At 67.4% G+C, this 46,629-nt stretch carries 36 protein-coding genes; 30 read left to right on the plus strand and 6 right to left on the minus strand.

Annotated elements, in window-relative coordinates; translation table 11 throughout:
- The first annotated feature begins 750 nt into the window (after positions 1-750).
- From Q368_RS0118470 to Q368_RS0118530, 13 genes are all read left to right on the plus strand, one after another.
- Positions 751-1,773 carry a molybdopterin-binding protein gene (locus Q368_RS0118470; protein ID WP_029460529.1) on the plus strand — a complete coding sequence of 341 codons (1,023 nt, stop codon included), beginning with the start codon at positions 751-753 and terminating at the stop codon, positions 1,771-1,773.
- A gap of 137 nt (positions 1,774-1,910) precedes the next feature.
- Positions 1,911-4,661, plus strand: coding sequence for a molybdopterin-dependent aldehyde oxidoreductase (locus Q368_RS0118475; RefSeq protein ID WP_029460530.1), 2,751 nt, complete (start codon positions 1,911-1,913; stop codon positions 4,659-4,661).
- A gap of 85 nt (positions 4,662-4,746) precedes the next feature.
- Positions 4,747-7,047, plus strand: coding sequence for a pyridine nucleotide-disulfide oxidoreductase/dicluster-binding protein (locus Q368_RS0118480; RefSeq protein ID WP_029460531.1), 2,301 nt, complete (start codon positions 4,747-4,749; stop codon positions 7,045-7,047).
- Between the two features lie 98 nt (positions 7,048-7,145).
- A complete protein-coding gene (locus Q368_RS0118485) occupies positions 7,146-7,361 on the plus strand; it encodes a DVU_1557 family redox protein (RefSeq protein ID WP_029460532.1) in 216 nt (71 codons plus the stop codon).
- Entirely contained in the window at positions 7,361-8,053 is a 693-nt protein-coding gene (gene trsM / locus Q368_RS0118490) for a DVU_1556 family methyltransferase (RefSeq protein WP_029460533.1), read from the plus strand. Before Q368_RS0118485 ends, trsM begins: the two co-directional genes overlap by 1 nt.
- Positions 8,050-8,493: a DVU_1555 family C-GCAxxG-C-C protein gene (locus Q368_RS0118495; RefSeq protein WP_029460534.1), complete on the plus strand. Its 444-nt coding sequence runs from the start codon at positions 8,050-8,052 to the stop codon at positions 8,491-8,493. The genes trsM and Q368_RS0118495 overlap by 4 nt, the downstream gene beginning before the upstream one ends.
- Position 8,494: 1 nt before the next feature.
- Positions 8,495-9,853, plus strand: coding sequence for a radical SAM (seleno)protein TrsS (gene trsS, locus Q368_RS0118500; protein ID WP_029460535.1), 1,359 nt, complete (start codon positions 8,495-8,497; stop codon positions 9,851-9,853).
- The gene (locus tag Q368_RS0118505; protein ID WP_029460536.1) at positions 9,844-10,905 is read left to right on the plus strand and encodes a DVU_1553 family AMP-dependent CoA ligase; all 1,062 of its coding nucleotides are present in this window, start codon (positions 9,844-9,846) and stop codon (positions 10,903-10,905) included. Before trsS ends, Q368_RS0118505 begins: the two co-directional genes overlap by 10 nt.
- On the plus strand, positions 10,902-11,936 hold the full coding sequence (locus tag Q368_RS0118510) for an XdhC family aldehyde oxidoreductase maturation factor (protein ID WP_029460537.1): 1,035 nt from the start codon (positions 10,902-10,904) through the stop codon (positions 11,934-11,936). The genes Q368_RS0118505 and Q368_RS0118510 overlap by 4 nt, the downstream gene beginning before the upstream one ends.
- The gene (locus Q368_RS0118515; RefSeq protein WP_029460538.1) at positions 11,933-13,180 is read left to right on the plus strand and encodes a DVU_1551 family NTP transferase; all 1,248 of its coding nucleotides are present in this window, start codon (positions 11,933-11,935) and stop codon (positions 13,178-13,180) included. The genes Q368_RS0118510 and Q368_RS0118515 overlap by 4 nt, the downstream gene beginning before the upstream one ends.
- Positions 13,181-13,260: 80 nt before the next feature.
- Positions 13,261-13,878 (plus strand): histidine phosphatase family protein, encoded by a 618-nt coding sequence (locus Q368_RS0118520; RefSeq protein WP_043786413.1) that lies wholly within the window; start codon positions 13,261-13,263, stop codon positions 13,876-13,878.
- Positions 13,879-14,053: 175 nt separating this feature from the next.
- Positions 14,054-15,247 carry an efflux RND transporter periplasmic adaptor subunit gene (locus Q368_RS0118525; protein ID WP_029460540.1) on the plus strand — a complete coding sequence of 398 codons (1,194 nt, stop codon included), beginning with the start codon at positions 14,054-14,056 and terminating at the stop codon, positions 15,245-15,247.
- Positions 15,244-18,498 (plus strand): efflux RND transporter permease subunit, encoded by a 3,255-nt coding sequence (locus Q368_RS0118530; protein WP_029460541.1) that lies wholly within the window; start codon positions 15,244-15,246, stop codon positions 18,496-18,498. The genes Q368_RS0118525 and Q368_RS0118530 overlap by 4 nt, the downstream gene beginning before the upstream one ends.
- Before the next feature lie 77 nt (positions 18,499-18,575).
- On the opposite strand, the gene Q368_RS0118535 is transcribed toward Q368_RS0118530, so the two are convergent.
- Both Q368_RS0118535 and Q368_RS0118540 read right to left on the minus strand, forming a co-directional pair.
- Positions 18,576-19,118 carry a chemotaxis protein CheW gene (locus Q368_RS0118535; RefSeq protein ID WP_029460542.1) on the minus strand — a complete coding sequence of 181 codons (543 nt, stop codon included), beginning with the start codon at positions 19,116-19,118 and terminating at the stop codon, positions 18,576-18,578.
- A 119-nt stretch (positions 19,119-19,237) separates the two neighbouring features.
- Positions 19,238-21,025 (minus strand): methyl-accepting chemotaxis protein, encoded by a 1,788-nt coding sequence (locus Q368_RS0118540; RefSeq protein ID WP_029460543.1) that lies wholly within the window; start codon positions 21,023-21,025, stop codon positions 19,238-19,240.
- A gap of 758 nt (positions 21,026-21,783) precedes the next feature.
- Here Q368_RS0118540 and Q368_RS27110 point away from each other — a divergent pair.
- The 17 genes from Q368_RS27110 to cgtA all read left to right on the plus strand — a co-directional run bounded on the left by Q368_RS27110 (position 21,784) and on the right by cgtA (position 42,040).
- Complete coding sequence (locus Q368_RS27110) at positions 21,784-21,975, plus strand: helix-turn-helix domain-containing protein (RefSeq protein WP_245611396.1); 192 nt, start codon at positions 21,784-21,786, stop codon at positions 21,973-21,975.
- Between the two features lie 201 nt (positions 21,976-22,176).
- Complete coding sequence (locus tag Q368_RS0118550) at positions 22,177-23,319, plus strand: iron-containing alcohol dehydrogenase (RefSeq protein WP_029460545.1); 1,143 nt, start codon at positions 22,177-22,179, stop codon at positions 23,317-23,319.
- The gene (locus Q368_RS0118555) at positions 23,319-24,530 is read left to right on the plus strand and encodes a two-component system sensor histidine kinase NtrB (RefSeq protein WP_029460546.1); all 1,212 of its coding nucleotides are present in this window, start codon (positions 23,319-23,321) and stop codon (positions 24,528-24,530) included. Before Q368_RS0118550 ends, Q368_RS0118555 begins: the two co-directional genes overlap by 1 nt.
- Entirely contained in the window at positions 24,527-25,855 is a 1,329-nt protein-coding gene (locus Q368_RS0118560; RefSeq protein ID WP_029460547.1) for a sigma-54-dependent transcriptional regulator, read from the plus strand. The genes Q368_RS0118555 and Q368_RS0118560 overlap by 4 nt, the downstream gene beginning before the upstream one ends.
- 390 nt (positions 25,856-26,245) lie before the next feature.
- Positions 26,246-26,722 (plus strand): multiheme c-type cytochrome, encoded by a 477-nt coding sequence (locus Q368_RS0118565; RefSeq protein ID WP_029460548.1) that lies wholly within the window; start codon positions 26,246-26,248, stop codon positions 26,720-26,722.
- Between the two features lie 46 nt (positions 26,723-26,768).
- A complete protein-coding gene (locus Q368_RS0118570; RefSeq protein WP_029460549.1) occupies positions 26,769-28,553 on the plus strand; it encodes a methyl-accepting chemotaxis protein in 1,785 nt (594 codons plus the stop codon).
- Positions 28,554-29,260: 707 nt separating this feature from the next.
- On the plus strand, positions 29,261-29,776 hold the full coding sequence (gene hndA, locus Q368_RS0118580) for an NADP-reducing hydrogenase subunit HndA (RefSeq protein WP_029460551.1): 516 nt from the start codon (positions 29,261-29,263) through the stop codon (positions 29,774-29,776).
- 36 nt (positions 29,777-29,812) lie between these two features.
- Positions 29,813-30,193 (plus strand): (2Fe-2S) ferredoxin domain-containing protein, encoded by a 381-nt coding sequence (locus Q368_RS0118585; RefSeq protein WP_029460552.1) that lies wholly within the window; start codon positions 29,813-29,815, stop codon positions 30,191-30,193.
- 24 nt (positions 30,194-30,217) lie between these two features.
- Positions 30,218-31,693: an NADH-ubiquinone oxidoreductase-F iron-sulfur binding region domain-containing protein gene (locus Q368_RS0118590; protein ID WP_029460553.1), complete on the plus strand. Its 1,476-nt coding sequence runs from the start codon at positions 30,218-30,220 to the stop codon at positions 31,691-31,693.
- Between the two features lie 19 nt (positions 31,694-31,712).
- Entirely contained in the window at positions 31,713-33,470 is a 1,758-nt protein-coding gene (locus Q368_RS0118595) for an NADH-dependent [FeFe] hydrogenase, group A6 (protein ID WP_029460554.1), read from the plus strand.
- 408 nt (positions 33,471-33,878) lie between these two features.
- Positions 33,879-35,321, plus strand: coding sequence for an aspartate ammonia-lyase (locus Q368_RS0118600; RefSeq protein ID WP_043786418.1), 1,443 nt, complete (start codon positions 33,879-33,881; stop codon positions 35,319-35,321).
- Positions 35,321-35,914 (plus strand): hypothetical protein, encoded by a 594-nt coding sequence (locus Q368_RS0118605; RefSeq protein WP_029460556.1) that lies wholly within the window; start codon positions 35,321-35,323, stop codon positions 35,912-35,914. Before Q368_RS0118600 ends, Q368_RS0118605 begins: the two co-directional genes overlap by 1 nt.
- Positions 35,915-36,065: 151 nt before the next feature.
- Entirely contained in the window at positions 36,066-37,061 is a 996-nt protein-coding gene (hydE, locus tag Q368_RS0118610) for a [FeFe] hydrogenase H-cluster radical SAM maturase HydE (RefSeq protein ID WP_029460557.1), read from the plus strand.
- Positions 37,054-38,271, plus strand: coding sequence for a [FeFe] hydrogenase H-cluster maturation GTPase HydF (gene hydF, locus Q368_RS0118615; RefSeq protein WP_029460558.1), 1,218 nt, complete (start codon positions 37,054-37,056; stop codon positions 38,269-38,271). The genes hydE and hydF overlap by 8 nt, the downstream gene beginning before the upstream one ends.
- Positions 38,272-38,622: 351 nt before the next feature.
- Complete coding sequence (locus Q368_RS0118620; RefSeq protein WP_029460559.1) at positions 38,623-39,993, plus strand: TrkH family potassium uptake protein; 1,371 nt, start codon at positions 38,623-38,625, stop codon at positions 39,991-39,993.
- Between the two features lie 32 nt (positions 39,994-40,025).
- Positions 40,026-40,679, plus strand: a complete 654-nt coding sequence (locus Q368_RS0118625; RefSeq protein WP_029460560.1) for a potassium channel family protein — start codon at positions 40,026-40,028, stop codon at positions 40,677-40,679.
- A 143-nt stretch (positions 40,680-40,822) separates the two neighbouring features.
- Entirely contained in the window at positions 40,823-42,040 is a 1,218-nt protein-coding gene (cgtA, locus tag Q368_RS0118630) for an Obg family GTPase CgtA (protein ID WP_029460561.1), read from the plus strand.
- A gap of 76 nt (positions 42,041-42,116) precedes the next feature.
- Here the strand turns inward: cgtA and Q368_RS24920 are convergent, their stop codons facing one another.
- From Q368_RS24920 to Q368_RS0118650, 4 genes are all read right to left on the minus strand, one after another.
- Complete coding sequence (locus Q368_RS24920; RefSeq protein ID WP_029460562.1) at positions 42,117-42,272, minus strand: DUF1328 domain-containing protein; 156 nt, start codon at positions 42,270-42,272, stop codon at positions 42,117-42,119.
- 113 nt (positions 42,273-42,385) lie between these two features.
- Positions 42,386-43,882 (minus strand): H(+)/Cl(-) exchange transporter ClcA, encoded by a 1,497-nt coding sequence (clcA, locus tag Q368_RS0118640; protein WP_052360286.1) that lies wholly within the window; start codon positions 43,880-43,882, stop codon positions 42,386-42,388.
- 8 nt (positions 43,883-43,890) lie between these two features.
- Entirely contained in the window at positions 43,891-45,084 is a 1,194-nt protein-coding gene (locus tag Q368_RS0118645) for a class I SAM-dependent rRNA methyltransferase (protein WP_029460564.1), read from the minus strand.
- Between the two features lie 54 nt (positions 45,085-45,138).
- Positions 45,139-46,545 (minus strand): sigma-54-dependent transcriptional regulator, encoded by a 1,407-nt coding sequence (locus tag Q368_RS0118650; protein WP_029460565.1) that lies wholly within the window; start codon positions 46,543-46,545, stop codon positions 45,139-45,141.
- Between the last annotated feature and the right edge of the window lie 84 nt (positions 46,546-46,629).

Raw genomic sequence — 46,629 nt, forward strand, 5'->3', positions numbered from 1 at the left:
GCCACGCGGCCGCGCGCCTTTGCCTCCCGCACGACCCGGGGATCGCCCCGGCAAGGCGACACCCGATGTCGGGCTCGTCTGCTCTCTTCTTTCCCCGCCGGACGAGCAGCACCGCCGTCAAGTTGTATTTAGTATAACATAGGATATGCAGTGCTTTTGCATATGTTTGCATTAGCATTGCGATTGCCGCCATCTGCTCTCCGTAGGCCGTGACGCTTTTTGACCCATTTTTGGAGCCCAAGTGGATCAAAATTTCTTTCCATAATATTTTCACATTATTCTAGCGTGTTGCCTTTGAAACCATCCCGTTTGGCGTCTCCGGCGCACTGTCAGCGTGTCACACTGGCTGCAATCCTTGCGTGATACTGTGTCGTCAACGCCCGGGAGGCTCCGTTTTCCTGGCGTCTTTGCTTGGCCTGCTTCTTGCTGCGTTATTGTACCATATGTCGGTCGCAGCGTTTGGAACCAGCAGTGATGCCAATTCGCGGGCACCAGTACCGCAGCTGCCAGAGGCGGTGGGGTTTGGGGAACGTAAAAATACTATGTTTATCCTAACACATCAAAGCGCCGCATGCCTCCCTTCCGCACAGCAAACACTGGGTTCCTTGGCCATGCACGCCTCCAGAAACGCCATTCCATGGTCACGCAAACACAAAAAGCGTGACTCTAGAAATACCGGACCCGTCCGGGCCGCCGCGCGCCACGCGGTCGCGCCGGCCCTGTGCGGGATGCACAGTTAAGGAGTAGCCCATGCGCAGCGTCCCCGTCGAAGAAGCCAAAGGCATGGTCCTTTGCCACGACATCACCCGCATCGTCCCCGGCGAGGGCAAGGGGCCGGCGTTCCGCAAAGGCCACGTCATCGCCGCCGAGGACATCCCCACCCTGCTGCGCCTGGGCAAGGAACATATCTATGTCTGGGACCTCGCCGAGGGGCTCGTGCACGAGGACGACGCCGCCGCGCGCATCGCCAGGGCCGTGGCCGGCCAGGGCACGACCCTGACCCAGCCCTGCGAAGGCCGCATCAATCTTCTGGCCGACCGGCGCGGCCTGCTCAAGATCAACACAGAGGCGTTGTTCCGGCTCAACTCCATCGACGAGGTGACCATCGCCACCATCCACGGCGACGCGGTCGTCTCCCCCGGCCAGATGCTGGCCGGCACGCGGGTCGTTCCCCTGGTTGTCGCCAAGGAGCGGCTGGAGGCGGTGGAGGCGGTCACGGCCGAAACCGGCGCGGTGGTGTCCGTGCAGCCTTTCCGCCCGCTTCGCGTGGGCGTGGTGACCACCGGCGGCGAGGTCTACCACGGCCGCATCGAGGACAAGTTCGGGCCGGTGCTGCGCCGCAAGTTCGATGCGCTGGGCTGTCAGGTCTTCCGCCAGGTCATCGTGCCCGACGATCGGGACATGACCGTGCGGGCCATCCGCCAGCTTTTGGCCGAAGGCGCGGAGATGATCGCGGTCACGGGTGGCATGTCCGTCGATCCCGACGACCTCTCCCCCTCCTCGATCCGGGCCGCCGGAGGCGAAGTCGTGACTTACGGCTCGCCCACCTTCCCGGGGGCCATGTTCATGCTCGCCTACATCGGCGAAACGCCTGTCGTCGGTCTGCCCGGCTGCGTCATGTACCACAAGGCCAGCATCTTCGACCTGACGGTGCCGCGGCTTGTTGCCGGCGAAAAGCTTTCCAAGCCCGACATTGTGGCGTTGGGGCACGGCGGGCTGTGCGCCATGTGTCCGGAATGCCGGTATCCGCTGTGCGGATTCGGCAAGAATTAGGCGTATCGCGGCCGTCGGCCGCTGACTGGGGAACATCCGCGCGAGGACGATAGCAGGAGGCGCGCTGGGCCACGACCCGATTCCGCGTCCCGCGTCGGCGAAAACGGCAATCATCTAACCAGAGCACGGAGAGAAGCATGGAGATCGCAAAAAAAGCGGAAAAAATCTGGGTCGTGAATGGCATTGAGCGCAAGCTCATCGTCGATCCCGACGCCTTTCTGTCCGAGGTGCTGCGCGAGCAGATGCACCTGGTCGGCACCAAGGTCGGCTGCGGCAAGGGCCAGTGCGGCGCCTGCTCCGTCATCCTCGACGGCAAGGTCGTGCGCGCCTGCATCACCAAGGTCCGCCGCATCGAAAACTACGCCAACATCACCACGATCGAAGGTCTGGGCACCCCCAAGAACCTGCACCCGCTGCAGGTGGCCTGGGTGGTCAACGGCGCGGCCCAATGCGGCTTCTGCACCCCGGGCTTCATCATGTCCGCCAAGGGCCTGCTGGACGAGAATCCCAAGCCCACCCGCGAGCAGGTGCGCGATTGGTTCCAGAAGCACAAGAACGTGTGCCGCTGCACCGGCTACATCCCGCTGGTCGACTCCGTCATGGACGCCGCCAAGGTGCTGCGCGGCGAGATGACCCTCGACATCAACCACAACTTCCCGGCCGACGGCAACATTTTCAACTCGCGTGCGCCGCGTCCCTCCGGCGTGGCCAAGGTCACCGGCCAGTGGGCCTTCGGCGACGACCAGAAGCTCCAGCTGCCGCCCGACACCCTGCACCTGGCCATTGTCGAAGCCCGCGTGTCCCACGCCAACATCAAGGGCATCGACGTCTCCGAAGCCCTCAAGATGGAAGGCGTCCACAGCGTCATCACCGCCAAGGACGTCAAGGGCAAGAACCGCATCACCGGTCTGATCACCTTCCCCACCAACAAGGGTGACGGTTGGGATCGTCCGATCCTGTGCGACGAGAAGGTGTTCCAGTACGGCGACGCCATCGCCCTGGTCGCCGCCACTTCCGAAAAGATCGCCCGCGCCGCCGCCGAGCTGGTCAAGGTCGATCTGGAAGTCCTGCCGGCCTACATGAACGCCCCGGCGGCCATGGCCGAAGACGCCATCGAGATCCACCCCGGCACCCCCAACACCTACTACAAGCAGGGCCTGGTCAAGGGCGACGATCCCGCGCCCTTCTTCAGCAGCCCCGACTGCGTGGTGGCCGAAGGCAGCTACTACACCCAGCGCCAGCCGCACCTGCCCATCGAGCCTGACGTCGGCTACGCCATGTACGACGAGGACGGCATCCTGCGCATCTACTCCAAGTCCATCGGCCTGTACCTGCACCTGTACATGATCGCCCCGGGCCTCGGCGTCGAGCCGGACAAGATCGCCCTGATCCAGCTGCCCACCGGCGGCACCTTCGGCTACAAGTTCAGCCCGACCATGGAAGCCCTCGTCGGCGCCGCCACCATGGCCACCGGCCGTCCCTGCCACCTGCACTACAACTACGCGCAGCAGCAGTACTACACCGGCAAGCGCTCCCCGTTCTGGACCACCGGCAAGGTGGCCGCCGACAAGAAGACCGGCAAGATCAAGGGCACCCAGCACGAGTGGATCTGCGACCACGGTCCCTACTCCGAGTTCGGCGACCTGCTGACCCTGCGCGGCGCCCAGTACTTCATGGCCGGCTACGGCATCCCGAACATGCGCGCCGTGGGCTATTGCGTGTGCACCAACCACGGTTGGGGTTCGGCCTTCCGCGGCTACGGCTCGCCGGAGATCATGTTCCCCTCCGAGGTCCTGATGGACGAGCTGGCCCTCAAGGGCGGCTGGGATCCGCTGGAACTGCGCTACACCAACTGCTACCGCCCGGGCGACACCACCCCGACCGGACAGGTGCCTGACTCCTTCATGTATCCGGAGATGATCGACATCCTCCGGCCCAAGTACAAGGCGGCCCTGGCCAACGCCAAGCGCCACTCCACCGACACCCTGAAGAAGGGCGTGGGCGTGGCCTTCGGCATCTACGGCGCGGGCCTTGACGGCGCGGACTCCGCCGGCGCCGACGTCGAGCTCAACGCCGACGGCACCATCACGATCTTCAACACCTGGCAGGACCATGGCCAGGGTTCCGACCTCGGCACCCTGTGCTTCGCCCACGAGGCCCTCAAGCCCCTGGGCATCCCGGCCTCCAAGCTGAAGATCTTCCTCAACGACACCAGCAAGTGCCCGAACTCCGGCCCGGCCGGCGGTTCGCGCTCCAACGTCCTCGTCGGCAACGCCATCATCAACGGCTGCACGCAGCTCGTCGACGCCATGCGCAAGCCCGACGGCTCGTTCCGCACCTACGACGAGATGGTGAAAGACGGCCTCAAGACCAAGTACAACGGCACGTGGACCCAGCCGGCCACCGACTGCGACCCGAACACCGGCCAGGGCAACCCGTTCGCCAACTACATGTACGGCCTGTTCATGGCCGAAGTGACCGTGGACACCACCACCGGCAAGACCCAGGTCGACAAGATGACCCTGGTGGAAGACATCGGCACCCTGACCAACCGCCAGACCGTCGACGGCCAGAACTGGGGCGGCTTGGCCCAGGGCGTCGGCCTGGCCCTGTCCGAGGACTTCGAGGACATCAAGAAGCACTCGTCCCTCGCCGGCGCGGGCGTGCCCTACATCAAGGACATCCCGGACGTCATGGAGCTGATCTACGTCGACTCGCCGCGTGAACACGGCCCGTTCGGCGGTTCGGGCGTCGGCGAAGTGCCGCTGTGCGGTCCGCACCCGGCCATCATCAACGCCATCGCCAACGCCACCGGCGGCGCTTTCGTCCGTCACCTCCCGGCCTACCCCGAGAAGGTGCTGGCCGCCATCAAGGAGCTTGGCAAGTAACCTTCGGGGTCTTACACTCCGCTAAAAACGAACAACGGGGCGGGCGCGATGCGCCCGTCCCGTTGTTTCCCACCGGAAGGCATCCATGAATCAGCAGGACCTGCGAGACATCGAGTACAGGTGCATCGAGGAAGAACATCCGACCTGTCAGGCCGCCTGTCCCATTTCCGTGGACGTGCGCTCCTTCATGGGCAAGATGGCCGCTGGCGACGTCGCCGGCGCGCGCAAGATCCTCGACCGCACCATGCCCCTGCCTGGCGTCCTCGGACGCATCTGCGACCATCCCTGCGAACTGGCCTGCATCCGGCAAAACGTCGGCGGCGCGCTGGCCGTCGGCGATCTCGAGCGCGCCTGCGTCATGGCGTCTCCGGCCGGCGGCAAGCCCATGTGCATGCCGTCCAAAGGCAAGACCGTGGCCGCCCTCGGCGGGGACCTGAGTTCCCTCACCCTCGCCTGGGACCTGGCCAAGAAAGGCTTCGCCGTGACCCTCTACGTCGCCGCGGACGCCCCCGGCGGCAAGCTCAACGACATTTCCCCCGACGTCCTGCCGCCCGAGGCCCTTGCCGCGGACGTCGCCATGCTCGGCCGCATGGGCGTCACCATCAAGACCGGCCAGACCGTGGACGCCGCGCTCCTCGACACGCTCGCCGCCTCGTGCGACGCCGTCTACGTCGAATGCGCCAGCCGCGACCTTTGCGGCCTCACCCGGGCCGACGTCGATCCCATCACCCTGCAAGGCCCCAAGCCGAACGTCTTCTGCGGCGGCTGGCCCCAGCCCGACGGTTCCCGGTCCGTCATCGCCCTGGTCGCCGAAGGCCGCCGGGCCGCCATGACCATCGACCGCCTCACCGCCGGCGCGAGTCTCACCACGAGCCGCGAAAAGGAAGGCGTCACCAAGACCCGGACGTTCACGAGCCTCAAGGGCGTGCCCGCGGTACCGCGCACCGAACCGGCCGACCGCATCGCCGGCTTCCCCCCGGACGCCGCCAGGGCCGAGGCCGCCCGCTGCCTCCAGTGCGACTGCATGGAGTGCGTCAAGGTCTGCGAATTCCTCAAGCACTACAAGGGCTACCCCAAACTCTACGCCCGGCAGATCTACAACAACCTGTCCATCGTCCTCGGCAACCACTATCTCAACCGCATGATCGATTCCTGCACCCTGTGCGGGCTGTGCACCGAGGTCTGCCCCGAGGACTTCTCCATGGCCGAGCTCTGCCTCGACTCGCGCCGCGACATGGTCAAGCGCGGCAAGATGCCGCCTTCGGCCCACGAATTCGCCCTGGAGGACATGGCCTTTTCCAACGGCGAGGACTTTGCCCTGATGCGAGGCGAACCCGGCAAGGACCGCTGCGCCCATCTCTTTTTCCCCGGCTGCCAGCTCGGCGGCGAACCCGACAGCCGCATTCCCGAAGCCTACGCCTTCCTGCGCGCCAAGCTCGACGGCGGCGTGGCCCTGTCGCTCGGCTGCTGTGGCGCGCCGGCGCTGTGGGCCGGCCGCGACGCGCTTTTCGAGGAAGTCGTGGCCGCCTTCAAGCGCCAGTGGGAGGCCATCGGCAAGCCGCGCCTCATCACGGCCTGCGCCTCGTGCCTGTCGGTGTTTCGCCAGGCCGCGCCGGACATCCCGGCCGTCTCCCTCTGGGAGGTCATCGAAAAGGAAACCGGGCTGCCCGCGGCCACAGGCTACACCCCGGCCGCGCCGGTCGCCGTGCACGACTCCTGTACCTCGCGCCACGACGCAGCCAACCAGGCCGCCATCCGGGCCATCCTGGAAAAGCGCGGCGTGCCCTTCGAGGAACTGCCGCTCTCCGGCCGCTACACCGAATGCTGCGGCTACGGCGGCCTTGCCGCCAACGCCCACCCGGAACTGGCCAAGGCCATCACCGAGCGCCGCGCCGCCGCCTCGGACCGCGACTTCCTGGCCACCTGCGCCATGTGCCGCGACCGCCTGTCCCACGTGGGCAAGCGCGCCTACCACCTGCTCGACATCCTGTTCCCGGGCAAGGACGCCGCCGACCCGGCCACGCGCCCCGATCCCGGCTTTTCCATGCGCCACGAAACCCGCGCCCGCCTGCGCCGCGAGTTGCTCGCCTCGGTCTGGAACGAGCGCGTGGACGCCAAGGCCCCGGTCGGCCCGGATTTCGTCGTCAGCCCCGAAGTGCGCGCGCGCATGGAGGCGCGGCACATCCTCGACGACGACGTGCGGCGCGTTCTCGCCCATGCCGAAACGACCAACCGCAAGTTCCTCGACCGCGAAACCGGCCGTTTCCTGGCCAGTTTCACCCCCCACCGCGTCACCTACTGGGTGGAATACGTGATGGAAGAGGGCGTCGCCCGCGTGTTCACGGCCTACAGCCACCGCATGAACGTGGTCGGCGTGGGGAAATAGGGCGAGCGGAAGAGAAAAAAAGATGCCTCCGGCGGCCGGGGGGATAATCCCCCCCGGACCCCCTTGAAGGGGTGTGAAAGGGGACAGGAGATACGTTTATGGCTGAATCGCTCGTTTATCTGCCGCAATCCGGCGACTGGACCTGCTGCTCCTGCGGCGATCCGCTTGAGCCCCGGGATGCCTCGGTCACCTATCTCGAAGGCGGCTTCACCATCCAGGTGCTCACCTGCCCCAAGTGCAATATGGCGCTTTTGCCCGAGTACGTGGCTGTGGGCAAAATGCTGGAAGTGGAGCAGTTGCTGGAGGACAAGTAGTGCAGGTCGCCGTCGCGCCGTATGCGCGGGAGGATTTCCAGCGCGTGGCCGGCGAAACCCTGCGGCCCGGCGGCCTGACCCTGACCGCGCGCGCCCTGGCCGCCTGCCGTTTCGCCCCCGGGGCCAGGGTTCTCGACCTCGGCTGCGGGCCGGGCGCGACCCTCGGACTCCTGGCCGAAGACGGCCTTTGCGCCGCCGGCCTCGACGCGTCGGAAGAATTTCTGGCCCAGGCGGCCCTCCGCGGTCCGGTCGTCCGGGGACACGCGCAGGAGCTGCCCCTGCGCGACGGCTGCCTGGACGGCGTCTTTTGCGAATGCGTGCTCTCCGCAACCGGCGACGCGCCCGCAACCCTTGCCGCCATCGCCCGCGCGCTACGCCCGGGCGGGCTGCTCGCCCTCACCGACCTCTACCTGCGCCCCGGTCCGCAGCCGGGCAGCGCCGCCGCCGGCTGCGTGGCCGGGGCCGTCCCGCGCGAGGTCCTGACGCGCCAACTGGAAGCCGCCGGCCTCGCCCCGTTATTTTTCGAGGACCATACGAAGCTTCTGACCGAACTGGCCTGCCGCCTGACCATGGCCCTGGGTTCGGCCCAAAGCGTCGTCGCCATGCTTACGGGCCGCGATCCGGCATGCGCCGGCGGACCGCGTCCGCGCCTGGGCTACTGCCTGATCCTGGCCGCCAAGGAGACGCCATGAATCCCGCGATGCTCGACATCATGCCCCTTGCGGCGAAGAACTACTGTTGCAGCCAGATCCTCATGCTCATGGCGTTGCGCGCCCAGGGGATCGAGAACTGGGAGCTCGTGCGCGCCGCGTCCGGCGTGTGCCACGGCATGGGCGCTTCGGGCCTGACCTGCGGCATCCTGACCGGCGGCTGCCTGGTGATCGGTCTCTACGTCGGCCGAGGCCGCGAGGAGGAGCTGCAAAACGACAAGGCCGACCTCCTCGTCACCGAATTCGTGGACTGGTTCCGCGACCGCGTGATTCCCGACTACGGCGACATCACCTGCCAGGCCGTGCTCGGCGACGGCAAGCCCGACGTCACCCGTTGCGGCGGCCTGCTCGCCGAGGCCTGGGACCAGATCCTGACCATTTTGACCGAAGCCGGCATCGACCCGTCGCAGCCCCGGGAGTGACATGACCGCGCCTTCCGGTTCCTTTCCGACCACGAGCCTTTGCCCCGTCTGTCTGCGCCGGGTGACCGCCCGGCGCGAGTGCGACGGCCCGGACGGCTGGATCGTCAAAACCTGTCCCGAGCACGGGGAGTTTCGCGCCCGCTTCTGGCACGGCCCGCCCGGCCTGACCGGCTGGAACCGGCCCAAGGTGCCGGGCGCGCCGCCGCCGCGACTCACACAGTCGCACCGGGGCTGCCCCTACGACTGCGGCCTGTGCCCGGAGCATGGCCAGCGCACCTGTACCGCGCTTTTCGAGATCACCGCCCGCTGCAACCTGCGCTGCCCGGTCTGTTTCGCCACGGCGGGAGAGGCCCCGCCGCCCGATCCTTCCCTTGAGGCCCTGGCCGCGCGCTTCGAAACCATTTTCGCCGCCGTCGGGCCGGTCAACGTCCAGCTTTCCGGCGGCGAGCCCACCATGCGCGACGACCTGCCCGAGGTGGTGGCCGCCTGCCGCCGCGCCGGGTTTGCCTTCGTACAGCTCAACACCAACGGGTTGCGCCTGGCCGAAGACGCGGCGCTGGCCTCGCGCCTGGCCGCGGCCGGCCTCGTCTCGGTCTTTTTGCAGTTTGACGGCGACGACGCCGCCTGCCGGACCCTTCGCGGCGCGCCGCTTCTGGACAAAAAGCTCGCCGCCATCGACGCCTGCGTCGCGGCCGGCATCGGCGTGGTCCTGGTGCCGACCATCGCGCCGGGGGTCAACGACGGCCAGCTCGGCGACATCGTGCGTCTGGCCCGGGCCAAGGCTCCGGGCGTGCGCGGCGTGCATTTCCAGCCCGTCAGCTCCTTTGGCCGCTACCCCTGGGAGAGCGGCGAAGGCGTGCGCGTGACCCTGCCCGACCTCATGCGCGGCCTGGAAGCGCAGACCGGCGGCATGATCCGAGCCGAGCACTTCCATCCCCCGGGCTGCGAGCACTCGCTGTGCTCCTTTTCCCAGCCCTACCTGCTGACCGGCGAGGACGGGCTTGCCCCGGCCGCGGCCACGGGAAAGACCTGTTGCACGCCCGCGCCCATCGCCGCCGACGAGGGCGCGCGCCGGGCGAAAAGCTTCGTCGCCAGGCAGTGGGCCGCGCCGACCTTCCCGCCGAAGCCCACGGGGCCGATCGACGATTTCGACCGCTTCCTGGCCGACGCCGCCACCTCGCGCCGGCTCACCATTTCGGCCATGGCCTTCCAGGACGCCTGGACGCTCGACCTCGAACGCACGCGCGGCTGCTGCATCCACGTGGCCACGCCCGACAACCGGCTCGTGCCCTTTTGCCTCTACAACCTGACGGCCGCCGACGGCCGCACGCTCTACCGGGGACAGGAACCGTGCGCCTAAGCCCCGTGGACGCCATGGTCGCCGCAGGCATCGGCGCGCCCGGCGCGCCGCCCACGCCCGAGGCGCTTTCGCGCTGGCAGCTCGCGGCCCTTTCCCGGGCCGTGCGCCACGCCGCGAAAGCCCCCTTCTACCGTAAGCGCCTGGGCGCGCTGCCGGCGGATTTCCCGCGCTCCCTGGACGCGTTCCGGGCGCTGCCCTTCACCACGCCGGCCGACCTGACCGAGGCACACGCCCGCTTCCTGGCCGTGTCCCAGGACGACGTGGCGCGCATGGTCACCCTTTCCACCTCCGGCACCACGGGCACGCCCAAGCGCGTGGCCTTCACCGATGCCGACATCGAGGCCACACGCCGCTTTTTCCAGGTCGGCATCTCCACCTTGGTCGAACCCGGCGACACCGTGCTCATCCTCATGCCCGGCGTGCGCCCGGACAGCATCGGCGACCTGCTCTGCCAGATCCTGCCGCGCCTGTCCGCCCGGGGCGTGCTCGGCGATCCCACGGGCGATCCCGAGGCCTTGCGCGCGGCGCTCGTTGCCCAGAGGCCCGAGGTGCTCGTGGCCGCGCCGTCGCAGATTCGCCAGGCCCTTGCCGACGACGCAACGTGCGACGCCGCCAGGGCGACGCTGCGCCGGGCGCTTCTTTCCGCCGAGGCCCTGCCCGAGGGCTGGAAGGGACTCGTGGCGCAGCGGTTCGGGGCCACGGTCTACGACCACTACGGGGCCACGGAAACGGGCTACGGCGGCGGCGTGGAATGTGAAGCCTTTTGCGGCTACCACCTGCGCGAAACGGACATTTTCTTCGAGATCGTGGACATGGCCACGGGCGCGCCCCTGCCGGACGGCGAGGTCGGCGAGGTGGCCTTCACGACGCTGACCCCGCGCGGCATGCCCTTCGTGCGCTACCGCACCGGCGACGCCGCGCGCATGCTGCCCGGCCCCTGCCCCTGCGGCAGTCGGTTGCGCCGCCTGGGCCCGATCCTCGGCCGCATCGAACGCGGCGAGGACGGCCCGAGACTTGTAAACCCCGCAAAGGGAGCGGCAAATAGACCATGATCGAACTCATTCGCGCCGTTAACGCGGCCCTGGCCCAGGGAAGGCCGGTGGTCGCGGCCACCATCGTCACCAGTGAAGGCTCCACCCCCCGCACCGCCGGCTCCAAGATGCTCGTCTTTGCCGACGACGCCATCGCCGGCACCGTGGGCGGCGGCCTGGCCGAAGGCCAGGTCATCGCGGCCGGGGCCGAAGTGCTCGCCTCGGGAACCTCCCGCCTCATCGATTTCGACATGACCGGCCAGGCCGACAAGGGGGCCGACCTCATCTGCGGCGGCCGCATGCGCGTCTTCCTCGAACGCCTGAATCCCGATGCGGCCACGAAAACGCTCTTTTCCGCCCTGGAGGACGTGCTCGCCAAGGGCGGCCGGGCCCTCGTGCTCACGCCGCTCAATACGCAGGGCGCGCCTGGCAGCTGCCTGCTGCTGCCCGACGGCGGCCTTGTCGGGGCCGATCCCGGCGAGGCCGTGCGCAAGGCCGCCCGCAGCCAGGGCCGCGGCATCATGGCCCCGGTGGTGCTCAGCCACGAGGGCCACGGCTACTTCCTGGAGCCCGCCGCCTCGCCCACGCCGCTCGTCATCTGCGGCGGCGGCCACGTGAGCCGGCCCACGGCGCAGATCGCGGCCATGGTCGGCTTTCGCGTCACGGTCCTCGACGACAGGGCCGAATTCGCCAATCCCGAACGCTTTCCCTTTGCCGCCGAAACCGCGGTCATCGACCCGGCCCGGGGCTGGTTCACCGGCCGCACCATCGGCCCGGACGCCTTCCTGGTCATCGTCACGCGCGGCCACGCCCACGACGCGAACGCCCTGGCCGAGGCCCTGCGCACCCCGGCCGCCTACATCGGCATGATCGGTTCGCTGCCCAAACGCGACGCCATCTACGATAGGATGCTCGCCGCAGGGTTCACCAAGGCCGACCTCGACCGGGTGAAAAGCCCCATCGGTCTCGAGATCGAGGCGGAAACGCCCGAGGAGATCGCGGTGAGCATCGTGGCCGAAATGATTGCCTGCCGCGCCGGCGCGAGGGCATGAGCACGCGGGCCTTGTCCCCCCATGCCTGCGCCGTGATCCTGGCCGGCGGGCTTTCCTCGCGCATGGGGGCGCGCTTCAAGCCGCTTTTGCCCCTGGCCGGCGGCGAGAGCGCCCTGGCCGTCGTGACCGGCGCTTTCCGCCGCGCGGGCGTGGTCGACGTCATCGCCGTCACCGGCCACCGCGGCCGGGAAGTGGCCGACGAGGCGGCGCGCATCGGCATCCGCGCGGTGCACAACCCGGACTACGAAACCGGCATGTTCTCCACGGTCAAGGCCGGCCTCGCCGCGCTGCCGCCGGATTGCCGCGCCGTGTGCCTCACCCCGGTGGACGTGCCACTTTTTCGGCCCGCGACCATCAGGCGGCTGCTCGCGCGACTGTGGGAGGAAGGCGCGCCGGACGTGGTCTACCCGACCTTTTCCGGCGAGCGCGGCCATCCGCCCTGCCTGGGCGCTGGCATCGTACCCCGGGTCCTGGCCCATGTCGGCAACGGCGGCCTGCGCCAGGCGCTCGCGCCGTTTTCCTTCGAGGAAATCGCCGTGCCCGACGCCAACATCCTCGCCGACATGGACACCCCCGACGACTACGCCGCCCTGCGCGCCCTGGCGCCGCGCCGGGGCATCCCCACCCCGGCCGAGGCCGAGGCCCTGCTCGCCATCGAAAAGGTCCCACCCCAGGGACTGGCCCACGCCCGTGGCGTCGCCGCCGTGGCCGAGGCGCTCGCCCGGGCGCTCAACGCCGCCGGCGCGAACCTCGACGTGCCCCTGGTCAAGGCCGCGGCCCTGCTCCACGACGTGGCCAAGGGCAAGCCCCATCACGAGGCAGCGGGCGGCGACCTGTTGGCGTCGCTCGATTTCGACGTCGCCGCGCCTCTTGTCGCCGGACACCGCGACTGCGTGCTCGCGGACGATGCGCCGCTGACCGAACGCGAAATCGTCTACCTGGCCGACAAATTCGTCTTCGGCCGCTGGCTCGTGCCCGTGGCCGCGCGCTTCGGCCAGAAGCTCGAGCTTTTCGCGGACGATCCCGAGGCCTCGGCCGCCATCGCCCGCCGCCGCGAAAACGCCCTGCGTGTCCTGGCACGCGTCGAGACGCAAACCGGAACCAAGGCCGAGGCCGTCATCGACGCCGCCGGCTTCCGTCCCGGCCCGCCGCCGCCCGAGGCCTACGAGGCGGCGAAAAAAGTCATGCGGAAAGGAGCCGACGGAACCAGGCACGCTGCCCCCGGACCCCGCCGGGGAGAATAATCCTCCTCGGCCCCCTTGATCGGAGGGGAGGGTTGGGCGATAAACAGGGACGGTCGCCTGCGTGGCCGGAAGGGGGAACGGTGAGCGTCGTGTACCTGATGCGCCATGGAGCCATCATCCAACAGCGGCCCCGGCGGTTCATCGGCCAGACGGATTTTCCCCTCACCGAGGAGGGCCGGGCGCAAGCCGCCCTCTGGCGCGAACCCCTGGCCGAGGTGCCTTTCGACGGCGTGGTGTCCTCGGATCTTTCCCGCTGTCTGGAGACAGCTTCCATCGTCCTGGCCGGCCGCAACCTCCCCGTGCGCCGCGAACCGCGCCTGCGCGAAATCGACCTCGGCCAGTGGGAAGGCCTCACCGTGGACGAGGTCAAGGATCGCTTTCCCGGCGACTACGAACGCCGGGGCCACGACCTTGTCGGCTGCCGCCCCGAAGGCGGCGAAGGCTTCGGCGATGTCCAGGCCCGGGCCGTGGCCGCCCTGCGCGATCTGGCCGCCATCGACGGCAACGTCCTGGTCGTGGCCCACGGCGGCGTCAACCGCACGTTGCTGTGCCACGCCCTCGGCATCGACTTGAGCCACCTCTTCCGCCTGGGGCAGGACTACTGCCGCCTCAACGTGCTGCACCTCGACGGCGACGCCTGGCGCGTGGACGCCGTCAACTGCGCCCCCGTCGCCCCCTGGCGCTTCCCCGGGCCTTGATTGGGAATTACGGGGGGATGCCTCCGGCGGCCAAAGGGCTCTCGCCCTTTGGACTCCCGTTTCGATGTTTCCCTTCAATTCCATATTGCATCCCTCTGCAATAGACGCATGCAGCAATACGCACTTCATTGACGGACGTTGACAAACAGGGGCCGGCGTGGAATCTGCTGGAACCATGCGCATACATTTCCTGTTCCCCCTTTGTGTTGCCGTCGCCCTGGCGGGCTGTTCCGGCGAGAAGCCCGCCGCCGCGCCGAAAATCCGGACTGTCACGGCTCCCGTAACGACCGTCGCGCGCCGTTCCGTGGTCGAGTGCCGTTCGTTTCCGGCCGAAGTGGAGTCCGAACAGAGCGTCACCCTGGCCAGCAAGCTCACGGGCACGGTGGAGGCCGTCAGCGCCAGGGAAGGCGACGCCCTGCGCGCGGGCGAGCCCATCATGCGCATCGACGACCGCGACCTGACCAGCCAGGAACAGGGGCTCACGGCCTCGCGCGAGCAGGTGGCCCGGGAGCGTCAGGCGCTTGCCGCACGAAGCGCCCTGGCCAGGACGACCATGGAGCGCATGGGCCGGCTGCTGGCCCAGCGCGCTGTCAGCCAGGAGGATTACGACAAGGCCAAGGCCGAGTTCGACGCCCTGGCGCGCCAGGTGGAAGCCGCCGACGCCCAGGAAAAGGCGGCCACGGCCAAGCTCGGCGAACTGGCGGCCCTTCGCGCCTACACGCGCATCACCGCCCCCTTCGACGGCATCCTGGCCCGGCGCTACGTGGACCAGGGGGCCTTCGTCACCGCCGGCGCGCCGCTGGCCCTGGTGGACCGCTCGGGCGGCGGCTTCGAGCTCACGGCGCAGGTGGACGAATCGCTGCTCTCCGGCCTGCGCCAGGGCCAGACCATCCTCGCCGCCGTGCCGTCCCTGGCCCCGGAGCCCTTCGCGGTCACGGTCTCGGCCGTGGTCGGCCGGGTGGACCCGGCCAGCCGCACCTTCAAGTTCAAATGCGCCCTGCCCGACCCCGTACCCGGGAGCAAAAGCCCGCCCCGGGCCGGCATGTTCGGCCGGGTGTTCGTGCCGGCGCGCACCGCGGAAAAGCTCCTCGTGCCCGAGAACTGCCTCATGCGCCGCGGCGACCTGCCCACGGCCGTGGTCGTGGACAAGGACGACGTGCTCCGCTTCCGCGTGGTCAAGACCGGGGCGACGTTTCTCGCCGCCGATTTCGAGGGCAAGACCTACCTCACCGATTCCGAGGCCTTCGCCGACAGCGACCGGGCGCGTTTCGCGGACGTCTTAAGCGGCCTTACGGCCGGGGAGCGGGTGGCCTGCGCCGCCGGAAGCGCCCTGCGCGAGGGCGACAAGCTCGCCGGAGCGGCGCAATGACCGATCCCGCGCATCACGGCCACCATGCGGACTGGCTCACCCGCATCACGGCCGTCTTCGTCGATTCCAAGCTCGCGCCGCTTCTGATCATCGCCGCCGTGCTCACGGGCGTGCTCGCCGTGTGGGCCACACCCAGCGAAGAGGAGCCGCAGATCGTCGTACCCATGATCGACGTGCTCGTGACCATGCCCGGGGCCACGCCCAAGGAAATGGAAAACCGTGTGGTGACGCCCATGGAGCGCATCCTCTGGGAGGCCCCAGGCGTGGAGTACGTCTATTCCACGGCCGGCCAGGGCGAGGCCATGACCGTGGTGCGCTTCAAGGTCGGCGAGAATACCGAAAAAAGCCTGGTCGCCGCCTACACCAAGCTCTACCAGCACCTGGACTGGATTCCGCCCGGCTGCTCGCGACCCATCTTGAAGCCCCATTCCATCGACGACGTGCCCGTGCTGGCCGTGGCCCTGTGGGGCGGGCCGTACGATTCCCGGCAGCTGCGCGTGATGGCCAATGCCCTGAACGAAGAGGTGCGGCGCATCCCGGGCGTGGCCGAAACCACCGTCACCGGCGGCACAAAGCGCGCGGTCATGGTCGAGCCCGACCCGGACAAGCTGCGCGCCCAGGGCCTCGACGCCGTGGACGTGCTCGACGCCATCGGCCAGCAAAACGCCGGGGAGACCATCGGCGACGCCTTCCAGTCCGGCCAGGCCGTGTCCATTCGCCTGGACAACTTCTTCCGCACGGAAAAGGAACTGGCCCGGGCCGTGGTGGCCATCAAAAACGGCCGGCCGGTCTACCTCGCCGATGTGGCCTCCATCCGCGACGGCTTCGACGAGCCGACCGACTACGTCTTCTATCTGCCGGGCAAGGGCGTCGTGCCCAAGGAAGCCGCCCCGGGCGCGGCCTACCCGGCCGTGACCCTGTCCGTGGCCAAGCGGACCGGGGAAAACGCCACGATCATCGCAGACGAGGCGCTCAAGCGCATCAACGCCCTGCGCGGCTACGTCCTGCCCGCCGACGTGCACCTGAGCGTCACCCGCGATTCCGGGGAGACGGCCAAGGCCAAGGTGGACGAGCTGCTCATGCACCTGATCCTCGCCGCGGTCACCGTGGGTGGCGTGGTGGCCATTTTCCTCGGGCTTCGGGCGAGCCTCGTGGTCATGGTCGCCGTGCCCGTGACCCTCGCCATCACGCTCGCCACATATTGGCTCATGGGCTACACGCTCAACCGCGTCACGCTCTTCGCCCTGATCTTTTGCATCGGCATCCTCGTCGACGACCCCATCGTGGACGTGGAAAACATCGTGCGCCACCTGGCGCTCCCGGGCTCGCGCGGCAGGCCCCTTTCGGAAGTGATCGTCGCGGCCGTGGGCGAGGTGCGCGCGCCTTTGGTGCTCGCCACCTTCACGGTCATCGCCGCCATCGCGCCCATGGCCTACGTGGGCGGGCTCATGGGCCCGTACATGCGGCCCATGCCCGTGGGCGCGTCCGTGGCCATGCTCCTGTCCATGGCCGTGGCCTTTTGCATCACGCCCTGGACGGCCAAGCGGACGCTGCGGCCCGAACCCGAGGGCAAGGCCGCCCACGGCGAGATCCCGGACGACGCCGGCACCCGGGCCTACCTCTGGCTCATGGACCGGCTGCTCAAGCGCCCGGCCTGGCGCTGGGGCTTTCTCGCCCTGGTCGGCGTGCTGCTCGTCGGGGCCTGCGCGCTCTTTCCGGCCAAGGCCGTGCTGGTCAAGATGCTGCCGTTCGACAACAAGAGCGAATTTTCCGTGATGGTGGACATGCCGCGCGGCACGCCGCTCGAGGAGACGACCGCCGTGGCGCGGGAGCTCGCCGACGCGGTCATCGACCGCGGCGACGTGGCCGGAGCCACGCTTTACGCCGGGGCGTCCGGCCCCATGACCTTCAACGGCCTCATTCGCCACTACTACCAGCGCACCGGGGCCAACGAAGCCGAGGTGAGCGTCAACCTGCTGCCCAAATCCGCGCGCGACCGCCAGAGCCACCCCATCGCCAAGGAGGTGCGCGAAGCGCTCGCCCCCATCGCCGCGCGCCATGACGCCCGCATCAAGGTGGTGGAGCTGCCGCCCGGACCGCCCGTGCTCCAGACGCTCGTGGCCGAGATCTACGGCCCGACCGACGCGGGCCGTCTGGCCGTGGCGCGGCAGGTGCGCGACATCATGAAACAAACGCCCGACGTGGTGGATGTGGACTGGTATGTGGACGATCCCCGGCCCGAGCGCGTCATCCGCGTGGAGCGCGACAAGGCCCAGGCCGCGGGCGTCGATCCCGAACGGGCGCTCAGGGACGTCACCGCAAGCGTGGCCGGCACGGTGGCGGGGCTCATGCATGACGAGCAGGCGCGCGAGGACGCGCCCATCGTCGTGCGCCTGCCCATCGGCAGCCGCGCCGACGCCAGGGACATGGAAGGGATCGGCGTGCGCGGCGACGGCGGCCGCCTCGTGTCGCTGGGGCAGATCGCGAGCATCCGCGAGCATGAGGAACCCTCGAGCCTCTACCACAAAAATCTGCTGCCCGTGGTCTACGTCACCGGCGACGTGGCCGGACGCGAGGAAAGCCCGGTCTACGCCATGGGCAAGGTCAACGACGCCCTGGCAAAGCTCGCGGCCACGGGCAAGGGCGCCTGGCAGGTCGAGGACAAATCCCCCCTGTCCATCCTCTGGACGGCCATGCCGACGCAAAGCGCGGACTACAGCATGAAATGGGACGGCGAGTGGCAGATCACCTACGAGGTCTTCCGCGACATGGGCATCGCCTTCGCCGTGGTCATGGTGCTCATCTACATCCTGACCGTGGGCTGGTTCGGCTCCTACACCACGCCCATCGCCATCATGGCGCCCATCCCGCTGTCGCTGATCGGCATCATCCCGGCCCATGCCCTGGCCGGAGCCTTTTTCACGGCCACGTCCATGATCGGCTTCATCGCCGGCGCGGGCATCGTGGTGCGCAACTCCATCATCCTCGTGGATTTCATCGAGATGCGCCGCGGCCAGGGCGAGACCCTGGAGCGGGCCGTGGAGGAGGCCGGGGCGGTGCGGTTTCGGCCGATGCTCTTGACGGCCATCAGCGTCGTGGCCGGCGCGTTCGTGATCCTGTTCGACCCCATCTTCCAGGGTCTGGCCATCTCGCTCATGGCCGGCGAGGTGGCGGCCACGGTCTTTTCGCGCATGGTCGTGCCGGTCATGTACTATCTCGACGCCCGGCGTGCGGCGCGCAACGCGTCGTAGACGTCGCGTCAGCGTTCTCCTTTGGTGCCGGGGCGTCGCCAGCGGCGCGCGCAGCAGGCGATACCCCGGCGGGCGGATCAGGCCGCGTCCCGGTCCGGCGCTTCCTCCGCTTCCGTCGCCGCGGCATCCTGCCCGACCAGACCGGCCAGGTTTTCCACCTCTTCGGAAGAGAAGACCCGCTCCGTGTCGAGGAGCACGACGAACCTGCCGTTGTGCCGGCTGATGCCCTCGACGCAGGCGCCGTCCGTGGCCAACCCCATGGAAGGCGGCGGCGCGATGCCGTCGGCGTCGAGTTCCAGAACCTCCTTGACCGCCTCGGTCAACGCGCCCACGAGCTGTATCCGGCCTTCCGCGACGGCCTGCTCCACGATGACGATGCGCGTGTTGATGGTCTGGCGCACCGGGCCGAAGCCGAGCTTGACGCCGAGGTCCACCACGGGCACGGCCTCGCCCCGCACTTCGACCACGCCGCGCATGTGGGCCGGCATCCGCGGCAAGGGCGTGATGTGCCGATAATCGAGGATTTCCCGCACCGCGAAGATATCGATGGCGAAACACCCCGTTTCGCCGAGCGTCAGGGTCAGAAAACGCCTGACCCCGGAATCCGGTTTCTCTTTCATGACGGTCCTCCGCAAGGAGCCGCTCGCACCCGGGCCATGCCGCATCCTTGTCCGCTGCGCCGGAAACCCCACGCAGGGGAGAGGAGGCACGGGTTCGCGGGCGCGAGCCGCCACTCCTGCTAGAATTGTTCGAAATGCGCGTCGTCGGGTTCCGTGTTGTCGGTCGGGGGCAGCGAAATCATGCGCTGCCGCGACGGCGCGGACTTTCGCGTACCAAACTTGGAGGCCGGCTGTGCGCGCATGGCTCCGATGGTTCTGGCTTTGGAGGAAGTATGGGACGCCACCTGGAAGAAGGCGACGGTACTGACGAGCTGGGCAGCCTGGGAGGAGAGTTCCTCGGCCGTGGAGGCCAGTTCTTCGGAGGCCGAGGCGTTTTGCTGTACGACCTGGTCGAGCTGCTGCAAGCTCCGGTTGACCTGGGCCGCGCCGGTGCTTTGCTCGTTGGAGGCGGCGGATATCTCCTGCACGAGATCGGACGTCTTGAGGATATCCGGGACGAGTTTTTCCAGAAGCTGCCCAGCCCGTTCGGCCACGTCGAGGCTGGAGGCGGAGAGGCTGTTGATCTCCGCGGCGGCGGACTGGCTGCGTTCGGCGAGCTTGCGCACCTCGGAGGCGACCACGGCGAAGCCGCGGCCGTGTTCGCCAGCCCGGGCCGCTTCCACGGCGGCGTTTAGGGCCAGCAGGTCTGTCTGGCGGGCGATTTCCTCGATGATGGAAATCTTGGCCGCGATCTGGCGCATGGCCGCCACGGTATCGGCCATGGCCTTGCCGGATTCCGTCGCGTCGCTGCCGGCCTTGTTGGCCAGGGTTTCGGTCTGGCGGGCGTTGTCGGCGTTGCGCATGATGGAACCGCTCATCTGCTCCATGGACGAAGAGCTTTCCTCCACCGAGGCAGCCTGCTCGGAAGCGCCCTGGGACAGGGACTCGGAGGAGGCGGAGAGCTCCTCGGCTCCGGAGGCCATGTTCTCGGCGCCGCTTTTGACCTCTTCCACGATCTCGGTCAGGCGCTCGATCATGGAGCCCAGGGAGCGCATAAGGGCGTCGGCCTCGCAGCGAGGCTCGACCCGGAGGCGCAGTTCGCCCTCGGCCATCTTGCCGGCGATTTCCGTGACCTTGCCTTCGGCCGCGGCCACCTCGCGCATGGCCTTGCAGACCTCGCCCACCTCGTCGGCGCGCTCGAAATCGAGCTTGTGGCCCAGATCCCCCCGGGCCAGGGCCTTGGCGAAGTCCACGCAGGCGACAAGCGGCCTGGAGATGGCCCGGGAGATGCCGACGCCGAGGGCCAAGCCGACGAGCATGCTCACGCCGACGATCGCGAACATTGTCAGGCGGCTGGAATTGTAGATCGCTGTGGATTCGTTATAGTATTCCTTGGCGTTTCCTTCCTTGGTGCGCACCAGCGTCGTCATGATGTCGTCGACGGCGTTCACTCTTTCACGCCCGATCCCCAGCGCGAGATCGACGGATGTCCGCTGGGTCGCCAGCGCCTCGTTCTTGCAAGCCTCGATGATCTGGTCCCACACGGGTTGCAGCGCCGCCCAGGCTTCATCGAGCTTGGCAATCGCATCCTTCCCTTCTTTCGACACGAAGAGATTCCTGGCGATCCCCATCTGTTCCTGGTATTGATGCTTATACTTGGTCAGGCTCTTCATATTCCGGGAACGATCGTCGGCGGATGTCGTCATTATCATGTTGCGGATGGCCCGATCCGCGTACAAGAGATTTATATTCGCTTCTTTTACCGTGGAAATGCCAATAAGTTCTCGTTCGTACATTATGTCGTTCATATCATTGATGACGCCCATATTCCGCAGCCCGAGCATCCCGACGACGCCCGTGAGGAGCGCCATAACGACAAACGACAAAATGAGTTTCTTGCCGACGCGTAAGTTATGAAACCACTGCATAGGTACTTCTCCCAAAGACTCGACGTACGCCCGTGCCCATAGGCTTGGGCATATCATCTGATCAATGCACCCGTTAAGTTTCCAGGAAGTGCGTCTTGTGCCAAACGCGCTCCATGTCGCCGATCAAACAACGCCGTCAGCGATTGTTGTCGTCTCGCCGCGCACCTCCTTTGCGCCTCGAACACGCGCACCAGCATTCCTTCGGAACGAGAATTGCGCGCACAGCCCCGTGCACGCATGAAACCCAGGGCTGTTTTGCAATCAAAACCGCCAACGGGACCTGAAAGGGAACAACGCCGCCTGTTTCACACGGCAGCCGTTGCCTTTCCGCACAACTGGCAGGCGATCCTATATTTTTTTATATCTATATGTATTTACATATAAAATTTGCTCCGATGCTTTCAAAAAGGGAATCCTGGGGAGAAAAAAGCGTGATAATTCACAAAAACCTTGCCAATGCTCTTTTCAAATCTCATAAAAGGTGTTCACAGCCCTGCAAGAAAAAGAAAAAGCCTCTTTCCCGGGCGTCCTACGTCTGTTTCGTACGCGCACGGGACGCCCGAAGCAGAAAGGCTAAGCCCTCATGGTGCGCCCCACCGCCGCGTCATCTCTCGCCGTCTCCGGCGAGAAACGGTTGTCTCCCTGGCATTTTGTTTTCCCGCACCAGAATATCCCATTTTGGGATATTCTGCAACCCGACCTATCTCCAAATTGTGAAGCCATATAATTACGCACGACGCGCCGAAAGGCTGCGCGCCTTGCTGGTCGAGTTGCGCAAGAACGCCGGATTACGCCAGGCCGAACTGGCCGCGCGCCTGGGATGCCCGCAGTCTTTCGTGAGCAAATACGAAAGCGGCCAGCGTCGGCTCGATCTCATCGAACTGGAGGCGATCTGCAAGGCCCTGGGCGTCACGCTGACCGAGTTCGCCGCATGGTTCGCGCAGCAATAGGCCTCCCCCGGCCGCTCCCCCCTGGCCGGCCAAACTTGACCTTTTGCGAAGGCGCGTTATAGTTTTCGATCGTAATCATTGCATTCTGGCCTTGCCGGAAGCCTCGCGCCGCCGCTTCGGGCCGGGGCCGGATGCCGCCCCCGGCAACTGGGCGCACGCCCGTGCCGGAAGGCCTCTGCACGCCCAGCCGCAAGGAGCGCCATGCGGATCAGCAAATTCGCCATCCCCGAAATCATCTTCGGACGCGGCAGCATCGTGCACCTGGCCTCCTGCGCCAAGCGCCTGGGCGGCCGGCGGGTGCTGCTCGTCAGCGACCAGGGCCTGGTCGCGGCCGGCTGGGTCGACCGCATCATGGAAATCCTGCGCGACAACGGCCTGGAGTGGATCTACTACGATTCCGTCAATTCCAATCCCCGCGACTACCAGATCCACGAAGGCGCGGAAATCTACGTGCGCGAGCGCTGCGACGTGCTCATCGCCGTGGGCGGCGGCAGCCCCATGGACGCGGCCAAGGGCATCGCCACCATCGTCGGCAACGGCGGCCGCATCAGCGACTACGAAGGGGCCAACCGCATCATGCGCCCCCTGCCGCCCATGATCTTCCTGCCGACCACCGCGGGCTCGGGTTCGGACATCTCCCAGTTCTGCATCATCACCGACGTGCAACGCCAGCTCAAGATGTCCATCATCAGCCGGTCGCTCGTGCCCAACATTTCCATCATCGACCCGCTGATCCTGCTCACCAAAAGCGAAAAGCTCATCATCACCTCGGCCATCGACGCCTTCGCCCACGCCGTGGAATCCTACGTCTCGCTGCTGTCCTCGCCCTTCACCGAGCACCAGGCCGTCAAGGCCATGCGCCTGATCACGCAAAACCTCCGGCCGGCCCTGGAGAACCGCTCCATCGAGGCCCTGGAGAACCTGAGCATCGCCGCCACGGCCGCGGGCATGTCCTTTTCCAACGCGGGCCTCGGCGTGGGCCACTCCCTGGCCCATTCGCTCGGAGGCATGTTCGACGTGCTCCACGGCCTCGTCCACCCGATCCTCCTGCCCCACGTCATGCGCTTCAACCTGCCGGCGAGCGTGGACAAGATCGCCACCATCGGACGCATCGTCTGCGGGCCGCGCATGTGCTCGTCCCAATACATCGCCCAGGCAGGCATCAGCTGGCTGGAGCGCTTTTTCGCGGACTTCGGCGTGTCGGTGCGGCTGCGTGACATCCTGCCCGACCGCGACTGTCTGGAAACCATCGCCAAGGCCGCTGTCAACGACGCCTGCACCCTCACCAACCCCAGGCCCTCCACCTGGGAATCGCTCTTGGGCGTGTGCCAGGAGGCCTGGTGATGCCCTGGAGGGCGCCGTCCCTCGAGGATCTCATCGGCATCGAACACACCAAGCTCGGTTTCTTCCAGGAACTGCGCCAAACCATCGAGGCCCTCAAAGACGCGAACACGCAGTCCGCGCAGCGCCGCCGGGAGATCGCCGCCATCCTCGACGGCATCACCGACATCATGATGGTGCTTTCGCCGGAACTGCGCATCCTCTCGGTCAACCACGTGTTCCGCCAGATCTTCCCCGACCCCGCGCCCGAGGGGAAATTCTGCTACCAGATCTTCCGCGGCCAGGACCATCCCTGCGCCGACTGCCCGGCCAGCCGCTCCCTGGCCACCGGCGACATCTGCCGCGAAACGGCCATCTTCAAGATCGGCGGCAAGAACGTGCAGTACGAAATGGTGGCCTCGCCCATCCATCACCCCGACGATCCCGAGCAGCACATTCTGGTGTTCAAGCGCGACGTGACCCGCGAGAAGGAATACCAGGCCAAGTTCTACCAGGCCGAAAAGATGGCCACCATCGGCATGCTGGCCACGGGCGTGGCCCACGAGGTCAACAACCCGCTCACGGCCATCTTCGGCTTCGCCGAGGGCCTGCGCCGCCGCCTGCCGACGCTGCGGGAGAAAGTCGATTCCCGGGTCATGGACGACGTGGAGGACTACGTGACCACGATCCTCCAGGAATGCCGGCGCTGCCAGGACATCGTCACCACGCTTCTCACCTTCAGCCGCCACAGGACCGTGAGCTTCTCGCCGGTGAGCCTAAACGCCGTGGTGGAGGACACCCTCAAGCTCCTGCGCAGCCACCTCAAGCAGCGCAACCAGGCCAAGATCACGGTGCGCACGGAACTGTGCGAAAACCTGCCCCCCATTTCCGGCGACGAGCACCAGATCAAGCAGGTCATGCTCAACCTCCTGATCAACGCCATGGACGCCATCGCCGGGCCGGGCCGCATCGTCATCACCACCTTCCAGTCCTCGAGCGGAGCGACCTGCCTGTCCGTGGCCGACTCCGGCTGCGGCATCAAGCCCGAGCACCTGGACAAGCTCTTCGAGCCGTTTTTCACCACCAAGCGGGCCGGCAAGGGCATCGGCATCGGGCTTTCCACCTGCATGTCCATCGTGGCCAAGCACCATGGGGAGATCACGGTCAAAAGCGAGCCCGGGCAGGGCGCGACCTTCACCGTCAAGTTTCCCTTAAACCCGGAAAAACTCCCATGACGAGCCCTTACAGCGTCCTAGTCGTCGATGACGAACCGTCCATCGGCAAGCTGCTCAAGAAAGAACTCTCCTCTCCGGCCCGGGCCTTGGCCACGGCGGAAACCGCCCACCAGGCCCGGGAAATGCTGCGTCGCAACGCCTACGAAGTGGTCATCCTGGACCTGCGCCTGCCCGACGCCGACGGCCTGGACCTGCTCGTGGAAATCCGCCAGCACTCCCCGGACGTGGAGGTCATCATCATCACCGGCCACGGCAACATCGACTCCGCGGTGGAGGCGATGAAGCTCGGGGCCTACGACTACATCACCAAGCCCTTCAACCTGGAGGAGCTGGAGCTCATCGTGGAGCGCGCCTATCAGCGCGCCTGCCTGCGCTTCGAGAACCGCCAGCTCCGCCATGCCCAGAACCAGGCCCAGCCGCAGCAGATCGTGGGCAATTCCGCCGCCATCAAGCAGATCCGCTTCCTGATCGAAAAGGTCGCGCCGACCGATGTGCCCGTGCTCATCACCGGCGAATCCGGGGCGGGCAAGGAAGTGGCGGCCACGGCCATCCAGGCCCGGTCCAACCGCGCGGACAAGCCGTATGTCATCAAGAACTGCGCCACGCTGCAAAAGGAGCTGGCCCGTTCGGAACTGTTCGGCTACGTCAAGGGGTCGTTCACCGGGGCCACGGAAAACCGCGAAGGACTCATGACCTTCGCCAACAAGGGGACGCTTTTCCTCGACGAGATCGGCGAGCTGCCCATGGAGGTGCAGGCCTCGCTGTTGCGCACCCTGGAGAACAAGACCTACCGCCGCGTGGGCGACAAGGACGAGCGCACCACGGACATCCGGCTCATCTTCGCCACCAACCGCAACCTGGCCAAGGAAGCGGAGGCCGGTCGCTTCCACGAGGCGCTCTACCACCGCATCAACGTCTTCAACATCGAGCTGCCGCCGCTGCGCGAGCGCAAGGAGGACATCCCGCTCCTGGTGGAATACTTCCTGGGCCGCGTCCAGGCCTGCGGCACCTACCGGGTGTCCGACCGGGCCATGGGGTGCCTCATCAACTACCAGTGGCCGGGCAACATCCGCGAGTTGCGCAACGTCATCGAGCGCGGCGTCATCCTGGCCGAGGCCGGGGTCATCACCGAAAACGCCCTGCCACGCGAACTGTCCGTACAGGGCGAGGGCGAAAACGACTTCCTTTCGCTCGAGGCCGTGGAGCGCGAGCACATCGCCAAGGTCCTCGCCTGCTTCGGCAACAACCGCACGCTTGCCGCCACGGCGCTCGGCATCTCGCGCAAGACGCTCTACCGCAAGATCCGCGAATACGACATCATGTAGCGCCCTCCCGGGCGCGCCGTCTGGCTGCTTCCGACACACCGCCGGCACGGGTTTGAGACAAAAGGCTCCAGGCCCGGCCCGCCCGGGCGGACGCCGTGGCCGCAACCGGCCTTTTTCCGCTGGTGACCCGGGCCGGGGCCTTTCGGAAAGGCCTTGCATGCCGCATCGTTAGCAGCCCCCCTGTTCCCCGCGACCGCCCGCCGCCAGCTTTTGCGCCGCTGCGGTGCGTTTGCCGCTTTCCCGGTATGCATCTTGCTCTTGATTGTCACGCAAACGACCTTACCGCGTGTCCCATCCCGCCCGGCGGGACGCGCGACGAGGCTGCCACGGCGAGGCGCGGGCCGTCGTTCCCGTCCGCGACGGCCCCGCTTCGTTCTTCCGAAGGGGGGTATGCCCATGGAAAGCCGCTCCTGGTTGCTTCCGGCCTTGTGTAGCCTTGCCTTCCTCTGCTCCAGCCCGCCCGGCGCGGCACGGGCCGAGGAAGCCCGCTACGTGGGCTCCGCCGCCTGCGCCGGCTGCCATCCGACGCAGCACGCGGCCTTCATCAAGCACTCCAAGAAAGCCCACGCCTCGGAAAACGTCCGGCTCATGGCGAAAAAGCTCACGCCGGAGGAGCTTGCCGACTGCTTCGCCTGCCACGTGACGGGCTACGGCAAGCCCGGCGGCTTCACGAGCTTCGCGGCCACGCCCGGCCTGGCCGACGCCGGCTGCGAAGTCTGCCACGGCCCGGGCTCGATCCATGCGGAAACGGGCGACCCGGCCGCCATCAAGGGCAAGCTTACCGTGGCCGACTGTCAGGGCTGCCATAACGAATCCCGGGTCCGCGCCTTCGGCTACAAGCCGCTGCTGCAGGCCGGCGCGCATTAACCATCCGCACTCCGCGCGCTTCCTTGCCGTGTGTTGGAGGTTCCCCATGCTCAGACGCTTCGGTTCCCTCTCCCTCGGTTCCAAGGCCCTGCTCCTCGTCTGCCTCGTGGCCGTCGTGGTGCTGACGGCGCTTTTCACGGCCAACGCCCTGTGGCAACGCCAGGTCGCCCTGGCGCAAATCGAAACCGCCTCCCGGCGCACGGCGGACCTCATCCAGCTCGTGGTCAGCGAGCCCATGCTCCTTGGCGACAGCCAGGGCACCACGGCGCAATTCGCGCGCATCGCCGGAGCCGGGGACAAATCCCGGGCTTTTCTCACGGACTTCCGGGGCGACGCCACCTATGCCACGGAAAAGACCGCCTTGCGCCGGCCCCTGGCGGAGAGCCTGCCCGCGCCGGCCGTCGCCGCGCTGCTTGACGCCGCCCTGACCCGTGGCAGCGACGGCGCGCAGCTCGCCACCGTGGCCGGCCGGCCCGCCTTCGTCACCGTGCGCGCGGTGCAAAACGCGCCCGACTGCCACCACTGTCACGGCGCAAACCGCGCCGTGCTCGGCGCCCTGGTCACGGTGGAGGAGGTATCGCCGGAGATGGCGGCCCTGGCCGCGTCCCAGACCAAGGCCGGGCTGCTTTCCCTGGGCGGCCTTTGCGCCCTGGTCGCGGCGCTGTGGCTGTTCATGAAGCGCACCATCATCGATCGGCTGGCGTTTCTCTCCTCGCACAGCCAGCGCATCGCCACGGGCGACATGGATGCCTGCCTGGAGATCCACGAGCGCGTGGACAGCCGCATCCTGGGCGGGCGCACCGACGAGATCACCACCCTGGCCGATGCGCTGTGCACCCTCGTGGACAACCTCAAGCAGAAGATCATCGAGGCCGACCAGAAGACGCGCGAAGCCGCGGACGAGGCCGCCCGGGCCGGAACCTGCCTGGCCGAGGCCGAAACGGCGCGCGAAGCGGCCGTGGCCGCCCGGCGCGAAGGCGCGACCGCCGCCGCCCGCACCCTGGAAGGCGTGATCGCGCGCCTCGGCGAAGCCTGCGACGCGCTCTCGGCCAAGGTGGGCGAGGCCAGGGAAGGCGCGCAGGCGCAACGGGCCTCGGCCGCCGAGACCTCGCTCGCCATCGGCGAGATGAACACCGTGGTGCTGGAAGTGGCGAAAAACGCCGGCGAAGCCGCGTCCACGGCCGCCGAGGCCCGGGCCAAGGCCGAGACGGGCTCGAAAACCGTGCTCGACCTCGTCGCCATGATCGGCGCGATCCGCGAGCGCGCGGCGTCCCTGCGCGAGGACATCACGGTGCTCGGCCGCGAGGCGCAGGGCATCGGCGCGGTCATCGGCGTGATTTCCGACATCGCGGACCAGACGAACCTGCTGGCGCTCAATGCCGCCATTGAGGCCGCGCGTGCCGGCGAGGCCGGACGCGGCTTCGCCGTGGTCGCCGACGAGGTCAGAAAACTCGCGGAAAAAACCATGTCCGCGACCAAGGAGGTCGAGCAGGCCGTCACCGCCATCCAGCACGGCACCGGCGAACACGTCAAAAGCGTGGAGGCGGCGGTCGTGGCCGTGGAAAAGGCCGACGCCCTGGCCCGCAACTCCGGCGAGGCCCTGACAGGCATCGTCGCCCTGGTCGGAGCCTCGGCCGACCAGGTGCAGGCCATCGCCGCGGCGTCCGAACAGCAATCGGCCGTCAGCGAAGAGATCAGCCGCACCGTGGAATCGATCAGCCGCATCTCCAAGGACACGGCCGCGGCCATGGAGGATTCGGACGCCGCCCTGGAAGGCCTGTCCCGGGAGGCCGACGGCCTCAAGGGCCTGATCGGCGAGATGCTGACCTGATGATGCCGGCCTGATCCCGTGCCGGGGCCTGTTCTCTGGCCCCGGCACGCCTCCCCCGCGTCTTTCCGTGACCGCATGGCGGTCGCCATGCGCCGCCGCGCGCCGGCAACAACCATGCCCCTTCCCCCGCCTGTTTCCATCGCCAATGGCGCACGCACGCCCCGGTCCCATGGCGGGAAGGGGGATGCACATCGAAACAAGACGTGCTACCGTTGTCCTGAAAGCCTCTTTTGTGTCCGGCAAACCGCAGAGACCCTTGGGTCTCTGGGAGGGTGGCATTTTGACCCATTTTTTCCCGACGGCTAGCGCACTTTGTCTTGCCGTCGCCAACCTGCCGGAATCAATACCTTATCCAAAGAACTGCCCGCGCCAGCGTATCCGGACACGGGAACTGTCATGGCCCAAGGCCCCATTCGGGACCTTGGCGGCGCGGCCCTATTTCTTCAACTCGATGATATATTACGCTTTTATTTGCTGGTCCGGTTCTTGCTTTTTCGGGACCAGACCGTGGAACACGCGACGTTTTTCCGGCCATCAGAGTGGGAGAATTGTCGCGAACAGCAAACCGCCCTAGATTGTGATATTTTTCACAAAGTAGGGCCAGAACAGGAAAACCGCGAGAGCCTGCTGCCGCCGTCCCATCCCGGCGGACGCCACGGCCTCGCATCCCAGTAACTTCAACATGCCGCCAAAAGAGGTGCTTGGGTATGCAAAACTCAACTTGTCAAGCGGTCGGCGAGTGCAGAGTGCCGGAGCATGCAGTGCTGCCGCAGCCACTCTACCGGGAAGTCGTCCAGTTCATCGAAGCCCTGCCCCAGAAAGAAGGCCATCTCGTCACCGTGCTTCATAAAGCTCAGAGCGTATTCGGCTATCTGCCCATCGAAGTGCAGCAGTTCGTCGCCGACTACATGGAAGTGCCTCTGGCGCAAGTCTACGGCGTTGTCAGCTTCTACACGTTTTTCACCATGGTGCCCAAGGGCAAGTTCCCCATCTCCGTCTGCATGGGCACGGCTTGCTTCGTCAAGGGCGCGGACAAAGTGGTCCATGCCTTCAAGGAACAGCTCAAGATCGACATCGGCGACGTCACCCCCGACGGCAAGTTCTCCATCGACACCCTGCGTTGCGTCGGCGGTTGCGCGCTGGCTCCCATCGTCATGGTCGGGGAGAAGGTCTACGGCAACGTCACGCCCGGGCAGGTCAAGAAAATCCTGGCCGACTACTAGCGCAAACCGAGCGATTGAAGACAAGGAGCGCTTTTCATGAGCACCATCAGAACCCTCGAAGAACTCAAAGCCAAGCGTCAGGAGATCCTCGACCGCAAGGCCGCCAAAAACGGCAAGACCATCATCAACGTGTCGCTGGCCACCTGCTCCATCGCCGCCGGCGGCAAAGCCGCCCTGGAAGCGATGCAGGACGAAGTGGCCCAGAACGGCCTGACCGGCGTGGAATTCATGCAGTCCGGCTGCATGACCTACTGCTACGCCGAGCCCACCGTGGAAATCACGCTGCCCGGCAAGGCCCCCGTGGTGTTCGGCGGCGTTGACGAGGCCAAGGCCCGGGAACTCGTCACCGAGTACGTCATGAAGGGCGAACCGGTCGAGGGAATCATCCCCGTCAACTACGAGCGGGTAGTTCTGTAATCCAATCTACCGGGAGACGACGACATGCCAGCGACGACCACGGAAAAAAAGCAGCTTCGGATCGCCACCCGCAACTGCGGCTTCATCGATCCTGAAAGCATTGACGATTATATCGCCCTGCGGGGCTACGAGGCTCTGGCCAAGGTCCTGACCATGACCCCGGCCGAGGTGGTGGAACTGATCAAGGCCTCGGGCCTGCGCGGCCGCGGCGGCGGCGGTTTCCCCACCGGCGTCAAGTGGGGCATCGCCCTGGCCAACACGGCCGACCAGAAGTACATCGTGTGCAACGCCGACGAAGGCGACCCGGGCGCGTTCATGGACCGCGCCGTGCTGGAAGGCGACCCGCACTCCGTCGTCGAGGCCATGGCCATCGGCGGCTACGCCATCGGCGCGACCCAGGGCACGGTGTACATCCGCGCCGAGTATCCGCTCGCCATCAAGCGCCTGAAAAAGGCCATCGACGATGCCCGCGCCTACGGCCTGCTCGGCAAGAACGTCTTCGGCTCGGGGTTCGACTTCGACATCGAGCTCAAGTACGGCGCCGGCGCGTTCGTGTGCGGCGAGGAAACGGCGCTCATCCGCTCCATGGAAGGCAAGCGCGGCGAGCCCGTGACCAAGCCCCCGTTCCCGGCCCAGTCCGGCTATTGGGAAAAGCCCACCATCGTCAACAACGTCGAGACCTTCGCCAACGTCCCGGCCATCGTGCTCAAGGGCGCGGACTGGTTCTCCTCCATCGGCACCGCCACCACCAAGGGCACCAAGGTCTTCGCCCTGGCCGGCAAGATCGTCAACGTGGGCCTCATTGAAGTGCCCATGGGCATCACGCTGCGCGAAGTCATCTTCGAGATCGGCGGCGGCTGCCCCGACGGCAAGAAGTTCAAGGCCGTGCAGACAGGCGGCCCCTCCGGCGGCGCGCTGTCCTACAAGGACCTCGACGTGGCCATCGACTACGAGTCGCTGATCGCCCGCAAGTCGATGATGGGCTCCGGCGGCATGGTCGTCATGGACGAGGACGACTGCATGGTTTCCGTGGCCAAGTTCTTCCTGGACTTCACCATGGACGAGACCTGCGGCAAGTGCACCCCCTGCCGCATCGGCTCCAAGCGCCTCTACGAGATGCTGGACAAGATCACCAAGGGCAAGGGCACCCATGCCGACCTCGACCGCCTCAAGTCCCTGTGCGTGATCATCAAGGACACGGCGCTGTGCGGTCTCGGCCAGACCATGCCCAACCCGATCCTGTCCACCATGGACACCTTCGCCGACGAATACGAAGCCCACATCAAAGACAAGAAGTGTCCGGCCCACGTCTGCACGGCCCTGCTGACCTACACCATCGATCCCGCCAAGTGCACCGGCTGCACCCTGTGCACCAAGGTCTGCCCGGTGGAGTGCATCTCCGGCACGAAGAAGCAGCCGCACACCATTGACGCCACACGGTGCATCAAGTGCGGTGCCTGCTACGACAAGTGCAAGTTCGACTCCATCATCAAGCAATAAGGATCCAAGGAGGTCCGCAATGTCCATGCTGACAATAACCATAGACGGCAAAACGACGTCCGTGCCGGCGGGCAGCACCATCCTGGATGCCGCCAGGCAGCTCGACATCGACATCCCGACCTTGTGCTACCTCAACCTCGAGGATCTTCGGGTCAACAACAAGGCCGCTTCCTGCCGCATCTGCGTGGTCGAGGTCGAGGGCCGGCGCAACCTCGCCCCGGCCTGCGCCACGCCGGTCACCGACAACATGGTCGTCAAGACCAACACCCTGCGCGTGCTCAACGCCCGCCGTACCGTGCTCGAGCTCATGCTCTCCGACCACCCCAAGGACTGCCTCGTGTGCGCCAAGTCCGGCGAGTGCGAGCTGCAAACCCTGGCCGAGCGCTTCGGCATCCGCGAGTCGCCCTATGACGGCGGCGAGATGTCCCATTACCGCAAGGACATCTCCGCCTCCATCATCCGCGACATGGACAAGTGCATCATGTGCCGCCGCTGCGAGACGATGTGCAACGTCGTCCAGACCTGCGGCGTGCTCTCGGGCGTCAACCGCGGCTTCACCGCCGTGGTCGCCCCGGCCTTCGAGATGAACCTGGCCGACACCGTGTGCACCAACTGCGGCCAGTGCGTGGCCGTGTGCCCCACCGGCGCGCTGGTCGAACACGACCACAGCTGGGAAGTCGTCGAAGCCCTGGCCAACCCGGACAAGGTCGTCATCGTCCAGACCGCCCCGGCCGTGCGCGCCGCCCTCGGCGAGGACCTCGGCATCGCCCCCGGCACCTCGGTCACCGGCAAGATGGCCGCCGCCCTGCGCCGCCTGGGCTTCGCCCACGTCTTCGACACCGACTTCGCCGCCGACCTGACCATCATGGAGGAAGGCTCGGAATTCCTCGACCGCCTCGGCAAGCACCTCGCCGGCGACCAGACGGTCAAGCTGCCCATCCTCACCTCCTGCTGCCCGGGCTGGGTCAAGTTCTTCGAACACCAGTTCCCGGATATGCTCGACGTGCCCTCGACGGCCAAGTCGCCGCAGCAGATGTTCGGCGCCATCGCCAAGACCTACTACGCCGACCTGCTCGGCATCTCCCGCGAAAAGCTCGTGGTGGTCTCGGTCATGCCCTGCCTGGCCAAGAAGTACGAGCGCGCCCGTCCGGAGTTCGCCGTGGACGGCAACCCGGACGTTGACATCGTCATCACCACCCGCGAGCTGGCGCGCCTGATCAAGCGCATGAACATCGACTTCGCGGGCCTGCCCGACGAGGACTTCGACGCCCCGCTCGGCGCGTCCACCGGCGCGGCCCCGATCTTCGGCGTCACCGGCGGCGTCATCGAGGCGGCGCTGCGCACCGCGTACGAACTGGCCACGGGAGAAACGCTGACCAAGGTCGAGTTCGAGAACGTGCGCGGCATGGAAGGCGTCAAGAAGGCCACGGTCAAGGTCGGTCCCCACGAGCTCGTCATCGGCGTGGCGCACGGCCTTGGCAACGCGCGCAAGCTCCTCGAGCGCGTGCGCGCCGGCGAGACCTTCCACGCCATCGAGGTCATGGCCTGTCCCGGCGGCTGCATCGGCGGCGGCGGACAGCCCTACCACCACGGCGACGTCGAACTGCTCAAGCTACGCACCCAGGTCCTCTACGACGAGGACGCGGGCAAGCCGCTGCGCAAGTCGCACCAGAACCCGTACATCATCGAACTCTACGAGAAGTTCCTGGGCAAGCCGCTGTCCGAGAAATCGCACCACCTGCTGCATACCCACTACTTCAAGCGTCAACGTCTCTAATCGCGAAAGCGACACGGGAAGTCCGGGAGAGGCGCCGCCTCGCCTCTCCCGGACAACTCCCCCCCGAGCGGGGGGAAAATGTTCTGTGACTCCTCCTCCTTCCCCCTTTCGCCAGTGGCGATGGCCTGTGGGGGCGGCGTTTCCAGGGGCGACAGCAAGCCTGCCGCCCCCCGGAAACGCCGCCCCCACGGAGAGGGGGTCCGGGGGGCATCATGCCCCCCGGCGGGTCCAGGGCAGCGCCCTGGCCGCCGGAGGCGCAGACAGCGCCTTGGCGCCAAAAGCGAGCCCCGCCTCGCCACATGATCTTTCTCAGGATTCGTGTTACCAAAGCCGCCGCAGCGTCCGCGGCGCGGCCGGATGGTCCGGTCCTTCGCGGATGCACTGGGTCGCCACTTGGGGAGCTGGCTCATGCGACAGGAAAGCGATGCCCTGGGAGCGCGAGAGCTCCCCGAGGGCGCCCTTTACGGCATACACACGTTGCGGGCGGTGGAGAATTTTCCCGTTTCGGGAGGACGCCTCTTCCCCGAATTCATCAAGGCTTACGCCCTGGTCAAGGCGGCCTGCGCCGAGACCAACCTGGAGATCGGCGGCCTCGACGCGGCCAAGGCCGGGGCCATCGTCGCCGCCTGCCGCGAGATCGCGGACGGCGGCCATGCCGACCAGTTCCTGGTGGACCCCTACCAGGGCGGGGCCGGCACCTCGACCAACATGAACGTCAACGAAGTCGCGGCCAACCGCGCCCTGCAGCTGCTTGGCCGCGCGCCCGGCGACTACGCGTTCCTTTCGCCGCTCGAGCACGTCAACCTGCACCAGTCCACCAACGACACCTACCCCACGGCGCTCAAGGTCGCGTCCCTGCTGCTGCTCAAGGACCTGGAAGCGGCCACGGCCCGGCTCCAGGAAGCCTTCCAGGAAAAGGAATCGGCCTTTGCGCACGTGGTCAAGGTGGGGCGCACCGAGTGCATGGACGCCGTGCCGCTCACGCTCGGCATGGAGTTCGGGGCCTTTGCCGAGGCCATTTCCCGGGACCGCTGGCGCATCTTCAAGTGCCGCGAGCGCATCAAGCAGGTGAGCCTCGGCGGCACGGCCATCGGCACGGGCCTTGGCGCGCCACGCGAATTCATCTTCCGGGCCGTGGAGCATCTGCGCGTGCTCACGGGGTTGCCGCTGTCGCGCGCGGAAAACCTCGTGGACGCCACGGCCAACGCCGACCCCTTCGTCGAGGTCTCGGGCATCCTTTCGGCCTTCGCCGCCAACCTGCTCAAGATCTCCTCGGACCTGCGCCTGCTCGCCAGCGGCCCGGCCACGGGCCTTGGCGAAATACGCCTGCCCGCCCTCCAGGCCGGGTCGTCGATCATGCCGGGCAAGGTCAACCCGGTCGTGCCGGAATGCGTGGGCCAGACGGCGCTTCGCGTCATGGCCAACCACCAGACCGTGACCCTGGTCGCGGGACTGGGGCAATTGCAGATCAACCAGTTCCTGCCGCTTCTCGCCCACAGTCTGCTCGAATCCCTGCGCCTGCTGTCGCGCGTCACGCGGATTTTCGCCGACAAATGCGTCGCCGGCATCACGGCCGACGAACCGCATTGCCGGGAACTCGTGGAGAATAGCCACGCCCTGGCCACGGTGCTCGTGCCCGCGCTCGGCTACGAACGCGTCTCGCACCTGCTGGCCGAAGCCGACGCCAAGGGCCTGCCCCTGGCCGAACACCTCGAAGCCTCGGGCGTGCTCACCCGCGACGCGGCCGCGGCCCTGCTCTCCCCGCGCCGCATGCGCAAACTGGGGTACGAGGCGGGGGATTACGAGGAGTGCCTCCGGCGGCCCCCCTGGACGGGGGAAGAGGAGAAGTGATGGAGGGGCAGGGGGATATCCGGGTTTTCGCGGGACTGGACGAAGCGGGGTTGCCGCAGCTGGTGGCTGGCGCGGACAGGCTCTTTTTCCACGCCGGCATGTACTCGAATTTCGCCCGGGACCGGGCCATGGCCGACGCCCTGGAAGCGGCGCTTTCGCGGCCGGAATTTTCGCGCCTGGACATCGTGAGCTTCGACCCGGCGGCCGGCGCGGCCTATTGGGGCGAATTCAGCGGCATCCTGCGCCGCGACATGCCAGAGGTGACGCTGCGCCGGGAATTCGCGGCCTCGGCCGCCTTTTGCGACGCCCTGGCCGCGCGCCACCCGAGCCGCGTGCGCCTTTACCGCACGCCCTCCCTGCCCCTCGCGCCGATCCTGCTCGTCGGGGACACCATCCTCGCCGGCCACTACCTGCACGGCCGCGTGCCCGCGCCGCAGGGACTGTGGCTTTGCATCAGCACCGACGTGGAGGACCTGCTCTCCCGGGCCGAGGACGACGCCTCCCCGGACGTCCTCGACCCCGCGGCCAAAGGGGCCTACAGGCTCGTGTGCGAATGCGTGGCGGCCCGCAACGCCGCGCGCCGGCTGGCGTAAAAGCGGTGGGAGGAGGCGGGGGAGGGAACGCCTCCGGCGGCCAGAGGGCTCGTGCCCTCTGGACTCCCTTACGGATTGGGGCATGTCGCAATTCTGAAATCCACATGCGCGGCAACAGCAATTTGCAACGATGGTAGCGGAGAAAATGCCCATGCGCCCTTCCGAAATCGCCCAACTACTCGCCGGAGCCGACGATGCCGGGCTTTTTTCCGCCGCCGACGCCCTGACGCGGGAAAACTTCGGCACCGAAATCTATCTGCGCGGCGTCATCGAGTTTTCCAACCATTGCGTGAACAACTGCCGTTACTGCGGCCTGCGCCGGGCCAACCGCGGCGTCCACCGCTACCGGCTTTCCGTGGAGGAGATCGTCTCCTGCACGGCGCTCGCCCGGGAACTGTCGCTCGGCACCGTGGTCGTGCAGTCCGGCGACGACTACACGTACACCAGGGAAGACATCGGCCGCGTCGTGACAGGGGCCAAGGAACAAGCGGACGTGGCCGTGACCCTGTCGCTCGGCGACCGCCCCGAAGCCGATTTCCTCTACTGGCGCGAAATCGGCGCGGACCGCTACCTGCTCAAGATCGAGACCTTCGACGAGGCCCTGTACGCGAAATCCCGGCCGGGGCTCGCACTCGCCGACCGCCTGGCCCGGGTGGAATTCCTGCGCAAGGCCGGCTACGAGGTGGGCTCGGGCATCATCACCGACCTGCCCGGCATGACGCCGGACATCCTGGCAAGCGATCTCGCGCGCCTGTCCGCGCTCGACCTGGACATGATCGCCGTGGGACCGTTCGTGCCGAGCCCGGGCACGCCCTACGGTGACGCGCCCGCCGGCTCGGTCCTGACCGCCTTCCGCGCCATGGCCGTGCTGCGGCTTTTAAACCCCCTGGCCAACATTCCCTCGACCTCGGCCTTGAGTGCCCTGCGCGACGGCGCGCGGGAACAGGGGCTCACGGTCGGGGCCAACGTCATCATGCCCTCGCTGACCCCGGAAACCGTGGGCGGCGATTACGCCATCTACCCCGGCAAGAACGCCCTGCGCGCCGACGCCGCCTCGCGCCTGGCCGCCGTGCGCGCGGCCATCCGCCGCGTCGGGCGCACACCCTCCACCGCCGTGGGCGGGTCCAAAAGGAGACGTCATGGCTGAATCCGAAGGCAACAAGGCCCCGCGCGGCGTCAGGCTCGTCATCACGCTCGTCGGGCGCACCAACGCGGGCAAGTCGTCGCTTTTAAACGCCATCGCCGGCCAGGACGTGGCTATCGTCTCGGAAGTGGCCGGCACCACCACCGACCCCGTGGCCAAGCCCTACGAGCTGCTGCCCTTGGGGCCCGTGACCTTCTACGACACCGCCGGCCTCGACGACACGGGCGCACTCGGCGCCCTGCGCATGGCGGCCACGAAAAAGGTGCTCTGGCGCACGGACATCGCCGTGGTGGTCGTGGACGCCGCCTCGGGCCTGACCGACGCCGAACGCGGCATCGTCGCAGCCATCCGCCGCCTGGAAATTCCCTTCCTCGTCGTGTTCAACAAGGCCGACCTGGCCGCGCCGGCCGAGGCCGACCTCGCCTGGTGCCGCGACGCCGGCATCCGATCCGTGAGCGCCAGCGCCGCCACCGGCCAGGGTGCGACCACGGTCAAGGAGGCGCTCATCGCCCTGGCCCCGGCCGAGGCCATGCGCGAACCCGTGCTCGCCGGCGACCTCTTCGGCGAGGGCGCGACCGTGGTCTGCGTCGTGCCCATCGACCTGGCCGCGCCCAAAGGCCGGCTCATCCTGCCGCAAGTGCAGGTCATCCGCGAGATCCTCGACGGCGACGCCACGGCGGTCGTGGTCAAGGAGCGCGAACTGGAAGCCGCGCTGGAGAACTTGCGCCGCCCGCCGGCCCTGGTCGTCACCGACTCCCAGGTCATCCTCAAGGTCGCGGGCGACGTGCCGGACGACGTGCCGCTGACCACCTTTTCCACGCTCTTCGCCCGCTACAAGGGCGACCTGCCGACCCTCGTCGCCGGCGCGGCGGCCATCGACCGGCTTCGCGACGGCGACGCCGTGCTCATGGCCGAGGCCTGCTCCCACCACGTCCAGGCCGACGACATCGGCCGGGTGAAGCTGCCACGCTGGATATCCCAGTACACGGGCCGTGACCTGCGCTTCGAGATCCATGCCGGCCACGACTTCCCCGACGACCTGGAGCGCTACGCCCTGGTCGTGCACTGCGGCTCGTGCATGCTCGGGCGCATGGAGATGGTCCGGCGCATCCGGGAATGCGTGCGCCGGGGCGTGCCCGTCACCAACTACGGTGTGGCCATCTCCAAGGTGCAGGGGGTGCTCGCGCGTGTGCTGCGCCCGTTCAGGCTGTAGGACCATTTTGGCCTTGGCAAAACGCAGGCCATGCCGTACAAGCGGCTCCCCGCCCCGTGGTGGTATTGTTTTTCCGCAATTTCCCTGTTTTACCGTAAAATAGAAACCTCCCTCTCCGAAGATTCTTCATATAGACAAACTGTAACATATTGAACCTACTTAGCTTCAAGCACAATTCTCCACGCCGGCTTCTGGCATGGTTCTTGGTAAGATACAGAACTGAGCAGACAATACCTCCCTATTGTTCTGACCTCTCCTTCATCTCCCGCGCGGGGGCTCCCACAGAGCCCCCCATTTTTTTCGCCGCTGACCCCTTGGTGAAACGGCGCGGGCTGGGCTACGAGTCTCCCCATGTGGCATAAGAAACTTTTCGCCCCCCTGGCCCTGCCCATCCACCTGTTCGCCGGGGCGATCCTCTGCGGCGCTCTCTTGCTGTGCCAGCCCGTCAGCTGCCAGGGACGGCCCATCTCGTTTCTCGACGCCCTGTTCACAGCCACCTCGGCCGCCTGCGTCACCGGGCTCACGGTGGTCGACACGGGCACGGCCTTCACCCGCTTCGGCCAGACCGTGATCCTGGCGCTGATCCAGCTCGGCGGCCTCGGCATCATGACCTTCTCCACCCTGATCTTCTACCTTTGGCGACGCCGCGTTTCCCTGGCCGACCACATCGCCGTGGGCCAGAGCCTGCTGCACGACGCCGCGTTCCACCTCGGGCGGTTCCTGGTGCGCATGGCCGCTGTCACGGCCTTCATCGAAGGCGTGGGAGCCCTGGCCCTCTACATGCTCGACCCCAGGGGATTTGCGCCCTATTCCGCCGTGTTCCACTCGATTTCGGCCTTTTGCAACGCCGGCTTCGGCCTGTTCCCGGACAACCTCATGGGCTATGCCGCGAGCCCTTGGGTCAACCTCGTCTTCATGTGGCTGATCGTAAGCGGCGGTCTGGGGTTCGGCGTGCTCATCGAGGGCTACCGCGCCGCCCGGTCGCGCCTGCAACGGCTGGCCCGCCCCGAGGCGAAGCGGTTCCGCCTGTCCTGGCACGCCCGCACCGTGGTCGGGGTCTCGGCCTTCCTCGTCCTGGCCGGCGCGGCCATGATCTTTTTCGGCGAGTTCTTGGGCGAGCGCTATCCCGAGCTTTCGGCCACGGACAAGGTCTTGGCCGTGCTCTTCCAGTCCGTGACCTGCCGCACAGCGGGATTCAATACCCTGGACATCGGGCGCATGGCCGACGCGTCGCTGGTCATCATGGTCCTTTTGATGTTCATCGGCGGCTCGCCGGGCTCCTGCGCCGGCGGCATCAAGACCACCACTTTCCGGGTGCTCCTCGCCTTTGGCGCGTCCCGCGTGCTGGGCCGGCGGCAGGCCGTGGTCGGCCGTTTCGCCGTGGACGACGACTCCATCGACCGCGCCGTGACCCTGACCGTGTTCGCCGGGGTGCTGGTTCTCGGCTCGGTGCTGCTGCTGTGTTTCACCGAAGGGGCGGTGGCCCCCCACGTGGAATCGGGCGGCCGTTTCCTGGAAATCCTGTTCGAGACGGTTTCGGCCTTCGGCACGGTGGGCCTGTCCACGGGCATCACGCCGTCGCTCACCCCGGCGGGCAAGATCGTCATCACCCTGCTCATGTTCGTGGGCAGGCTCGGCCCCATCCTTTTTCTTTCGGTGGTCCAGGGCTTCCAGGAACCGCTGCGCTACCGCTGGCCCGAACAGGGCATGATGATCGGCTGACGGCGCTTCGCGCCGCGCCTTGCGGAGGAAACATGGCCGGAGATCAGGTCTGCATCATCGGACTGGGCAAGTTCGGCTTCCACATGGGCCGCTGCCTGACGGAACTGGGGCGCACGGTGGTCGGCGTGGACGGCAACCCGGAAAAGGTCAACAATGCCAAGAATGTCTTCACGCAGGTCTACCAGCTCGACGCCCGGGACAAGCGGGCCCTGGAGCAGATCCACGTGGAGGAGATGTCCCATGTCGTGGTCTCGGTCGGGCATTCCATGGAGGCGAGCATCCTCATCTCGCTCTACCTCAAGGAACTCGGCGTACCGCAGGTCTGGGTCAAGGCCGTGTCCACGGACCACGAGAAGCTCCTGCTCAAGATCGGCGTGGACACGGTGTTCATTCCCGAGCGTTTCGCCGCGAAAAACATGGCGCACCAGCTGGCCAGTCCCGGGCTCATCGAGTACCTGCCCATGGACAAGGACGTTGCCATCAAGGAGATCGGCATCGACGACTGGGCCGGCAAGACCCTGCGCCAGCTCGACCTGACCAACAAGCATCAGGTGCAGGTCATCGCCAAGAAGCTCGCGGGCGCGGCCCATTACACGTTCATCCCCCGGGCCGACGAAGCCCTCGGCACGGGCGACAAGCTCGTGCTCGTCGGCCGCGAAGACCGCCTGGCGCGGCTGCGGCCGTGAGCTTTGAGGGAGAATGCCTCCGGCGGCCAGAGGGGGCGCGGTCCCCTCTGGACTCCCGGGAAGGGAGTCACGCTGGAATGCGAGAGCGTTGAAGTCCCGTTTGGGGACAACATAATTTTTCCATACGTCGTGAAGGAGTTTCCATGCGTTTTGTCGACGAAGCCTGGATCGTTGTCCGCTCGGGCAAGGGCGGGCGTGGTGCGGTGTCTTTTCGCCGCGAGAAGTTCATTCCCCGGGGCGGCCCGGACGGCGGCGACGGCGGCAAGGGCGGCGACATCGTCTTTCGCGCCGACCCGGACCTGCTGACCCTGTACGACCTGCGCCTCAAGCGCATCTACGAGGCCAGGAACGGCGAAGGCGGCATGGGCCGCCAGAAAAACGGCCGGGCCGCCGAGGACCTCGTCATCCGCGTCCCCGTGGGCACGGAGCTCTACGAGCTGCCGGCCCCCGATGCGCCCGATACGACGGGCGCGGCGCAACCCGCCAGCGAGCCCGAGATCCCGGACGACGACGGCGACATCGAAGGCCTGGTCGTCGACGAGCACGGCTTCGTGCGCGAGGCTCCGGACTTCGAGCCCAACCCGGACCTGATCGCGGAAAGCGAGGTCCGCGAGCACGAGGACGAGGCGCGGCTCCTGGCCGACCTCACGACCCCGGGGCAGGACTACATCGCCTGCCGGGGCGGGCGCGGCGGCAAGGGCAACCTGCACTTCGCCTCGGCCACCATGCGCACGCCGCGTTTCGCCCAGCCCGGCGAGCCCGGCGAGGAGCGCCGCATCCGGCTCGTGCTCAAGGTCCTGGCCGACGTCGGCATCATCGGCCTGCCAAACGCGGGCAAATCGACGTTCATCGCGGCCGTGAGCCGCGCCCGGCCGAAAATCGCGGCCTACCCCTTCACCACGCTCACGCCCAACCTCGGCGTGATCGAAAACGACTACGGCGACCGGCTCATCCTGGCCGACATCCCGGGGCTCATCGAAGGCGCGCACCTGGGCCAGGGCCTGGGCCACCGTTTCCTGCGCCACGTGGAGCGCACGCGGGTGCTCCTGCACGTCGTCTCCGCCGAGGACGCCTCGCCCGAGGGCGTGTTCGAAGTCTTCAACGTCGTGGACGAGGAACTGCGCCTGTTCGACGCACGCCTGGCCGAGCGGCCGCAGCTGCGCGTGGTCAACAAGATCGACCTGCTCTCCCCCGAGGAGCTGGCCGCACGTAAGGCCGCCGTGGCCGATGCCGGGCAGAAGGTTTTTTTCATGTCCGCGCTCACGGGCGAAGGCGTGGAAGACGTGCTGGAAGCCTTGTGGCAGGCCGCCGCACCGCGCCGCGAAGACGTGAAAGAGGAAGACGGGACGGACGCGCAGTAGCCGCTTCCGCCGCCGCGAAAACCCGGGCGCCCTCTTGCCGCGAACAACGCGCAAGGGGGCGCTTGCCGTTTGGCGGTCAGAACATTTTGCGAAGCAGCGACAGCACGAAGAGGATCAGGAAAATATAGAACAGAATCTTCGCCATGCCGACCGCCGCGCTGGCGATGCCGGTAAAACCCACGATGCCGGCGATCAGGGCGATGACGAGAAAGGTGACGGTCCAGGACAGCATAGGCATCCTCCGGTTATACGTCGTGCGAAGGGAAACCGGTTCTCCCTATGCTCTCTGTAGGACGTCACCGGGGCTTCGGCAAGAAAATAACGCCTTGCGGCAGTCCCACGCTCCTACTTCCCCTTTCGGGGTGGTCCGGGAGGGGCCCCCGCCCCCTCCTGGCCGCCGGAGGCGTCCCCCCTGTCCCCTCCTCCACATCCCCCTTGCCCGGACAGGTGCAGCGTGCGCCCCAGCAGCAGCGTGTAGATGGGCTTGCCGCCCAGGGATTCGGCCGTGACCACCGAGGCGATGCAGGCGATGAGCAGCGGCAAAGTCAGGTCGTAGTTGCGGGTCATCTCCATGATGAGCACCATGCCCGTCAGCGGCGCGCGCACGGTGGCCGCAAAAAGCGCCCCCATGCCGGCCACGGCGAACATGCCCGGGAAAAGCGTCTGATCCGGCCAAAGCACCGTGACCGCCTCGCCGAAGGCCATGCCGAGCAGCGTGCCGAGCGCCAGCATGGGCGCGAAGATGCCGCCCGGCGCGCCCGTGGCGTAGGAAAAAAGCGTGCTCGCGAAGCGGCAGACGAAAAACAGCAGCAGCAACGGCACCCCCACCGTACCGGTCAGGGCGTGGCGCAACACCTTGTAGCCGCCGCCGGTGAGCTCCGGCACGCTCCAGGCGATGACGCCCATGCCCGCGCCAACGGCCAGGGCGTACAGCCACGGCCAGCGCGACGCCGCCCGGTCCACCTTCGAGAGTGCGCCGAGCAGCAGCGTGTTGAACACCGCGCCCACAAGCCCGATCAGTACGCCGAAGACGAAGAAAAACCACAATTCGCCCAGGCGCGGTACGGCGAAGACGCGCATGGCGATGGCTGGCCCGGCGTCGAGCACCACCCGCGCCACGATGTCGGCGGCCACGGACGCGATGACAACGCAATGGAACGAGACGAAGTTGAAATGAAACGAGCGGCGCATCTCCTCGACGACAAAGAGGATGCCGGCCAGGGGCGCGTTGAACGCCGCCGCGAGCCCGGCCCCGGCCCCGGCGGCGACCAGCGAGTGGAGCACCTGCGGGTCCCGCTGGCGGCACAGCTGGCCGAGGAACCGCCCGAGCGCGCCGCCCATGTGGATGGTCGGCCCTTCGCGGCCCATGCTCATGCCGCTGCCAAGCGACAGCACGCCGCCGACGAGCTTGACCGGCAGCACGCGCAAGGGTCGCAGCCTGCGCACGCCGGCCAGCGCCCCCTCGATCTCCTGGATGCCGCTGCCCGCGGCCTCGGGCGCGAAAAACCGCACCAAGGCCACGGCCGCCACGGTGAGCCCGGCCGACAGGAGCATGGAAACCGCCAGCCCTCCGCCGAAGGCCGCCTCTGCGGCCGCGGCCAGTGCCCTGCGCTCTTGCTCCAGATATCCCGCCCCGGCCAGGAGCGCCGCGGCCACGAGCCCCGTGACCGCGCCCACCATGGCGGCGATGCAAAAGATGGGGGCCAGCCGGCGGTTGAGCATTTCAAACCGCCGCAGCAGGCTGCACGGCAGGGAGGAAAGCAGCGCGTCCTCGCCGCCCTGTCCCTCCGGGGAGGCCGGAGGGACAGGCGGTACGGGAAGGCTCGGCGGCGCGGCGGGCACGGGATGGCTCAGCGCCGCAGCAGACGCAGGGTGAAGGATTTGAGGTAGTCGGTCTCGGCCATGGCCGGATGGGCCGGATGGTCGGGGCCCTGCCGGCCCTGGGCCAGCACCTGGGCGCGGCGTCCGGCGGCGTTGGCCGCGCGAAGCGCCACACGGCGCAGGTCCCAGGCGTCCACGTGCTGGGAGCAGGAGCAGGTCATGAGGATGCCGTCGTCGGCCAGCACGTCCATGGCCAGGCGATTGAGGCGCTCGTAGGCCCGCAGGCCCGCTTCCAGGTCCTTCCTGCGCTTGACCAGGGCCGGTGGATCGAGGCTGACCACGTCGAAAGTCCGCCCGGAGGCGGCGCATTCCTCGAGAAAAGCCCCGGCGTCGGCGCGCACGGCCTCGACGCTGCCCGCCACGCCGTTTCGCGCGGCGTTTTGCGCGGCCATGTCGCGCGCGGCTTCCGAGGAGTCCAGGCACACGGCCGACGCGGCCCCGGCCAGGGCCGCGCGCACGGAAAAGGCCCCGGCATAGGCGAAGAGGTCGAGCACGGTCCTGCCGCGCACGAGCCGGCACAGGGCGGTGCGGTTTTCGCGCATGTCGTAGAACCAGCCGGTTTTTTGCCCCGAAAGCGCGGGTACGGCGAAGCGTGCGCCGTCCTCGTCGATCTCCAGGAATTCCGGGGCTTCGCCGTAGGCCGTCTCCACCGCGCGCGGCAGGCCCTCCAGGTCGCGCGAGGCCGCGTCGTTGCGCCAGATGACGGCGCGCGGCGACAGCTCCGCGAGCACGGCCTCGAGGATCACGTCGCGAAGCCCCTCCGCGCCGGCCGTGGTGAGCTGCCCCACGACCACGTCGCCGTAGCGGTCGAGGACCACGCCCGGCACATGGTCGCCCTCGGAAAAAAGCAGCCGGTAATACGGCGTGGCGTAGAACCGCGCGCGCAGGGCCAGGGCGTCGCGGATGCGGGAGCGAAAGAAATCGACGTCGAGGCGCGTGTCCGGGTCGCTATCCATGACCCGGGCGCAGATGAGCGAGCCGGGGTTGACCGTGACGACGCCGAGCGGCCGGCCGCGCGAGGCCGTAACCACGGCGGCCTGTCCCGGCGCGAAGGCGGTGAGCGGGGTTTTCTTCGTGTCCACCTCGTTGCTGAACACCCACAGGTGTCCGGCGCGAAGGCGGCGTTCCTCGTTGTTCTTGAGCGTCAGTATGGGCATGTCCATGGCTGGCACGGTACGGCAGCGGCGCGGCCGACGCAAGATGGAGCAAGGCGCGGCTTACGCGCGGGTGGGGAGATTGTACTTGCGGAACAGGTCGTAGAGCCGCGACGGCGACAGCCCGGAGAGCTTCGCGCCGCGCACGACGTTGCCGCCGCAGGCCGCGAGCAGGTCGCGCAGGTAGGCTTCCTCGGCCGCGTCCAGGGCGCGGCGGCGGTACTCCTTCCAGGGCGGCACGGCATGGCCGGCCCGGGCCGCCGCCTCGCGCACGGCCGGGACCGTTTCGCAGGCCGCGCCGGCGTTCAGCACCTGGATGCGGATCTCGTCGGGCAGATGCTTGGGATAGAGCATGGGCTCGCCGCGATGGGCGAGCACCACCCGCTCCATGGTGCTGCTCAGTTCGCGCACGTTGCCGGGCCAGGTGTACGCGCCGAGGGCCTGGAAAAACTCTTCCGTCACGCCCTTGGTCGGCAAACGGTAGCGCTCGCAGAAGCGGTTCATGTAGTGCAGCGCCAGGGGCTTGATGTCCTCCACCCGCTCCCGCAGCGGCGGCAGGGTGATGACGATGGTGCGCAGCCGGTAGAGCAGATCCTCGCGGAACACGCCGCTCGCCGCCATGACCGAAAGATCGCGGTTGGTCGCGGCCACGAGCCGGAAATCGCTTTGCAGCTCGTTTTTGGAACCCACCGGCCGGAAGCGGCCGTCCTGGAGCACGCGCAGAAACGTCTTTTGTATGCCCTGGGACAGCTCGCCGATCTCGTCGAGAAAGAGCGTGCCGCCGTCGGCCAGCTTGAACAGCCCGTCGCGGTCGCGGTCCGCGTCGGTGAACGCGCCCTTGACGTGGCCGAAGAGCACGCTCTCGACCAGCGTTTCCGGCAGCGCGGCGCAGTCCACCACCACGAAGTTGTTGGTGGCGCGGGAGGAATTGGCGTGTATGGCGCGGGCGAAGAGCTCCTTGCCCGTGCCGGTCTCGCCGCCGATGAGCACCGAAGCGTCGGAATCGGCGGCCTGGGCCACGAGGTCGAGGCAGGCCTCCATGGCCTGTCCCGTGCCGATGATGCCCTCGCGCTTGAGCACGGCGCGCGGCCGGCGCGCGGCCTTCTGGGCGCGGTATTCCAGGGCGCGCGTGAGCGGCAGGGTGACGCGGTTGGGGGTGAGCGGCTTCTGGATGTAGTCCCAGGCCCCGGATTTGATGGCCAGCGCCGCGCCCTCGGGATCGTCCTGGGCGGTGACGATGATGATCTCCGGCGAACCCGGCGCGGCGCGCAGTTCGGGCAGCAGATCCAGGCCGTAACCGTCCGGCAGACGCAAATCGAGGAGCACCACGTCGAAGCGGCCCGCGGCCAGCGCCTCGCGCCCTTCCGCCAGCGACCCGGCCCAGACCAGGCCATGCCCCAGCCGCCGCATGAGCGCGCCGAATGTTTCCTTCAGGATGGCGTCGTCGTCGATGAGGAGAATGTGGGCCATAATCCTAGGGAATCGGGGGAGGGAACCCCTCTTTTTATGCTGCGGGCCGCGTGGCCCGGGGTTCCCTCCCCCGAGCCCCCACCC

It is taken from the genome of Solidesulfovibrio alcoholivorans DSM 5433 (assembly GCF_000702665.1).
Taxonomy (GTDB): domain Bacteria; phylum Desulfobacterota; class Desulfovibrionia; order Desulfovibrionales; family Desulfovibrionaceae; genus Solidesulfovibrio; species Solidesulfovibrio alcoholivorans.

What these genes read in the sequence shown, in the direction of transcription:
- Q368_RS0118470 (WP_029460529.1), top strand. Translation starts at nt 751, where the DNA reads ATGCGCAGCGTCCCCGTCGAAGAAGCCAAAGGCATGGTCCTTTGCCAC.
- Q368_RS0118475 (WP_029460530.1), top strand. Translation starts at nt 1,911, where the DNA reads ATGGAGATCGCAAAAAAAGCGGAAAAAATCTGGGTCGTGAATGGCATT.
- Q368_RS0118480 (WP_029460531.1), top strand. Translation starts at nt 4,747, where the DNA reads ATGAATCAGCAGGACCTGCGAGACATCGAGTACAGGTGCATCGAGGAA.
- Q368_RS0118485 (WP_029460532.1), top strand. Translation starts at nt 7,146, where the DNA reads ATGGCTGAATCGCTCGTTTATCTGCCGCAATCCGGCGACTGGACCTGC.
- Q368_RS0118495 (WP_029460534.1), top strand. Translation starts at nt 8,050, where the DNA reads ATGAATCCCGCGATGCTCGACATCATGCCCCTTGCGGCGAAGAACTAC.
- trsS (WP_029460535.1), top strand. Translation starts at nt 8,495, where the DNA reads ATGACCGCGCCTTCCGGTTCCTTTCCGACCACGAGCCTTTGCCCCGTC.
- Q368_RS0118510 (WP_029460537.1), top strand. Translation starts at nt 10,902, where the DNA reads ATGATCGAACTCATTCGCGCCGTTAACGCGGCCCTGGCCCAGGGAAGG.
- Q368_RS0118515 (WP_029460538.1), top strand. Translation starts at nt 11,933, where the DNA reads ATGAGCACGCGGGCCTTGTCCCCCCATGCCTGCGCCGTGATCCTGGCC.
- Q368_RS0118525 (WP_029460540.1), top strand. Translation starts at nt 14,054, where the DNA reads ATGCGCATACATTTCCTGTTCCCCCTTTGTGTTGCCGTCGCCCTGGCG.
- Q368_RS0118530 (WP_029460541.1), top strand. Translation starts at nt 15,244, where the DNA reads ATGACCGATCCCGCGCATCACGGCCACCATGCGGACTGGCTCACCCGC.
- Q368_RS0118535 (WP_029460542.1), bottom strand. Translation starts at nt 19,118, where the DNA reads ATGAAAGAGAAACCGGATTCCGGGGTCAGGCGTTTTCTGACCCTGACG.
- Q368_RS0118540 (WP_029460543.1), bottom strand. Translation starts at nt 21,025, where the DNA reads ATGCAGTGGTTTCATAACTTACGCGTCGGCAAGAAACTCATTTTGTCG.
- Q368_RS0118550 (WP_029460545.1), top strand. Translation starts at nt 22,177, where the DNA reads ATGCGGATCAGCAAATTCGCCATCCCCGAAATCATCTTCGGACGCGGC.
- Q368_RS0118555 (WP_029460546.1), top strand. Translation starts at nt 23,319, where the DNA reads ATGCCCTGGAGGGCGCCGTCCCTCGAGGATCTCATCGGCATCGAACAC.
- Q368_RS0118560 (WP_029460547.1), top strand. Translation starts at nt 24,527, where the DNA reads ATGACGAGCCCTTACAGCGTCCTAGTCGTCGATGACGAACCGTCCATC.
- Q368_RS0118565 (WP_029460548.1), top strand. Translation starts at nt 26,246, where the DNA reads ATGCCCATGGAAAGCCGCTCCTGGTTGCTTCCGGCCTTGTGTAGCCTT.
- Q368_RS0118570 (WP_029460549.1), top strand. Translation starts at nt 26,769, where the DNA reads ATGCTCAGACGCTTCGGTTCCCTCTCCCTCGGTTCCAAGGCCCTGCTC.
- hndA (WP_029460551.1), top strand. Translation starts at nt 29,261, where the DNA reads ATGCAAAACTCAACTTGTCAAGCGGTCGGCGAGTGCAGAGTGCCGGAG.
- Q368_RS0118585 (WP_029460552.1), top strand. Translation starts at nt 29,813, where the DNA reads ATGAGCACCATCAGAACCCTCGAAGAACTCAAAGCCAAGCGTCAGGAG.
- Q368_RS0118590 (WP_029460553.1), top strand. Translation starts at nt 30,218, where the DNA reads ATGCCAGCGACGACCACGGAAAAAAAGCAGCTTCGGATCGCCACCCGC.
- Q368_RS0118595 (WP_029460554.1), top strand. Translation starts at nt 31,713, where the DNA reads ATGTCCATGCTGACAATAACCATAGACGGCAAAACGACGTCCGTGCCG.
- Q368_RS0118600 (WP_043786418.1), top strand. Translation starts at nt 33,879, where the DNA reads ATGCGACAGGAAAGCGATGCCCTGGGAGCGCGAGAGCTCCCCGAGGGC.
- Q368_RS0118605 (WP_029460556.1), top strand. Translation starts at nt 35,321, where the DNA reads ATGGAGGGGCAGGGGGATATCCGGGTTTTCGCGGGACTGGACGAAGCG.
- hydE (WP_029460557.1), top strand. Translation starts at nt 36,066, where the DNA reads ATGCGCCCTTCCGAAATCGCCCAACTACTCGCCGGAGCCGACGATGCC.
- hydF (WP_029460558.1), top strand. Translation starts at nt 37,054, where the DNA reads ATGGCTGAATCCGAAGGCAACAAGGCCCCGCGCGGCGTCAGGCTCGTC.
- Q368_RS0118620 (WP_029460559.1), top strand. Translation starts at nt 38,623, where the DNA reads ATGTGGCATAAGAAACTTTTCGCCCCCCTGGCCCTGCCCATCCACCTG.
- Q368_RS0118625 (WP_029460560.1), top strand. Translation starts at nt 40,026, where the DNA reads ATGGCCGGAGATCAGGTCTGCATCATCGGACTGGGCAAGTTCGGCTTC.
- cgtA (WP_029460561.1), top strand. Translation starts at nt 40,823, where the DNA reads ATGCGTTTTGTCGACGAAGCCTGGATCGTTGTCCGCTCGGGCAAGGGC.
- Q368_RS24920 (WP_029460562.1), bottom strand. Translation starts at nt 42,272, where the DNA reads ATGCTGTCCTGGACCGTCACCTTTCTCGTCATCGCCCTGATCGCCGGC.
- Q368_RS0118645 (WP_029460564.1), bottom strand. Translation starts at nt 45,084, where the DNA reads ATGGACATGCCCATACTGACGCTCAAGAACAACGAGGAACGCCGCCTT.
- Q368_RS0118650 (WP_029460565.1), bottom strand. Translation starts at nt 46,545, where the DNA reads ATGGCCCACATTCTCCTCATCGACGACGACGCCATCCTGAAGGAAACA.